This is a genomic window from Microbulbifer maximicatervae (SeqCode), assembly GCF_052467505.1.
The window spans coordinates 2,283,565-2,341,235 of record NZ_CP174313.1 but is presented as its reverse complement, the minus strand read 5'-3'; the positions used below and the strand labels follow the sequence as shown (position 1 = coordinate 2,341,235).

The window sequence follows — 57,671 nt, the reverse complement described above, 5'->3', positions numbered from 1 at the left end:
ACACTTTATGGCCGCAATGCGACAGCTGGCGTAGTTAATATGCTGCCAATTATGCCTGGAGATGAGTTTGCCTCTGAGATTAAGGCGGAGGTGGGCAGTTATAACACCAAACGCGCCAGCGGAATGTTTAATATCCCATTGGGGGAGACCATGGCGTTGCGTCTCTCCGGAGCCATGACTAAGCGTGATGGTTTTGACTATAACACTTATACCGGTAACGATGTTAATGACCGCGATCTATATTCTACTCGTGCAATCTTTGAGTGGGAGCCCAGTGAATCCTTTAGTGCCAACTTAATATGGCAGCACTTTGAAGAAGATGATCGGCGCTCGCGCACGGGCAAGCAACTTTGTACAAAAGATCCAGGCCGAACACATATTGGTGATACTGAACTAACAGGCTTTACGCCAGTGTTTTTTAGTCAGGGTTGTCTGCCTAGCTCGATTTATAGTGATGACGCTTACAGCGCACCCAATGCCCAGGGTTTTGCGAGCGTTTTGGCTACCGGGTTAATTGTCACGAGCTATGGCCAGGTTATTGACTGGTTTACTGACCCTTATGCGAATTCAACACAGTCGCGTGATCTTCGTAAAATTGAAACCAGTTATGATCCGGTATTTCGCGCAGAGAATGACTTAGTGCAACTGAACTTCGAATGGGGCCTGACAGACTCTCTCACATTTTACTCTCAGTCGACTTATGCTAAGGACGATTACTATTCATCCCAAGATTATAATCGTTATGTTTCAGATCCCATCTTTAATGATGGGGGTAATTTAGAACCTACACCGGGGGGAGTTTTTACTGATCCACAGTTGGGACCCTCTGAAGGACTGTTGGCGGTTGATATTAGTCGATCAGATAATAAGCAGTGGAGCCAAGAATTCCGATTGCAAACATCTTTTGATGGCCCTTGGAATTTCTCAGTGGGCACAAACTACTTAGACTTTAAAACCCAAGATGACTATTTCGTATTCAATAATATATTTAGTATGGTGGCGCAATATCTACATAATGCCGACCGCGATGAATATTTCAATTTAGTATTTCAAAACTGTACTGATCCAGAGGTAAATGTCGGTGCGGATTGTATTTATGTTGACCCTAATTCGATAGAAAACATTGATGAGGAAGGACATAACTATTTCTTGAGCCGAAATTTGGTGGAAGTTAATTCTTGGGCATTATTTGGTGAAACTTATTGGCAAATTAATGATGATGTAAAGCTAACTACCGGCCTTCGCTATACAAATGATCGCAAGCGCTCTACTCCGGTACCCAGTCAGCTGTTGTTAGGTACTTTTTATGATCCGGTAACGGGGGAAGTCTCCTCCGGTGAAATCTCAGGGGGGCTTGTCCATCGAGGCTATCCGGAAGGTGATCCGGTGACCCAGAACTGGAAGGAGTACACCGGGCGTGCAGTTTTGGACTGGAGAACGGATCTGCCTTTTACGGATGAAACTATGCTCTATATGTCCTTTGCCCATGGCTACAAAGGTGGTGGTACTAACCCTCCCCGAGCCGAGGTTGATCCAGCAATAGTACAGTTTCAGCCCCTGGAAGATTCTTTTGAGCCGGAGTTTGTTAACGCAATTGAGTTTGGCAGTAAGAACATTCTTTTTGATGGTAGCTTATCGCTCAATGCTAGCGCCTTTTATTACGATTATACCGACTATCAAGTCTCTCAAATTGTTGACCGAATTTCTCTCAATGAGAATTTTGATGCGGAAACTATGGGGCTTGAGCTTGAGCTGGCTTGGCAGCTTACAGATGCAACACGAATAGATATGAATTTAGGGTACCTGAAAACCCGAATTGCAGATGGAGAGGAATCTGTTGACGTGATGGATCGTACTCAGGGCAATGAAGATTGGGTACTGGTTCGTCCCAGCATCCAAGTGCCGTCTAATTGTATTGCACCTGTGGATTTAGTTGAAACCGTTATGGCTGCGCCTGCACCTAATATTTTTGCTATTTGGTCGCTTTGTGCGGGTTCCGCCCAGTATGGTTCATTCTCTCCAGAAATCGAAGTCTCGGATGCTTTGCGCCATGATATCAATTATGGAGTCGATCCCTACAACCCGCTAACGGATGCACCTAATGGGGGGCGTGGTTTTTCTGCTGATTTAAGTGGAAATGAGTTACCCAATGCACCACGTTTCACTGTTAATTTCGGAGTGGAACATACGATTCCTATTGAGAATTGGGATTTAACTCTACGAGCAGACTACTACCGTCAGTCGGAAAGTTATGCTCGTGTATATAATACTGAGTATGATCGTTTGAAGGCTTGGAGTAATCTCAATACTTCAGTTAGCCTCAGCAATCCTGACTCTGATCTATATATGCAGCTCTACGTGAAGAATATTTTTGATGATGCGCCTATCACTGATATGTTCACTAATAGTGATGATTCAGGTCTTACTACTAATGTGTTTACATTAGAGCCTCGTATTGTTGGCTTAAGTGTTAGTAAAGGGTTTTGATTAATCCGGTGAAATCTGTGATTCATTGCTTATATTTGATTGAATGAATATGTAGGTTGGTGAGAGGATTTCTTGCCAACCTATTTTTGCATTTTTATTGATGTCTTCTGAAATCTGGCGGTCTTGGCTTTAGGGGCGCTGCCAGTTTTCGTACTGCATATGAGTTTTGGGTTACAAAAATAGTCATTGATTATTGTTGGCAGGTATATAAATTAACTGTTTCCGTAATGCTAGTGTTGTTAGCATCTAGGGCTATTAATTAAGGTGGGATAGACTTAGAGGCTGTATAGGTGAAATGAGAGCTTGTTGAAATTACACTATTAATTTCCCTCTAGTTGTCTGAACCTGCGCTGGGAGTTTTGGCGCTGTTGAAGGTAGTTTTTCCATTTGGCTGATTCAATGATCTTATGAGGTCTCCAGCATATTCACCGGCGGTCGACTTAAGGAACCTCTGAATAATTCCAAGCCAATATTGGTAATATTCACCTACCCATCAAGACTACGATGAATTATGCACCAAGTCACCTTTGCCGAAGCAGAATATAAGCTAAAGCGCCGTATAACTCGCCGAGAGAAGTTTCTTTCTCAAATGGAAGCCCTCATCCCATGGCAGCGACTAGAAGCTCAGATCACTCCTTGCTATCCACAAGGCAAACGTGGCCGACAGCCATATCCATTGAGTGTCATGCTCCGTATTCATTGCATGCAGCTATTTTATAATCTCAGTGATCCCGCTATGGAGGATGCACTGTATGAAATTGAATCCATGCGTAGTTTTGCTGGATTGACTTTGAGCGGCCCAATTCCCGATGAAACAACGATTCTTAACTTTCGCCACTTACTGGAGCTCAATCAGCTAGGTGCAGCTCTTTTTGATGAAATCAACAAGCATCTTGCTGAGAATGGCATGGTACTGCGTGAAGGCACGATTGTAGATGCCACTATTATCTCTGCGCCAACTTCAACCAAGAATAAAAAGAAAAAACGTGATCCAGAAATGCATCAAACAAAGAAAGGCAATCAGTGGCATTTTGGAATGAAAATGCATATCGGGGTTGATGATGTGCTCGGAGTAATACATAGCATAGATACAACAGCAGCGAATTCGCATGATGTCACAACTACAGAGCGAGTTCTCCACGGGGAGGAGAAAAGAATCTGGGGAGACTCTGGGTACATTGGTGCGGAGAAACGTGAAGAGTTGAAAGAGCGGGAGGCGGATTGGTATATAGCAATGAAGCCGAGCAAGCTAAAAACTCTTCCAGGGCGTGATGCACTTCGTAAAGCGGAAAAGATCAAGGCGCAGATAAGAGCGAAGGTCGAGCACCCCTTCCGCTACATCAAACGGGTATTTGGTTATGACAAGGTCCGCTATCGGGGACTGGTAAAAAATACTGAGAGGCTGTGCTTACTGGCAGGCTTTACCAACTTAATAATAGGGAGAAAATACTTGGCTGCCTAGGGGTGGTTCGCCTGAAATCCACCTATTGAGGGTTTCAGATGAAAAATTAGTGGACTATTACGCGCAAATTACGCGTTTGTGCGTAATAAAGTGAATTTTTCAAGCAGCTCAGCTTAATTCTGGAAAAATGCTTCGTTGATCAGAGGGTCCTTAATAAGTCTATTTTTAATGACCATGGTATTGCTCATGCACTTATAGGATAAATCGTGAGTTTCCATCTTGCTGAAAAAGTCAATTTATTTTCATCGTTTATTTCTTACTTTCAGTAAAGTTAAGAGCTTTTATTTTGCGCTTTGCTGTAGTGAAGCGAATATTGAAATTCCAGTATCGAGGTGTTGGCTATAAATCCTGGAAGGCCAAATAATGGATTGATTGTATTTTATGGTTTATTTTATTGTTGGCTTTCATTTGTTAGTAAGCTCAGTTAAGTAGGGTGTCCAAGGTCATCCCTCTCAGTCAAATTTCCAAAGAATATGGGTTTTACTTTATTAAATTTCACATGCCTTGATTTTGTTAAAAATTCAATTTAATCGATAAAATGGATTTATAGGCAGATTAAGTAGTTGTGATGGAGGATTATGGGTTAGTAATGATAGTGCCACTTACGGTACATGGGGAAACCGGCTGCGTTATCGTTAGGAAACTCAGCCTCATCGGAAGCGATTTCCCCAATTAGCGTATTGGGCGGATATGTCCTTGCTCTTACAGTTCGTTATCAGCTTTTCTTATAAAGCATCATAGACTTGAAATAACTTATGGAGCTCTGGTGTCGGGGCAATTGAATTGCCGGTTGGCGCCAAAAGATAAGATGCGCCAGGTCGGGAGTATTTGCCCATAGCGGACCACCTGCTATCGGCTTCTACACCTTGTAGGCTGTATTTGCTGCCCTCTGGGCAATTTTGTTTGGTTTTTGCTCTCCCTGCTCCAGATTCATATTGCTATACTCCGCGCCCTTGAAAGCCCCCTGTCTTTATATGGAGAACTTGATGTCTGATTCACAGTGCGATATTGGCTTTATCGGCGCCGGTGTGATGGGTAAGAACCTGATCCTGAACCTGGCCGACAATGGCTATAGGGTCTGTGCCTTTGATTTGGATCACAACCGGCTGAATGCGCTGCTGGAGCAGGACAAGAAAGAGCGTGGAGACCTGCCTGCGCGTGTTGAAGCCTGCAACTCTTATACAGAGCTGTTGGCGAAGGTTAAAGCCCCGCACTTGATTATTCTCTCGGTTCCGGCTGGAGCCCCCGTTGATGACGTATGCAGCAAGCTACTCGATGCGGGCTTGAAGGCTGACGACATCGTTGTTGATACTGGTAACAGCCTGTGGACCGACTCTGTAGAGCGGGCTAAACGGTATGAAGGCAAGTTGATTTTCTTCACCACCGCAGTATCCGGTGGCGAAGTGGGTGCTCGTTTTGGGCCATCCCTCATGCCCAGCGGCGACCGTTATGCCTGGAGTCGTATTGAGCCAGTTTGGCATGCTATTGCCGCCAAAGTGGATAAAGCCAGCGGCCAGCCGATTGAGCGCTTTGAGCCTGGCAACCCGGTTCGCGAAGGTGAGCCCTGTGCGGCTTATATCGGCCCGATAGGCTCAGGCCACTATGTGAAGATGGTGCATAACGGTATTGAATATGCCGATATGCAGATGATCTGTGAGGCCTATCATGTGATGCGCACGGCGCTGGGTATGGCCCCAGAGGAAATTGCAGAAGTATTCCGCGAGTGGAACCGAGGCCCGCTGAACAGCTATCTGATCAATATCAGTGCGGAAGTACTCTCTACCTTGGACTCCGTGACAGAACAACCGCTGGTAGACGTAATCCTCGACCGAGCAGGGCAAAAAGGTACTGGTCTCTGGACAGCCATGAGCAGCCTGGAAGTGGGCTGTCCGGCCCCGAGTATTGCCGAAGCGGTTTACGCCCGTTCATTATCTACCCGGAAGGTATTGCGTACCCGCGCAGCGAAGAAACTGCAAGGGCCTGAGTTGACACCAGTGGCTCCAGAGCAACGGGAAGAAGTGATTGCACAGCTGCACGACGCTCTCTACTGCGCAAAGATCTGTGTTTACGCCCAGGGCTTCGATTTGATGAAGCTGGCTGCACGGGAGCAGGGTTGGCAGTTGAACTTCTCTGAAATTGCCAGAATTTGGCGTGCAGGCTGCATCATTCGAGCAGTGTTCCTGCAATCTATCAGTGATGCTTACGATCGAGATTCCAAGCTTTCCAACTTGTTGCTGGATGATTTCTTTACCCAGCAGATTGCCGATCACCAGGCCAACTGGCGCCAAGCGGTGGCGAGCGCCACTCTGAATGGTATTCCGGTACCGGCCCTGTCATCGGCGCTCAATTACTACGATGCCTTCCGCACCGAGTCGCTTCCGGCGAACCTGCTGCAAGGACAGCGGGATTTCTTTGGAGCCCATACCTTTGCGCGTGTGGACCAGCCTGAGCAGCGCAAGTACCACGTTCAGTGGACCGAACCTGGCCGCCCAATGGTTGAGATTTGATTGATGGGGAAGGGGGCAGGTGATACGTGCCTTTCAGGTACGTATCACTATCTGAGCTCCCTAAAGAACGACCTCTTCTACCTCTTTGGCCAGGGCCTCCGCCTCTTGGCGGCTGGCTTTGGCCACCAGTTCCTCAACGCTAGCCGACTCGGTGTTGACGCCACCGAAGGCGGAGAGCAAGTCTTTGGTCAGGGCTGAGATCTCCAGAGTCATCACCGCAAAATCTGCATCAAATCGCTGGGCTGCACTTTCTGCATCGGCGCTATCGGCTTTCTCCAGAAGCTCGTCACTGAACTTGATACGCTTTAGGGACAGCTGATCATCTACCAGGAATTCAACGCCCCCACGCCAGGTCAGCCCCAGTTTGTGCACTTGTAGTCCGGCCACCAAGTGATTGTGAATTTCCTCAGCACAAAGGTCCTGGTTTTTACAGCGGATAACACTGCCGCTGTCTTTGGGATCGCGCAACTCGCATTCGTGGCCAAAATCGAATTGAAGCGGTGCTTCAGGGGCACTGAGCCAATGGGTCATCGTTTGCTGTGGCAGGTTCTTAGCGGAGAGTGGTACCACGGCAAGGCTACTGATAGCCTCGCGGAGGTTCTCCAGCAGTTCCTCGGCGGCGGAGGCAGAAGAGGCGTCAACCACTACCCAGCCATCCTGAGGTGCAATGTAGGCATATTGCAGACGGGACCGAGCGAATGCCTTGGGACGCATTTCAAGGAGAATCTCGTCTTTAAGGTTTTGCCGCTCCTTGCGACCTACCTGCCTGGCTTCTTTTTCAGAAATAGCTTGTGCCAGCTCTTCAACTTTCTCATTGACTACCGCAGCGGGAATCACTTTTTCTTGCTTCTTAGCACAGGCCATTAGGTAGCCATTAGTTGCGTGCACCAACTGGCTGCCGTGGCGCCCTAGTGGAGGCACCCACCCATAGCGAGTGCTGTCCTGACTGCCACAGGGAACAAATGCATGGGGCTCCAGCAATTCGTTCAATTTTTCAGCATCCAGGGAAAATTCTTTCGTCAAACGATAAATACGGAGGTTTTTAAACCACATACATCAGGCCATTTGTTTTCAGTTGCGAGTGCGGCCTGCATTATGCGGAAACCGGGGCGGGGCAGCTAGAGCCTGTTAACACTTAATTGATGGGTTCTTTAAGTTGTTATCAAGCTCCAGAATATTACTGGTCCAAGGCGGTGAAAATTTGTTCAGCCGAACTTGTCAGGCCTGGCTGAACAAAGGTTTATTTGAGAATACTGTCTATTGCTTTGCCACTATCCTGCGAGAACTCTTCTGACTTATGGCCGAGCAGTTGTAGTGCGGTTGCGGCTATCTGATCCTGAAAAATGGCTTCTCCCCTGGATACTTCTCCCAAGGCCTTAATGTCTGGGCCCAGTGCGGCAATCCAGATTTCATTGGAGCCGGGTATACCCGCTTTGTGGGGGTGATCTTCTTTACCGAAGTATTGGGTCAGTGCAGGGCCACTGGCGTGGTGCGGCCAGGATTCAGCGGTGTTGCCACGCCCGTGGTCAACGGTAATGAGTAGGTTGGTATTGTCTCGGTATTGATCAAGAGATTGCAGTGTCTGCCAGAGTTTGGCGAGTATCATGTCGCTCCGATGTGCGGAGTGGAGATACTGGTGATATTCCTCATCGTGGGCAAAATCGTCAGTTTCACCCAGGGCAATGTACATTACCTTGGGCTTTTTGCTAATTAAGTACTCTTTTGCAAATCCATAGGTAAATGCATCGGGCCGCACGTTTTCCCAGAAAACCGGCAGTTGCCCCTGCAAATCATTGAGAAACCCTGCTCTTTGGCTCAATTTTGGCCAATCGGCAGCTTCCAGCCCCGCGTTAATGTAAATACCACTGCGATCACGATTAAGTATCGAGGAGAATACCCCCCAGCTGCCGAATGCAGCGATTTGGCCTTTGTACTCAGATTTGCTGTTTAGCCACTCGAGAAAGGTAGTATTGGCATTGGGAGTTGGGTCGTTACTATTGATTTTGGGGTCGGCGGAGCCGGTTAAAATCTCATTGTAACCGGGATAGGAAAACCACCAGCTATTGGTAACTTGTGCTTTAGACCCCTTGTCGCGATTGCCAATTAAAACCCCTTCTTTAGCCACTGTTTGCCAGATAAAAGGCAATAATTTTTGACGTTTTTCGATGAGTGAATCGCCGTGAAAGTGATTGATAAGGTCTTGTTTATTTTCAGTGAACTCTGCGTGGTTGAGAAGTTCAGGGTCATAACCGGAGAACACTTCCTGCCAGCGCAAGCCGTCGATAGTAACTAATACGAGGTTGTCTGCGGCAAGGGATTGAGTAGAAAGAAACAGGGTCAGGATTGCTGTAGTCAATCTGTTCATTGAAAGAGCTCTTTGCATATTTTTGGATTATTTATATTTGTCGCAAATAATCAAAATTATTTTTCGACTATATTTATTATTTATTGCACTTTATTTTTGAATCTACTGCTTGACTAAACATACGCACAATCGGCTAGCATTTCCAGCCGATTGTGTGGCTGCCAAAAAAATCTTAGAAATCAATAGTTGCAGAGAGTGAGGCTGTCCGTGGAGCACCTATCCAGGCACCGCCAGAAACGACAGTTCCTAAGTAATCCTCATCCAGTAAATTATTTATCACTAAATTCAGGTTGGCTCCCCGTAGTGCCGGGCTAAATTCTCCCAGATTCATGCCCAGGTAGGCATCGACAACTACATAGGAGTCAGCTGTCCAGCTATTGTCTAAGTCGACAAAGCGATCTCCGGTAAACTTACTGGAGATGCCACCGTAAAATATTTCAGAATTCCAATCCAGGCCAATCACATAGAGTTGATCAGCTATTCCGACTACGTCATTCCCTGGTGTTATTCCTTGAGTTTCATCTACTGCTGAGTTTCCTGAGCCAATATAGGTAGTGTCCAGCAGGGTATAGGATGTATAGAGATTTAGAGTTTCTGATAAATCGTAGTCCAGGAAAAGTTCCAGACCATCAGATTCGATTCCGCCGGCATTAAAATAGGTCCCATTGGTACCTATCAAATAGTTATTACCTGCGGCAGTATTGTTGTCCAGGAAAATGATCCGGTTTTCAAAATCATTTTGAAAATAGGTGGCAGTTGCCGAGAAATTATCGGCGGTATAGCGAAGCCCTAGCTCTGTGGTCTCTGAGGTTTCCGGTTCGATATTGTCGAGATCTGAATCGGGCCGCTCTAATACGCTGTCTCCAATCGCCTTAAAGTTTTCAGCGTAGCCTGCGAACAGCTCTGCACCTTCCAGGGGTGTTTCCCAAATCAAACCGGCGGAGAGCAGGATATCTGAATCAGAGTCAACACTTGCATCGGAAGACTCCTGAAACAGATCTTCCCTTTCAACATCGACAAAGAACTGCTTGGCGCCCAGTGTCAAAGTGAGAGTGTCGATGGTCAGGGAGTTCTGTAAATACCACTTTGTGCTGGTGGAGGGGTAACTGCGGTCGTATTGCACCCAATAGGGTGTTGAATTGAAACTGGCACCTTGAGTTGCATCAGTGATTTTGTGCCAATCGCGGTGTTCGTCACGGGTGGAGTCTTCATACCAGAGGCCGCCTCGCAGCTCATTGTCTAACCCGGCGATGGTGGTAGCGTATGTAAAGTCTAGAGTCAGTCCGGCACGCTCTTTCTCATAATGAGTGTGCCGATAAGACATCGTGGGTATGGCGCCCTCTGCATAGCAATCTGGATTGTAGGCCGGTCCTGAATCGCCATAGATATTGGTGACTGACGCTGTACATGTTTCATCATAAGTAAGGGCATTGCCATTGGCGTCAACAAAATAAATGATGCCCGACTGGCTACCGCCGTAGGCAGTTGAGCCGCCGAGGAACTCGGGCTCGCCTTGTTCGCTGTCATCTGTAATATCAACCAGGTAAGGGGGCACCCAGTCCCCGCGGCCTTCGTTGCTGTGGTAATAGAGTCCGGCCTGTAGATTGAATGAATCTGTCAGGTCAAAATCGAACTGGGTGTAGGCCAGCAGGTTCTCACGCAAGGTAGACCAGCCACGGCGATAAAGTTGATCGATATAAGGAATACCAGACCAGTTGCCGGTAAGGAAATCGTTTTCAGGGTACTCTTCAAATTGGGCGTCCGAATAGATTCGTTGATAATTATCTTCGTGGATATCGTCGTAAGATAGGTAGGCCTTGATGGTACCAGCTTCCAAGCTGGTCACTAGTTTTGCCGCGATATGCTCTCGTTCATTCTCAGCGGTTTCAGTAATCCAGTCGGTCGCTTCCTGGTTAGAGTATGAGATCCAGGCTTTGCTGTTCCCGGCAAAAATACCAGTGTCATAGCGAAAATATACTCTCTGTGCATCAAACTCGCCTGCGGACAGTTCTATTCGACTGCGCTGTGTATCCAAAGGATCATCAGTGCGATAATCAATAGTGCCTCCCAAGGCTTCGTGGGAACGTGAGGCGATATCTGAAGTACCCTGTGATACTTCTACTGAACCGATATTACCCGGATCAACAAAGCGGTTTGCTTTTGAGCCTCCACCGTAATTCGAACCGCCATTGGGAATACCATCGATGGTGGTGCCAATTTGCTGTTCATCTAAGCTGTTAGTAAATCCGCGAATACTGATATTGGTTGACCAGTCGTCAAAGCCGTAAGTATCTCCTTCATTGACTGAGACACCGGGGAGGTTATCGATCAGTGCATTAACGCTGGTGATAGAGGACTGTTGCTTGCGCATTGCCTCAGATACTTCGCTGCTGTTAAAAGTGCTACCGGAGCCCAGAACCATTACTTCTTCAATTTGTGCGTTGCTGAGGTCTTCAGCGGTCACGGGACTGGCACTCATTATTGTGGCCACTGAAGTGGCGGCTGCCAGGTAGGTCTTTTTAGTATTCATCGGGATACCCCAGTTTGTAGTGATTCAGCAAGTGTTAACCAGCCTGGTTAGTGGCTTGGGTTATTTGCGCGCGTACATTGACGCGTCTTGATGAATAATTCTTTACAGGGGGGTTAAACTCTTTTTACCCGTTGGTGAATGCTCAATAAATCCTGAGAGTCAGAAACATGAGCTGTTTCAGACTGACTGAATAGAGTCCTTGGTAGTGGGGGTGATCCGGTGAGTAATCTTGATTGAGTGTAGAGGGGGAGGGCTGAGTTACCCCAGCCCAATTTAAACAGAAATCAGATAGCAGCTTTCAAAGAAATGCCGGTGCAAGCTTCAATTGTTCCCCAGAGAACTCCCAGAACTGCATTCCAGACTTTTTCGATGGTAACTATCAGGAGTCCACGTAAGGTGTTGGCGAAGTTCTTGGCCATATCCTCCAGGGAGTCGAGAAAGTAATCTTGCAGATCGCCAGATATTTCATCAGATGCAATTGCTTTAGCAATCATTTTTGTTTGCTGGGCCATTGCGGATAACTGACGTTCGGAAAACCCTCTGAGTTCAGAAATATCACTGTTGATTACCGCAGAAGCTGCCCCTTTAATATCGGCAACGAGTTGGTTAACGTCAATAGACATAGTAATTTCCTCAGCGATTCAGAAAAGACTCATAGGTGAGTGCTTGGTCCATGGAAACAACAATTTCATTTTTGAATAGAGAAACAGCGGTTGCGTTTAGGCCCTTATCTTCATCTACCGTGCGCATCATATTCAAACTCTCTGAAATTTTCTCCAGTGACGCAACACTGGGGGGGGCCCGCTCAAAGCTAATATTCCTGCCAGAAGATTCCAAATAGTTGTTAATCTTTTTGAGTAGTTTACTTTCAGGCGCAGGGCGGGTTTTCGATTGCATAGCCAGCGCATCTACTTTGCCGATCAATGCATGGTATCTCTCATCTCTTTTTGAGTAAGAATCTTTGTTAGTTCCACTGGAAACTGAAGAGAAAAATTCCATTATCTCTACATTGACAGTGGTTAAATCGGAGTATAGCGCGGCATCATAGCGCGGCGCCATTTGTGAGCATCCGCTAACTAGAATGGTAAGAAAGGCTAAAACTGCAAAGATTGCTATTGGCTGCCTTATCATGACAACTCCCCCTTTAATTTTCATTTTAATAGTTCAATTCGGCTCTTTTCAGCCGCCTAAAGGGTGGCTGAGAGATATACAGTTCTTTCCAATTTTTTCGTCTGGGTACCCATTTATACCGGTTCCAAAATCTCATGCGAGGTCGGCGAAATACTGGGATCATTTTTCTTTTCAAAGTAAGTCAGCAGTAAGCGAACAGCCTCCTGATTATCGAAATATCGGGAGTGAACTCGAGCTGCCAGTTTGTCCGGAAAAGTACCGTAAGACCCGATAATTCTCTCATAACAGTGGTGGCGTGCTGGGACCGCAGAACCACTGGCAAACCAGTCTGAGTGAGATTTGATATCAATCCACTCGATTAGATCTTTTCTTTGTGACAGTTGTTCTACTTCATTCTGCAGCCAAGGAGCTTGCTTACCCAGAACTTCGATTAGGGACCCCATTGTTAGGATACGTATAGGTTTACCGATTGGCGGAAGATCGGCAAAAAGGTCTACAGTAACAACACTGCCAAAACTATGTCCGACAATAGTTACGGAATCGTAGTCATATAGTTTAATACTGTTTTCGAGCTGTTCTCTGACCCGTCGGATAATCTCAAAGCGGACTGCAGGCTTGCCCTTGGCCGCCGGCTCATTGGTGAGATAGCGCTTACAAAAGTCAGAAATATCTACTAGTAAGGCAACCGGCATAACGGCAACAACGGCAGTAGCAATCAGCCAGATCCGCCAGCCCCCTATATACTCAACACCTTGCTTGAGCTGTTGTACTGCGGGATAAAACGGGCTGTCACTGGTGGGCTCAACAGCTTCGACAAACAAAATGATGGTACCAATGTACCAAACAATAAAGGCTAATGCTGAGAGGGTTAGACCAAATGTCAGGTACTTTCGTTTAAGCACCCCTTTCCAAATATGGAGGTTGGCCAGCCAGAACCAGATTAGGGAGAAGCCTCGGGCTAAGCGGACTTTCAGGCTCTGCTGGGTAATGCTAGGAACCAAGTCGTTCCAGTAAGCTTCAACCAGATCAAGCTCCTGTTTATCGTTGACCCTCAGGCGGTTGATGCCGGCGGGGACGGTAGGATCAGAAATCTGAGTGAGAGGCATACGCTCACTGGCTGCGATCATTCCCTCGGTGAACTCTGACAGTTGGGCGGTGCTGGTGACTCGTGTCAATCCAGGCACCAGCATAATTAAGCTTCTTCTCATTGTTATTCCAATTGGCTCTATTCTGGAGATATAACCTTCTGCCAAGGTTTGCTCCTGCCTTTGTTTTTTCTGTGTGAAAATCGTTTCAGTAAGTGAGTATTTCCATATATAAGTACGCTAGCCAGTAGCTAGCTGCGGTGTATCTCAGTGGTGAAATTTTGTGCGATGGCCAGCTCTATACTAACCGAAGGACATTGGATATAGGTGCATGTCAACTGGATGTTACTCGATTTATATGTGATACAAAATGAGATGTAAATATAGAAAAGAAAAAGATTTATTGATTGGGAGGGGAAAAGCCGCTTCGTGGTTCTTTTCTTAAATTACTTGTCGGAAGTTATTTCATCGCGGTTAAGGGGGGAGACTAGCGAAGGTGAAGATCTGTTGCTGCTTACACCGCACTCTATGGGGGAATCAGAAGCGACAGGTTAAAATTTACTCTACGGTTTCTTTTTGTAGTTCAACTAAAATAAATTCGTTGCCGTAGAGATCTTCAAAGTGGGCAAACTCTGCACCCCCTTCAGAAGTGGGTGGCTTGCTGAAGTGAACGCCATTTTTTGCAAGTTTTTTATATTCTCTGTCAAAATTATCTGTATAAATAACGGCACAAGGCTGCCCTGCAGTTTGTGCTCCCACTTTCTTTTGCTGGCTTTCAGAAGTTGCCTGAAGTAACCATATACCCATATCTTTTTGTGCCGGAAGTCGAATATGAACAAATCGATGCGGTGCTGCTTGAGAGTCAATAAATACTTCAAACCCCAATTTGTCACGATAAAAGGCAATAGCTTCTTCATAGTTGTTGACTAGGATTACCAGTCTGCCAATTGAGTTCATTAGGGGCTCCGTGATTGGCCTTATTGCTGCTTCGATAAGAGGGGTCATCTCTTTCTGGTTAACAGGTGTACAGTTTTTCAAATAGTTTTTATTTGAGTGGCCTATACCAAAATGAATGCTTTTAGCGTGAAGCTGATAAGCTGTAAAAGTTTACTGAAGTTACAAAATATTTGAACTGTACATGTCGAAAGCGGTGTCAGTTTCTGGATCTTTACGCCAAGGTTGCCAAGTATTGGAATGAAAGACAGTCTCCCCATTGTTGGCCATCTATGATGGAAACCGGACTTTCTATTGTTTATAGCCGATTACAGTGATTGTAAACGATCAGTATATTAATTAATGATTTTGAAGGATGGTAGGCAAAGTGAAAAGGATTTCATGTTTTCCTAAATCTATAAGCTCCGTTATGGTTTTTGTTATTGTAGTGCTGTGCCTACTCGAGCCCAGGTCTTCGATTGCTTGTACCCGAATACTCTATGAAACTGGCGATAAGACCTATATTACTGCCCGTAGCATGGACTGGAGTGATACCGATGCAGCTATGGCATTTTGGGTTTTCCCTCAGGGGATGGAGCGCAATGGTGGCTTGGGCCCAAAATCTATTACTTGGACATCGAAGTTTGGCTCAATTGTTATCAGTATTTACGATGCGGCTACAACTGATGGGCTCAATGAAAAGGGCCTCGTAGGCAATCTTTTATACTTGGCTGAGGCAGATTATGGGAGTGCTTCCGATAGGGATAAGCCAACTATCTCTGTTGGGGCCTGGTTGCAATACATCCTGGATAACTACGCAACGGTTGATGCTGCGGTAAAGGGGTTAAAGAGTGACCCATTCACCGTGGTTGGCGCAGATCTTCCCAATGGGAGACCGGCAAGTACACATATTGCAATTTCAGATCCCAGCGGTGATTCCGCTATTTTTGAATATCTTGATGGTGTGCTAAAGATCCATCACGGTAAGCAGTTTGCGGTAATGACTAATTCTCCTCCTTATGATCAGCAGCTGGCAATCAACTCCTATTGGAATTCAATTGGAGGCCAAAACTTTTTACCAGGTACAATTAGTGCGGCGGACAGGTTTGTACGGGCGAGTTATGCTTTAAAAACATCGCCAGAATATAAAATGTATCGCGATGCATTGGCATCCGCATTCTCCCAAATTCGTGCCGTCAGTGTGCCGCTGGGAATGGATGATCCCGATAAACCCAATATAGCCTCAACATTGTGGCGGTCAGTTATTGATCAAAAAAATAGCCGCTACTATTTCGATTCTGTTATTAATCCATCAGTAATCTGGCTGGATATAGATAGTGTTTCTATCGAGCCGGGATCTAAAGTAATGACAATGAAATTAGATACTCCAATGGATACTGGTGGGGAAGTAGCATCTAAGTTGAGTCCTTCAGAGCCCTTTAAGTTCCTCGCTCCAGGTAGCTGAATAAATACGATAACGAGAAGAGTCTAAGTCAATGCATGAATCATTTACTGTTCGGGAGATGACTCGTAAAGAATTGGATTTACTGGTTGACTGGGCTGCACTTGAAGGCTGGAATCCGGGGTTGCACGATTCAGAAATTTTCTGGAAAACAGATCCAGAAGCTTACATTGCGGCGGAAGTTCGGGGCGACTTGATCGGAGGAGGGGCAATTACTGCGTACGGTGATGATTTCGGTTTTATGGGATTCTTTATCGTTAGGCCTGAATTCAGAGGTCATGGGTTTGGTAATAGACTTTGGTATATCCGACGGGACCGCTTAAAAACCCGGTTGAGGCCTGATGCAAGCATCGGTATGGATGGGGTATTTGCGATGCAGGATTACTATGCCCGCGGCGGTTTTAACTTCTCCCATCGGAATCTCCGTTATCGAGTCGAGCTTTCTGCTTTTGAGGGTGTGAGTACTCAATGCCCTGATGAAATTATCCCGCTTAGTGAAGTTTCTTTCGATCAAATAATTGCTTACGACAGGACCTGCTTTCCCGCAAGTAGACGGGTATTTCTGAAAGCATGGTTTTCCCAGCCAGAGGCTCTGAGTTTGGGCTATGTCCAATTTGGAAGTCTTTGTGGCTACGGTGTAATCAGGCGTTGCCGCAATGGATGTAAAGTCGGTCCTCTGTTTGCAAATAGCTATAAAGTGGCAGATATGTTGCTGAAGCGACTGGTCTCATTTGCAGATGATGGACCTATTTTTCTGGATGTGCCGGAAAATAATCCTGCGGCTATGTCGCTGGCCAAGCACTATGGAATGGAGGAGGTTTTTGGCTGCGCAAGGATGTACCTGGGGCCAATGCCGGATATTGCGCGGGACCGAATTTTTGGTGTAACGACATTTGAGTTGGGTTGATGCACAAGAGAAATCTGGAGGGTTACGCTGGGCGTCCGCCTCATCCCCGCTGGCCTGATCAGGCCCGTATTGCAATTCAGTTTGTCTTGAATTTAGAGGAGGGATCAGAATCTACCACGCTAAACGGCGATACCCAATCTGAATCTTACCTGCATGAACTTCCTGGCAGGCCTGCGCGGGTTGGAGGGCGGGATTTCAGTGTAGAGAGTATGTATGAGTATGGTTCTCGCGCTGGTGTCTGGCGGCTTCTCGATATCTTTAAGACTTACAACGTACCTTTAACAGTTTTTGCGACCGGTCAGGCGTTAGAGCTTAATCCGAATTTAGCGCTGGCCCTGATTGAAATGGGACATGAGATTGCTGGCCATGGATACCGGTGGATTGATTATAAAGATACTCCTAAGGGTCGAGAAAAACACGATATTCAGCTCACTGTTAAGATAATCGAGCAGTTAACCGGTAGGCCTCCGTTTGGGTGGTATACAGGCCGGGTAAGCTCCCATACTAGGTCATTGGTACGAGAAATTGATGGATTACTGTATACGTCAGATTCCTACAGTGATGATTTGCCATTCTGGGAACAGAAATCAGATTCATTGGTGGTGATTCCCTACACCTTGGTGAATAACGATATTCAGTACCTGCTGCCCAGTGGCTGCGCGACTGCCGATGATTTCTTTTTATTGCTAAAAGATGCTTTCGATCAGCTTTGGCGGGAAGGGAGCGTGAGTCCTAAGTTGATGAGTGTTGGACTACATGGGCGAGTCAGCGGCCACCCTGCCAGGGCTGCTGGAGTTTATCGTTTTTTGAAATATATCCAGCGATTTGAACCCATTTGGCTTTGTCGCCGCAATGAGGTAGCGCAACATTGGATCTCCAATTTCTCTACCGCTAGATAACTTGGGTGGTAGCTTTCCAAATTGCTTGTGTGCGGAAAATTTAGGCCTTATGTATACCCGTAAGTTTTCCTCTGTTATAGCAGCCGTTTCTGCTCTGAGGCTTTTGCAACTTCCCCCGGCCACCTGTGGAGTTAGGAAATATTAAAATAGCCCAGTGGCTCTCTAACAATAGCTAGAAAGCAGTTTTTAGAGTGATTAATACGTTGGGTGTAGTAATTGGAGGGCGGCGTGGAAAGGCAAGGTGTCGGGCCTCGGGGTAAGCCGAGGCCTGATTGGGCGATTAGTCGCGAGTGGGAATTGCTTGGACCACTTTAATAAAGTAATCCCAGAAATTGGCGACACTCTGGATATGAACCTTCTCTTCAGGAGAGTGAGCGCGGCGAATGGTTGGGCCAAAGGAAACCATATCCCAGTTGGGGTAGGGCTTGGCCAGCAATCCGCATTCCAGGCCGGCGTGAATGACTTTTACTTCAGCTTCCTCGCCAGTCATATCTTTATAGACATCCTTCATCATCGCCAGCAGCGGTGATTCGGGATTTGGTGTCCAGCCAGGGTAATCGTTGTCCAGTGTTGTTTCTGCACCTGCCAGCTGGAAGGTGGCGGCGACATTGAGGCCGTGTTGGTCGCGGGCACTGTCAGAGAGGCTGCGTACAAGACATTGGATTTTTACTCGATGCTCACCGTTCTCCTCCATTGTTACAACACGGGCCAGATTGTTGGATGATTCAGCAATACCTTCGAGAGCAGTGCTCATTCGCTCAACACCATTGGGGCAGCAGCGGATTGCGCGAATAAGGGTCAACTGGCTATCTGCGTCCAGGGTGTTGGCTGGAGCTTCGGTAGCTTCCAGGGTGATGTCCAGTGCCGCTTCATTGTCCAGTTCACGGGCAATTTGAGCGCTTTCGCTTTTTACAATTTCCTGTACTTTATCGACCGCTACTGAAGGCACGACCAGGGTTGTGAAGGATTCGCGGGGAATCGCATTGCGCAGGCTACCGCCATCCAGGCTGGCAATACGCAGCTCGGGGACCTGGGTTAGAACGGCGTGGATAATGCGGTTTGCGATCTTGTTGGCATTGCCTCGGCCTTTGTCGATATCCAAGCCAGAATGCCCGCCACGGAGGCCGCGAACAGAGAGTTTTACTGCTTCGGCACCGGGCAGGATCGCTTCTGGCGTATAGGGCAGGCTGACATTGACGTCGACACCGCCGGCACAGCCGATATACAGCTCGCCTTCATCTTCAGTATCCAGGTTGAGGAGCAGGTCAGCTTCAAAATAGCCAGGCTTAAGATTCTTGGCGCCGGTCATGCCCGCTTCTTCATCGATTGTCAGCAGGGCTTCCAAGGCGGGGTGGGGAATATCAGTAGATTCCATCAGGGCCAGGATTGCGGCAACGCCAATACCATTGTCTGCGCCGAGTGTGGTGCCTTCCGCAGTTACCCAGTCTCCATCCACGTAGGGTTTGATTGAGTCAGTGAGAAAGTCGTGCTCAGTGTCGGCATTCTTCTGCGGCACCATATCCACATGGCTCTGCAGTGCCAGTGTCTTGCGGTTTTCCATACCAGGAGTGGCCGGCTTCTTGATAACAATATTGCCGATTTCATCCAGCTGAACGCCTAGGCCGCGTGCTTTAGCGAAGTTAACGATATGCTCCACTACGCGGTCTTCATGCTTGGATGGGCGTGGAATTTCACAGAGCTTGGAAAAGTGTGCCCACAGTGGAGTTGGGTTCAATTCAGCAATATTGCTCATGAGTGGCCTCGATTTATTCTATTGGTGCCGGAGCTATAAGTTAGCTGGCCGATCAAAGGCGGTGGGCTTTGGCCCCCGGCAGGAAAGCCCGGCGAGCGCCGGGCTTGGGTAAATGTGCAGGAACTTATTTCTGGGCCGCGTCGGCAGCCTCAGTTTTTTCAGCGTTCAGTTCAAAGGCGATGCGTCGTTTGTCTACATCGACAGACGCTACTTTAACTGAAACTTCCTGTTCTAGGTGGAAGCGTTTTTCATTGTGCGTAAGAACCAGGTGCTTGCCATCGAAGGTGGGCAGATTCTTCTTATCGCCATTCATGCGCACAAAGCCGTCAATACCAAAGTCGTCGAGTCGCACGCCGATGCCTGCGCCGTTTACCAGGGTAATTTTCCCTGTAAATTCCTGGCCAACTTTCTTCTCGATAAATTGAGCGTAGAGCCATTGCTCCAGGGCTCGGTTGGCCTGGCGACCGCGAATCAGGCTTTCCTGCAGGGATTCGATTTTATCATCGGCCAGGGTGGAGGCTTTCTCTCCCTGCGCAGCAGCGCGCAGAACGCGGTGGTTGTGCAGGTCGTTGTACTTGCGAATTGGAGAGGTGACGGTGGCGTAGGCCTCGAGGCCCAGTCCCAGGTGAGCCCCTACCTTGTTATCGAGCTGGCCCGGGCGCAGCATACGCTTGAGCACGGCGAGCAGGTTGTTCATCTGCGGCTCTTCATGGTTTTCCAGGTGCTTAACCAGTGCAAGGTAATGCTCCAGTTGCCCCAGATCGGCCTCTGCATGCTCAGGCAGCAGTTCTTTTAGCAGGCTGCGAACTTCTCCCATGCGCTCTTCGCGGAAGCCCAAGTGAACAGAGAAGCAGCCCTGCTCAATCTCGGCGAGTTTGCCACCCATGCTGATATTGGTAGCGAGCATGGCTTCCTCGACCATTCGCTGAGCGATATTGCGTTCCTGCTTTTCGATACGCTCGATCTTGCGCTGATCGTTCAAGCGGATTTCATAGTCCGGGCGATCTTCCATCGCCAGTGAGTGGCTGGCACGGTATGCGGCCCGCGCTTCGTAGATCGCCGCCAAATTACGCAGACTGTCCTGTTGCTCCTGGGGCACGGCGGAGTCGTCACCCTCAATAAAGCGGCTGACTTGTTCATAGCTCAGTTTGTGCTGGGAGCGAATAGCGGCAAATTCATAGCGGCTATTGCCAATGGTGCCATCGCTATCGATATCGATATGGATAACCAGGGCGGGGCGCAGCTCGCCGGGAACGAGGGAGAACAGGTTCTCACACAGATTGCGGGGCAGCATGGGTAGGGTTTCGCCCGGCAAATACTGGCTGTGGGCCCGATTAAACGCCTCTTTATCCAGGGGGCTGTTCTCATCAATTAGCGACGATGGGTCTGCAATAGCAATGTGCAGGGTCCAGCCCCCGTCACGGCTGCTTACGGCCAGAGCGTCGTCCATATCGCGAGTGGTTTCTGCATCGATAGTTGCGAAGCCCAGCTCGGAAAGTTCGGTGCGCTCACCGGTAACTGTTGTCAGTTTCTCCGCAATTGTGTCCGCCTGCTTTTGTGCAGCGGCACCAAATTGCTCAGGCAGCTTGAATTGGGCGACAACATAGGCGTGTTCGATACCGGGCATATCGGGCTTGCCGATAACGGTTTCCACCTTGGCCTGGGCTCTGCCGTCTTTAAATGGATGGCGGTTTACTTTGCAGGCAATAAACTCTCCCGGATGGGCCTTGCCGCGAGCCTTGGGAGGGAGAAAAATCCAGCGGGACAGGCCATTTTGCGTGGGCTGAATAAAGTGGCCCTGGCCGCGCTGTACATACTGGCCAACAAGGTAGTCGAGCTGGCTGTCGATCAATGCATCGAGCTCTGCCGCGAGTTTACCCTTGTTCTCTTCGGAGAGACTTACTCGAACCCGGTCACCGGGAAATACACGCTCCATTTCATTGGGAGGTAGGAAGGCTTCCCTCCCGTCATCCAACTCAACGAAGCCAAACTTGCCGTTACTGCCGCGAACCCGGCCTTCGGCAAACTCCTTACTGGAGCGAATATCTGTTTTCAGTTGCGAAAGTTGTTTTAGAGCGTCGGCATTCAGCATCGAGTTTATCTCTATGGGTCGATTTGGGCGCGGATTCTACCAGACCATGCGCAGAGGATGTAACGCGCTTAGGCGGTGGAAATGATCTTAGTTGCCAGTGTTGTGAGATTTTCAAAAATTTTTGAAAAAGTAGGCATATTAAGGAAGGCTTCAAAAGGAGGTTTTTTGCCAGAAGATTTATACAGGAATCGTGTTCTCTTGAGGGGCAGTTATAGGAAATTTATAAGAGAGCCGCCAGCGGTAGGAGAGGGCCCGGTATTCAATGCCAATTAATGGAGAAATAAGAGCGTAGAGCTAGCCGCCTAGATTAATGACTGGGCGGCCCAAGTTATTCTGAGGCAAACGAACATCCTAAAAATGATATTTTGGTGTGATGTTTTAGCTATTCTAATGCTCATGTGTGCAAAATATGCAAACTTTGTCTGTGGGAGCTGGATATAATCTTACTCCAGATAAAAACAGATAAGGGCTGTGGTTGTTCCCCAGCTGTAGAACCGGCCTTCCGGAGAGGAACAGTTAATGAGTATTTTTTCCCATTCCGCCTACGATAAACACGAACAAGTGGCGTTTTACCAAGATGCAAAGAGTGGCTTGAAGGCCATTATCGCGGTACACAATACGAATTTGGGTCCCTCACTGGGTGGCTGCCGTATGTGGCCCTACGCCGACGATGGCGAGGCCCTGAATGATGTTCTCCGTCTTTCCCGGGGTATGACTTACAAGTCCGCAATGGCCGGCCTCAAGCTGGGCGGTGGCAAATCCGTAATTATTGGTGACCCGCGCAAGGAAAAGACTCCTGAGTTACTGCGCGCTATGGGTGAATTTATTAATACCTTGGGTGGCCGTTATATCACTGCTGAAGATTCTGGCACGAGCGTGGCGGATATGAGTGTTATCGGTGAGACAACCGAGTTTGTCTCCGGCCTGTTCGCGGGCTCCGAGTATGGTGGTGATCCTTCCCCTTCGACTGCTTACGGTGTGTTTGTTGGCCTGAAAGCTGCGGTAGAACACCGCTGGGGCAAGACTGACCTGACCGGCTTAAAAGTCTCTATTCAAGGCGTGGGCAACGTCGGTTTCCGCCTGGGTAAACTATTGAAGGATGCCGGTGCGGAACTGTTTGTCACCGATATTTTCCAAGACAATATCGATCGTGCGGTTACCGAGCTTGGTGCCATAGCCGTAACTGCCGACGAGATCTTTGACCTGGACGTAGATCTGTTTGCCCCCTGTGCGATGGGTGCAATTCTCAACGATGACACCATCAGCCGTTTGAAGGTTCAGGCGATCGCTGGCGCGGCTAACAACCAGTTGGCGGAAGAGCGCCATGCTGAAGTGCTTCGCGAGAAAGGTATTTTGTACGCACCGGACTATGTCATTAATGCTGGCGGTATTATCGATGTTTACTACCAGCAGAAAGGCGATTACGACGCTGCAGAAGTGCGCGCTCATATCGAAGAGATTGGCAACACTATGAAAGAAGTGTTCGAGCGTGCCGATGAAACCGGCCAGACCACTGCTCACGTAGCGGACCGGGTTGCCGAGGAGCGCTTTGGTCACCATACGGTTGTAGGCGAGGCCGAAGATAAGTCTGGTACTGTGGCAGCGTAATGTTTTCAGCGCAGGAGTAGAGCTGGTGACCTGATTCCTTGGGCGATTGTCATCTCGCTTCTCTCTGTGATGTATTGATTTGGGCACTTCGGTGCCCATTTTTTTGCCTGGAATATTTGCTAAATTGCGGTTGGTAAAAGGTTTTGCTGACACTCTGGAGGAAAGCTGGCCTAAACTTGCCATCCTGAAATTGCGGTTTTTTAAAAGGGAGTGACAATATGGACTTGCGTCCGCTACTTATCAGCGTTGCCATCGCTATTACTGGCCTTACCGCTTGCGGAAAGTCTACCGATGATACGCCTCATGCGCTTTCGGTGGATAAGGAAGCAGCAGCCAGTAGTAAGGCTGCTGCATCCGATAAAGAGGCGTATGTCCCGCCACCCAAGTTGGAGATTCCTTTCCATAAGGAAGTATTGCCCAATGGCCTGACGGTGATTGTGCATGAAGATCACAAAGCCCCCGTTGTTTCTACCAATCTTTGGTACAAAGTAGGCTCTAAGGACGAGCCGCCAGGTAAAACCGGATTTGCTCATTTATTTGAGCACTTGATGTTTAACGGTAGCGAAAACTTCCCAGGGGAATATTTCGAACCCTTCCAGCGCTCTGGGGCCACCGATATGAATGGCACCACCAGCAATGACCGCACCAATTATTTTGTCACAGTGCCCAAAGGCGCCCTGGATATGGCGCTGTGGATGGAGTCCGACCGAATGGGGCATTTTAAAGGTGCAATTACCCAGGAGGTTTTGGATGAGCAGCGCGGTGTTGTAAAGAATGAAAAGCGCCAGGGGGAGAATGCACCTTATGGCAAAGCATTCGATATTATTGCCAAGAGCACCTTCCCCAAAGGGCACCCCTATTCGTGGACGCCGATTGGTTCGATGGAGGACTTGGATAACGCCAGCCTTGAAGATGTCAAAAAATGGTTTGAGGACCATTATCAGCCAGCTAATGCAGTTTTGGTAATTGCGGGTGATGTTACGGTCAAAGATGCGATGGCCAAGGTGCGCAAGTATTTTGGTGATATCCCAAGCACTGGTGTACAACCGCGTATTAAGAATTGGGAACTACCAACCCAGGTGAAAAAGAGAGAGGTGGTTTACGACCAGGTGCCCCAAACTCGAATTTACAAGGTTTGGAATGTGCCTGCAGTGGGTAGTGAAGTTGAAGACGCGCTGGAATTAATGACTTCCCTTCTCGCTAATAGAAAAAACTCTCTTCTTTACCGCCGTTTAGTTCGCGATGAGCAAGTGGCCACCAGTGTCAGCGCTTTTTATTATGGCCGTCAGCTTGCAGGGCAGTTGATGATTATTGTCGACGTGAAACCTGGGCAGTCTGTAGAAAAAGTTGAAGACTTACTGAATAAAGAATTAAAGCAATTCGCAAAAAATGGTGTGAATGCGGATGAGCTGCGCCGGGTTAAACAGAGTGAGTTTGCCGGGCTGGTAAAGGGGTTGGAAAAAACCGGTGGTTTTGGTGGTAAGAGTGACATCCTTGCCCAGTCGGAGTTTTATTTTGGCGATCCCGGAGCCTTGATAGAAGGCGTGGAGGATTATGCAAAAGTATCCGCTCTCGAAGTTCAAGAAGTGGCTGAGCAGTGGTTGAAAGAGGACTCCTACACCTTAATTATGGAGCCGAAGCAGAAGTATACGGCAGCGGCGGAGGGTGCTGACCGCAGCAAGCTCCCCGAGGTAGACAAAAATGTAGAGCTGGAACTGCCAAAACAAAAAGAATTTACCCTCAAAAATGGATTAAAGGTTGTCCTGGCCGAACGTCATGATACTCCCGTTGTACTGATGAATCTGCAATTTCGCAGTGGTGCCTCCGCAGATAAAAATAAGCCAGGTCTGGCTTCAGTTGCGGCGCAAATGCTGAACGAAGGTGCGGGTGATCTGGATAGCCTGGAATTTAGCTCTCGCTCAGAAGAGCTTGGTGTAAATATTGGTGGTGGTAGCGGCCTTGATTATAACAATATCAGCATGAGTGCCCTTAAGACGCAGCTGGAGCCATCGCTGGAGCTATTTGAGAAGGTGGTTACTGAACCTCGTTTCCCAGAGTCTGACCTGGAGCGGGTTAAGTCCAATCGCCTGGATGCAATAGCCCAGGAAAAAGCCCAGCCTCAGGGCCTGGCTATGCGTGAACTGCCGCCGCTACTATTTGGAGAAAACCACCCTTATGGCTCTCCCTTGACGGGATCGGGTACTCCCGAGGGTATTAAGTCCATAACCCGTGAGGATCTGGTTAATTTCCAAAAGACCTGGGTGCGACCGGATAATGCAACCCTGACGATCGTGGGCGATGTTACTGAAAAAGAAATAGAGCCTCTGCTGAATGAAACTCTCGGAAAGTGGACTGCTCCTAAATCAGAGCTTCCCAAAATTGAAGTTGCCAAGGTGCCCCGCCCGGAAAAGGCTCGAGTTTATTTGCTCGACCGCCCCGGCGCACAACAGAGTTATATCATGGCAGGTCTGCTGATGCCGCCTTGGCAGCCGCAGGGAGCTGAAGCTTTTGATGCGATGACAAATATTATTGCCGGAAAGTTTACGTCCAGGGTCAATATGAATCTTCGTGAGAACAAGCATTGGTCCTATGGTGCCCGCGCGGTTTCCCTCGATACAGAAGGGCAGCGTCCTTATATCCTCTTTGCTCCTGTGCAAACTGATAAAACAGCTCCAGCCATTAAGGAATTGGTAAAAGAGTATGAGGAATACTTAGGAGAGCGTCCTATTACTGCAAAAGAGCTTGAGGACTACCAGAATGACGAAGTCCTGAAGCAAAGTGCTCGATTCCAGACCAAAGGGCAATTGCTTTCCAGTATTAATTGGCAGGTGGAGAAGGGGCTTCCAGAGGAATATATTGCCGAATATCCACAGCGGGTTTCAGCACTGAATAAGGAAAAAGTAGAGGCTTCCGCGAAGGAGTATCTTGCGCCAGATCAATTCACCTGGGTGATTGTTGGGGATCTGAGTAAGATTAAAGGCGAGGTTGAAGCCTTGGATATTGGCCCCGTTGAGGTGCTTCCTGCAAAGGACTGATTTGAATTATTTCCCCGCCCTGTTTGGGCGGGGAAATAGGGTTTAAGCTTTAAAACTGGGGCGCTCTTTAAGTTGTTCACGCCACCTGATTAGATGAGAGTGCTTGGACGGATCGGGTCGAAGGTTTTGAACTTTGCCGAAATCCAGTCCGCAAACCATGCTGATATCGGCCACTGAAAAATAGTCACCAACCAGGTATTCATGGTCTGAAAAGTGGTTGTCGAGGGTATCCATAAACTTCAAGGCTCGCTTGCCTGAATCCTCACCAAAATCGGGGTAAACATTCATCCGGTCCTTAAAGAAACCGGAAACGTGCTGGAAACACATCCCGACAGGAAACATAAGGTTAAAGTCGGCACGGCGATTCCACATTTCCACCAGTGCTTTTTCCTTGGGGGTGCGGCCGAAGAGTGGTGGCTCTGGGTGTAGCTCCTCAAAATAACGCTGAATGGCCACTGATTCCGCAATGTAAGTGCCGTCATCCAGCTCCATTACGGGTACTTTTTTATTGATATCTTTGCTTCGAAACTCTGAGCTAAGATTTTCCCCTTTTGTAATATCTATTCCGACATATTCTGCATCTAACCCCTTTTCTGCCATAAACATGCGAACACGTCGACAGTTTGGTGCTGCTGCGAACTCATAGATTTTCATAGAGGCTTCCTCTCGCCTGGGTAATTGCGTAGATTGTGCGATCTTGGTAAAGGACGTTAAGAATCTAAAAGAGATCTACTGGGGACGACAATGACAACAAAGACCAACCGAAGCTACTTTGTCAACCGCGCAGCCGCCGTGGCTTTGTCGGTATTTGCCGGGCTTTTTAGTTTACAGGCTGGGGCCGAGAGCATCGCAATTTACGCTGGCAAATTATTTGATAGCAGTAATGGAAAATTATTGGAAGACCGCACCATTCATATTGTCGATGGGCGGGTTGAGTCAGTACAGAAGGGGTTTGCCAAGCGCGATCGAGAGCGCTTGGTCGACTTGAGAGAATATACGGTATTGCCAGGTTTGATGGATATGCACAGCCATCTCACTTACGAGTTTGGGCCGCGTGCTTATATGGAGTCTTTCAGCTGGAATACTGCCGATTTTACCTTGCGCGGCGTGGATGCTGCTCATCGCACTCTACAGGCTGGATTTACCACGATTCGAAATCTTGGTGATCACGACAATGTGACTGTGAGTTTACGTAATGCAATCAACAAAGGCCTGGTGGAAGGTCCGCGTATTTATACGGCGGCAAAGACAATCGCAACTACCGGTGGGCACGCTGACCCCACCAATGGGCTCAGGCAGGACTTGATGGGGAACCCTGGCCCGGTGGATGGTGTTATTGATGGGCCTATCAGCGCGCGCAAAGCGATTCGTCAACGCTATAAGGACGGCGCTGACCTGATCAAGATCACCGCGACTGGTGGAGTCTTGAGTGTGGCAAAGAGCGGCCAGAACCCTCAATTTATGCAGGATGAGTTGGAGGCAATTGTTGAGGCTGCTAAGGACTATGGTTTCACAGTTGCAGTACATGCCCACGGTAAGGAGGGAATGATCCGCGCAATTCGTGCTGGAGTGGACTCCATTGAACACGGCACCTATATGGATAATGAGGTGATGGACCTGATGCGCCGTAACAACACCTGGTTTGTGCCGACTCTAATGGCTGGCGAGTGGGTGACAGAAAAATCGGCGATTGAAGGCTTCCTGCCGGACCTGGTGCGCCCGAAAGCCGCGACTATGGGGCCTTTAATGCAGGATACTTTTAGCCGCGCTCACAAGCGCGGAGTAAAAATTGCATTTGGAACCGATACCGGTGTTACCCGTCACGGCAATAATGCTCGTGAATTCTTATTGATGGTGCAGGGTGGAATGAGCCCGGCCGATGCACTGCGTTCAGCGACTTGGAACGCGGCCCAACTACTGCAAGTACAGGATGAACTGGGCAGCATTAGCGAGGGCAAGATAGCCGATATTATCGCTGTGGCAGGAAATCCCCTGGAAGATATTTCGGAAATGCAACGGGTTCTGTTTGTGATGAAAGAAGGCGTTATTTACAAAGAATCCAGCGAGCTGCCAAGCGATGTGTTTCTTGAGCAAGATATCAGCGGTTAGCCGGTAGGGAAGAACGGCAGTGAAACAGCAAGGCTGTTGGTGCTGTTTCACTGCTGACAAGATATTAGCTATTACGGGGCAGCAGGGAAGAACCGAAATGGACTATGAATATATTCAAGTTCCGAATGGCCCCAAGAGCCGTGTATCCTTCCTGCCTCCGTATGTGAGTAGCTATTGCTCCGTATTAGTCCTCGAGTTCGTATACCAGATCCAGATTGACGGTAAGTGTGGTTTCTCCCGGTGAAATGGGGGTGGAAGCGCTGTCTTTCATGGCCGCCATTTCAGTGCGGTACATGGGGCGTGGCATACCGCCGTTGCCATTTTCTGAAATACTGACAATGCGACGCACTTTTGTACCCAGCGCTTTTGCGTACATTTCTGCACGTTCCTGGGCGTCTTCAAGGGCTTTCTCCCGGGCTTTGGCTTGAACTGGAGCAGGTTCACCAATTTCGAAGCTCGGACCGTTGATCTGGTTGGCTCCAGCGGCGGTAAGATTGTCCAAGACCTTGCCGAGTTCATCCAGTTTGCGAACCTTTACGCTGACGGTATTTCGCGCGGTGTAACCAGTGATTCGGGGTTTTTTGTTTTGCTGGTACTGGTAGCGCGGAGACAGGTTAACGCCTGTGGTTTGAATATCTTTCTTGTTGATACCCGATTTCTTGATGGCGGCCATTAAAGACTCCATCTGATTGGCGTTATCGCGCATTGCCTGTTTGCTGTCCTCTGACTCGGTCACCACTCCGACAGAAATTTTTGCGATATCAGGAACCTGACTTGCCTCCCCCCGTGCAGCGATGGATACCATGGTCCCCCGGTCTTCTGGAGCCCGCTCGTTACCACAGGCTGTGGCGAGCAGGGCGAGAAGGGAAATTACTGAAATTTTTACTGCTTTCATAACGCTTCCTTATCCATTTAGTGCTGATTATTGTGACGAAAATGGCGCCATTATTTTATAGATTGAATCCTGAACCGCAGCTGAGCCCGTGTGTCTTTTAGGTGTGAAATATGCTCTAGCGGCGGTAGTAAAAATCACTCCGTTCTCTTAGCTCTGAAGCTTTAAGAGTTAAAAACCTGCTGGTAAGTTTCATCCTTATCGTGATAGATGGCGAATCCCAGCCTGAGAAACTGTTGTCGGCGATCACACAGAACTGCTCGAGCCTTGAGTTCTTCCTGAACCCTCTGTGAGATTTCTGGTTGTGAGCAGTTAAATGTGAAAAAGTGGCCGTGACCTTCTTCCAGATCATGACAAATCAAGTTGTTGCGATTCAAGATGGGATGGTCTGAGTTATCCATGCTATTCAGGAATCGGGTTTGCGCATTGAGAACATAGCTGTGTATTTTCTCGATGGTAATGCCTTCGCGATGGAATAAATCGAAAATAGCCAGGGCTTTGTAGAGTGTTGAATAGTCCATGGTCGCCCCGGCAAAGCGCAGCCAATTGTCGCTATATCCGACTTCTTCCGAGTGATTCTCCAGCTCAGCCATTTCTGCGAACCAGCCGGTATTTACAGGGCGCAGTGTACAGTTCGCAGGAATTGTCATAAAACACAGGCCTTCACCGGCGCCTAGGTACTTATATGATCCTGCCGTAAAGAAAACCTTGTCTGCAACGGTTGAAAGATCGATTGGGCGAGCAAAAAAACCGTGATATCCGTCGATAACGAATTGTGTGTCGTGCGGTTTCTGTGCTGCAACCTCCAGCAGCCGGGGAAATACCACACCGGAGTCAAAAAATACCAGGCTGGCATAGACCAGATGGTATTCATTTTTATGTAGCTCGGTCTCAAATCTTTCCGCCAGGGTGGCGTAGGGTTCTTTGGCAACTCTCGTTACCTCTACTTGAGGAAGCTCTTCCAGACGTTGTAATTGGCGAGTAAAACTGTAGAACTCTCCGTCTGTAGTGAGAATGCGCAATGGTTTACTGGGATCGAATGAACTCAGTAGCCGATACACTAGTTCATGGGTATTTGGGGCTATAGCGATCAAGTCTGCCCTGGGTAGGTTGAGGGATTTTGCGATCGCCGCTTGCCATGAGGGTATCTTCTCCTCAAAAATTGGCCCCCATTTTTCATCGGCCAGAAGTGCTGAATCGCGCCAGTACTGCTGTACTGCATCAAGGGTAACATCGGGCCAGTAGTGGTGGGAGTGGCAAGCCATGTGCAGCATGGAAGAGGGACTGCCACTGGGCGCCTGAAGGAACTCGCGATAGAATTTTTTATACATATGCGTTTAGCTTTAAAAAGCCGATTTATTTGTTATGGGCTGATTGTAGAGCTTGGCAACAAGAAGGAGTAGAGGGTGAAGTACTTACACACGATGGTTCGCGTAACCAATCTGGATGAATCTCTGGCGTTTTACTGTGAAAAGCTGGGCCTGCAGGTCGTTAGTCGAAATGATTATGATAAAGGGCGTTTCACCCTAGTGTATCTCGCAGCTCCCGAGGATCTTGAAGCGGCCAGGGAGAATAAGGCCCCGACATTGGAACTCACTTACAATTGGGACCCGGAAAGCTACACTGGCGGGCGGAATTTCGGACACCTGGCATATCGGGTAAATGATATTTACGGGGTGTGCCAACGCATGATGGATCAGGGGGTGGTCATCAATAGGCCTCCGAGAGACGGCCATATGGCATTTCTTCGCTCCCCAGATGGGATTTCCATTGAGTTGCTGCAAAGTGGAGAGCCCCTCCCACCCCAGGAGCCCTGGATGTCTATGGATAATCAGGGTGAGTGGTAGCCCGGGATAGTTGAAGCCTGAGATAAATTCTGACGGCCAAGAAAAAGAGAAAGTGAGTGAAAAATACCAGTTGTATTCTACTGGCCGGAGAGACGGCTGCGCGGCGCATACGTGAAGAGGGATTGTCCCAGAGGCAATTTTCGACGCTGGTCGGCGCTTCCGGCGGTCCCAAGTGGCTGGTAATTAGCCAGTTGGATCGGGTATTGATGGGGGAGTTCTTCAAGGAGCGGAGCGAGCCAATTGTCACCTTGGGATCATCTATCGGTAGTTTTCGCAACATGTGTTACGCAATGGCAGAGCCGCTGTCAGCACTTGAACGATTAGAGCATCACTACATCTACCAAGCCTATTCTGACAAGCCCTCCCCTGAAGAGATTACTGCCGGCGGTCGCAAGATGCTGCAGGCAGTGTTGGGTGCTGAAGGTGCGCGCGAGGTAGTGGAAAATCCCATTTGGCACAGCCACTTTGTGGCGGTCAGGGGCAGGGGGCCACTGGCAAGTGAAAACAAGGCGCTGTTGGCGCCGGCATTACTCGCCTCGGCACTGGCAAATGCTGTATCTCGCAACAGCCTGAGCGCTTTTTGGGAGCGGGTGGTTTTTCATTCGCAAGAGTCGGCAGGCATCCACTTCAAGAACCTGAGCACCGAAAATATTCCGCTGACTGAGCAGAATACCTGTGCTGCTGTACTGGCCAGTGGCTGTATCCCTTTGGTAATGACAGGGGTGCAAACACCGGAGGGAGCTCCACAGGGTAATTATCGCGATGGCGGTATCACCGATTACCACTTTGATCTGCGCTTCCGCCACCCCCAGGGCCTAGTGCTCTACCCGCACTTTTTCCCCTATATGGTGCCCGGCTGGTTTGATAAAGGGCTCTCTTGGCGACGGGTTCGCGGAGATGCCATGCAATCCACTCTGGTTGTGGCTCCTTCGCCCAAATTCGTTGCCTCCTTGCCCTATGGCAAAATTCCAGACCGCAATGATTTCTACAAGCTCGACCGTGAAGACCGTTTGAAGTACTGGGGGCGGGTGGTTGATCTCAGTCGCCGGGTGGCAGATGATTTTTATGAAATTTGGCAAAGTGGTCGGGCGGCTGAACATTTAATTGAGGTGGGTGCGGAGGATGTCCCTCATATGTTGGAGCAGGTCAGGGCAGCATAGGTATGGTGCAGGAATTTAACAGTCCCCAGGAAGAGTACCGCACAACCCAGGAGAGGGTTTATTTTCAGGTGCGGGATGCCATTCTGCGGGGAAAGTTTTTGCCGGGTAGGGCGATTACTATTCGGGGCCTGGCCTCGGAGCTTAATTGCAGTCCAATGCCGGTTCGAGAAGCGTTGCGCCGCCTGACTTCGGAGCGGGCCCTGGAGCTGTCAGATACCCGTCGGGTCAGGGTACCGACAATGACCCCGGAAAAACTGGCAGAGATTTGTGCCGCTCGCGTGGCCCTGGAGTGTCAGGCCGCTGAACAGGCACTGCCATTGGTTGGGGATGCTGAATTAGCGCAACTTCGGGAGCTGGATGAGCTTGTAACAGAAGCTCTCGCTCAGAAAGACATCGAGCGCTATGTAACCACTAATCTGGAATTTCACTTTACCCTTTATCGCCTGGGGCAGCCCCATATCATCCTGTCCCTTATCGAGAGCCTGTGGCTACAGACAGCTCCCCTCCAGCACTTGGTTTTCCAGCGCTTTGGCGTGCAGGAGCTGCCAGACCGGCATCAAGATCTGCTTGAAGCTATTGCCAGTAAAGATGAGTTGAAGGTGCGCAAAGCCATTCAGCAGGATATTGAAGAGGGGCTCGGCTCTATCTCTGCAGAGGAGCTGCTGTAGCGGCTCCTCCCCCCCCCAGTTGACTATTTAGTTTCCACTTTTTCTCCTCGCACTGGCGCAATTTGACCTTATGTTTTCGGTAAGGGCAGATAGACCTTGCGCTTCTGTCGATGGCCCCACTAGAATGTGATCACAAATTAGTGGTAACGATTTGGCCTTTTGAGCCCGATTGGTGGGCGCTGAGCAAGGCCTGTGAAAGCCAGGAGAGAAATATGAACAAGACTGAGCTGCAGCAACACGACCGTGAGCACCTGCTACACCCATTTACTGACTTCCATGACTTGGGCCAGCAGGGGACCCGTGTGATTACCAGCGCCGAGGGCGCTTACATCACCGATATTGATGGCAACAAAATGCTTGATGGCATGTCAGGCCTCTGGTGTTGCAACCTCGGCTACAGCCGCAAAGAAATCAGCAATGCGATCTACGAGCAGCTGAATACCCTGCCTTTCTATAACAGCTTCTTCCAGTGCACTACGGTGCCCTCGATTGAACTGGCCGACGCCCTGGCTGAAGTGACCCCGGCGCATATGAACAATGTGTTCTTCACGGGTTCCGGTTCCGAGGCAAATGATACTAACCTGCGTCTGATCCGCCGTTTCTGGGATATCCAGGAAAAGCCGGAGAAGCGCATCGTTATTTCCCGTAAGAATGGCTATCACGGCTCTACTATTGCCGGTGCTAGCCTGGGTGGTATGAGCGGTATGCACAAGCAATTCCAGCCGCTCGACTACATTGAGTACGTACAGCAGCCTTACTGGTTTGGTGAGGGTGGCGATATGTCTCCGGAGGAGTTTGGTATCCAAGCGGCTCGCAGCCTGGATGAGAAAATCCAGGAGCTGGGCCCGGATAATGTTGCGGCGTTTATCGCTGAGCCAATCCAGGGTGCTGGCGGGGTAATTATCCCGCCGGAAACCTACTGGCCGGAAGTCAAGAAGGTGCTGGATCAGTACGACATCCTGCTGGTGATGGATGAAGTGATTTTTGGTTTCGGTCGTACCGGTGAGTGGTTCGGTGCCGACTATTACGGCATGAAGCCCGACCTGATGACTTTCGCCAAAGCAGTAACCAATGGCTACTTCCCCCTGGGCGGCACCATGGTGAGTGATCGTGTCGCTGAAGTGATCAAAACCAAAGGTGGCGAGTTTACCCACGGTTACACCTACTCCGCGCATCCGGCTGCCTGTATGGCAGGTCTGGCAACTATCAATATTCTGCGCAACGAGAAGATTATCGAGAATGTCCGCGATGTAACCGGCCCTTACCTATCCAAGCGTTGGGCTGAACTGGCGGAGCATCCGATCGTTGGCGAAACCCGCAGTTTGGGTATGGTCGGTGCCTTGGAGCTGGTAAAAGATAAGGCCAGCCGCGCTCGTTTTGATGATGACTGCACCGCTGGTGCGGTATGTCGTGACCTGAGTATCAAGCACGGTTTGGTGATGCGCGCCGTTGGCGATGCCATGGTTATCGCACCACCGCTGATTATGACCACTGAACAGATCGATGAGCTGGTAGAAAAAGCGCACCGCGCCCTGGACGACACTGCTAAAGCACTGGCGTAACATAGCGGCAAGATACTCTGTTGCAGAGGCGATCTGGTACCCCGTTTTCCAGGATTTGAATGGAAAAGGGATGCCGGACCGTCTCTGCGTTTAGATTGGATCACCCCAGGCACCTTATGTCTCAAGAAAAAGAATTCACTGCCCAGCCCGATTTGCTGGAGCAGTCGCAAAAATTCCTGGCAGAGCACTCGGACCTAAAGTGGATCGAAGGCTTTATGTTCGATATCAATGGCGTGCCGCGAGGGAAGTGGTTGCCGGCAGAAGCTGCGGAGAAATTGCTCAAGGGCAGTCTGCAAATGCCGCGTAGCGCGGTCAGTCTCGATATTTGGGGGCGGGATATCGAAGACAGCCCGCTGGTATTTGCCAGTGGAGACAGCGATGGCGTTTGTCTGCCGGTTTCGCCTATTAGCCTGGCGCCCTGGCATCGCGAGTCCACTGCCCAGCTGCATATGCAGTTGCATGAGGCAGATGGCTCCTCTCTCTATGCCGATCCCCGCAGCCAGTTGCAACGCGTGGTAGAGCGTCTCGGCAAACTGGGTTATACCGCCGTGTGTGCGACCGAGCTGGAATTCTATCTGCTCCGCGATGAGGTGGATCATCTGGCGCGTCCGCGCCCGGTTAGCGATAACGACGCCGAGCTGGTGCCTTCCACCGACGTTTACGATCTGTCCGAGCTCAATGCACAGCGACACTTCTTTGCCGATGTGCGAGCTGCTTGCGAGGCGCAGGGTATTCCCGCAGATTCAGTATTGTCGGAGTGTGCGCCGGGACAGTTTGAAATCAACCTGTTGCACAGTGCCGATCCCGTTAAAGTAGCAGACCAAACATTACTGTTTAAGCGCTTGTTAAAAGGGGTGGCGCGCAGTCACGGCTTCCGTGTGAGTACCATGGCCAAGCCTTTCGGGGATCAGGCGGGTAACGGAATGCACGTGCATATGAGTTTGATCGACACCAATGGAAAGAACGTTTTTGATGACGGTTCTGACACTGGCTCTGATTTACTGCGTTATGCCGCAGCAGGAATGCTGGCGACTGCCAACGATGCGATGGCGTTTTTCGCACCTCACAGTAACTCCTATCGTCGCTTCCAAGAGAGCTCTCACGCACCGCTGAATCTCTGCTGGGGCTACGATAATCGCACTACAACTTTGCGTGTGCCCGCCAGTGATCCTGTGGCGCGGCGTATCGAGCACCGTATTGCCGGGGCGGATGTAAACCCCTATCTGGTGTTAGCTGCGATTCTCACTGGTGTGTGTCATGGCATTGAGAACCAGATGGAAGCGCCTGCACCCGTGGAAGGCGATGCCTATCAGGTGGAGAGTGAGAAGTTGATCAATACCTGGAGTGGTGCACTGGAGCGCTTTGAGCAGAGCCCTTTGTGGCGCGAGTATCTTGATCCGCGCTTTGTGGAATTGTTCTCTCTGTTGAAGAGACAGGAGCAAGCAGAGATAGCTGCCCGCGTTACCGATGTTGAATACCAGAGTTATCTGCACCGGGTATAAACATTGGCGGTGTGCTTTAGCGTCGATTGCCGTTTTAGTGAACGGCTTTCACGACAGGAGAGTTAGTGGGGGGTATTTCCTCTGCTATACCTAAATTTAAGTGCGTAATGTACTTGAAACTCTCCTCCTGAAAGTGTGTTCGAGAAATCTGGCCCGCCTTTTGGCGGGCATTTTTTTATTTTCGATTGACTTATTTCCACTTCCTGTTCGTATTAATCCCTTCTTTTAAGGTTGCCATGGCTTGAGTGCATCGACTGACACGGTGTGCGGTTGCTGGGCTTTTGTTGCTATTTTGGCTTGCGAGCACACATCCTTGGGCCAGGATACCAAGAGTGTGGACCGCTTCCGCCTAGCAGTCATTTCTCCGCCAGTGTATTCTTCCGCTTTACCAGCGAGGCACCCCAGACGGTCGGCTTTTAGACGTTGGCATTCGCAGAATGTCTGTGCGAGAGCGGATAATGTTATGGGGTATAAGAATATTGCAGATGGGGAAACTATGACCGCCTTGGGAAATTGTGCAGACGGTCCAACGGCTGGCGAGACGCAGCCACTAAAAATATGCCTTTTGGGGTATCGCAGCAATCCACACAGTGGTGGTCAGGGTATCTACCTGCGCTACCTGAGTAAAGCACTGGTAGATGCTGGTCACTCCGTGGATGTTATTTCTGGCCAGCCCTACCCAGAACTCGATGAGCGCGTAAAGCTCATCAAAATGCCAGGGTTGAATCTCTATGAAGTTGAGCGTCCAGCGCGGGCCTTGAAACCTCGCCACCTGCTGTCATGGGCGGATTTTTTTGAATGGTGGGGTAAGCTTACCGGCGGTTTTGCCGAGCCTTATACCTTTGGCCGTCGGGTAAATAAATACCTGCGCAAGCACGGCAAACAATACGACATTGTTCACGATAACCAATCACTGTGTTACGGCTTGCTGGATATCGAGAAAAATGGATTGCCTGTTGTTGCGACAATTCATCACCCCATTACCCGGGATCGCCAACTGGCATTAGATGCCGCCCCCGATTGGCGTTTTCGTTTGCTGGTACGTCGCTGGCATAATTTTTTGAATATGCAGATTAAGGTATCGCGGAAGCTTCGCCATATCGTGACAGTTTCCAAGCAATCTGAGCGGGATATTATCGAGCAGTTTGGCGTAGCTCCCGAGCAGATTCACCTGATTTACAACGGTATTGATACGGAATTATTTAACCCAGGGGCAGAAAATAAGCGCTTGTCTCTGCGAATTATGACCACCGCATCGGCAGATCAGCCCCTCAAAGGTCTGCGCTTTTTATTACAGGCGCTGGCGGAATTGCGCCAGGAATATGAAAACATAGAGTTGTTGGTCGTTGGCAAATTACGCGAAGGTGGCGCCACGGAACGCTTGCTTCACGATCTGGATCTTCAGGATAGGGTTCAGTTTGTCTCCGGTATTTCTAACGAAGAACTGGTCGATAATTACCGCAAGGCTACAGCGGTAGTTTGTCCATCGCTCTACGAAGGATTTGGTTTACCTGCCGGGGAGGCAATGGCATGTGGTGCTCCGGTAGTATCCAGTGACGGGGGTGCTTTGCCTGAGGTGGTTGGGGATGCCGGAATTGTGGTCCCTGCAGGAAATCACGAAGCTTTGGCCAATGCCCTGCGCCAGGTTTTATCCAGCGAAGCGCTGCGAAAAGAACTCAGTGAGAAAGGTCGCCAGCGCATTGAAAATAAATTTTCTTGGACAATCGCTGCAGAGAGTTTGGTGAAATATTACCGGGAAATTCTCGGACATACACTGGCGGAACAACCGAGTAGTCATGAAATAGAAACTCCGAATATGCGCAGTGCGGAGGCGGCTTGATGATTACTGTAGATCCCCAGCACTTAAATCTTCGCCCTGGCCAAAAAGTCCTCGACTTGGGGTGCGGTGAAGGGCGCCATTCCATCCACTTGATGATCACCGATGATGTCGATGTTTACGGCATTGACCTGTGTTTTAATGATGTGCGCACTGCCAGTGAGCGAGCGGAACCTTTCCGCTCTCCCGAGCACTCAAAGGGTCGCTTGCAGTTCGGAGTTGCCAATGGCTTGCAACTACCATTTGCCGATGGGAGTTTTGATGTGGTTATCTGCTCAGAGGTACTTGAGCATATCCCCGATTACAAGTCTGTCCTGGCTGAGATTAACCGGGTATTAAAACCCTCCGGTATTTTTGCCGCGACAGTACCGGCATTTTTTCCCGAGTGGGTGTGCTGGAAACTCAGCGATGAATACCATCAGGTTGAGGGTGGGCATATCCGGATATTCCGCGAGCGCGAGCTGCGAGAGGATATTGAAAGGCTGGGACACCACTATTTTGCCCGGCATAAGGCCCATGCGTTACATGCACCTTACTGGTGGTTAAAGTGTTTGTTTTGGGACAAGCCCGATTCCCGTTTGGTCTCTGCCTATCACCGCCTGTTGGTGTGGGATCTGATGAAGAAACCAGCCTTTACCCGGATTCTCGAAAAACTATTGAACCCGCTGTTGGGAAAAAGTATCGCTCTCTATTTTGTGAAACCTGCCGGGTCGACACAACGAGTGGATGCGGCCCTCTCCCTGCCTGAGGGAGTTGAAGCATGAGTAAAATTTCTGTGCCGGCAAAAGCTTCTGGTCTTTTCCCTGAAGGATTTATCCAGGATAGCGCCGCCTATATTCTCTCCCAGCAGTTCCCCGATGGTTCAATTCCCTGGTTTAAAGGGGGCTATGCCGACCCCTGGGATCATGTTGAGGCCGCTATGGGGCTCGCCATTGCCGGAGAGTTCAGTGCTGCTGAAAACGCTTATTGCTGGTTGGCTGAGATTCAGCTGGAAGACGGCAGCTGGTGGGCCGCTTATAAAGATGGCGATATAGACAACCGGGAGCGCCGTGAAACCAATTTTGTTGCCTATGTGGCAACAGGAATTTGGCAATACTTTCTGGTTAGTAGAGACACACTGTTTTTACAGCGCTATTGGCCGATGGTGGAGCGTGCAATCGAGTTTGTATTGCGCTTGCAAACGGAATTTGGCGAAATTCATTGGGCGGTAGATTCAGAGGGCGCCCCTATGAAAGATGCCCTGATCACCGGTTGTTCTTCCATTTATAAAAGTCTGGAATGCGCAATTAATATTGCCCACCAGCTAGGGGTTGCTCGCCCTCAATGGATACTTGCCCGGGAAGCTTTGGGCGATGCGCTGCGCAATAAACCGGAGCGCTTTGATCGCACCTGGGAAAGCAAGGCGCGCTTTTCAATGGACTGGTTTTATCCCGTATTAACCGGTGCCTTTTCTGGTGAGGCAGCGCAGTTGCGTCTTCAGCAGCGCTGGGATGAGTTTGTCGTGGCTGGTTTGGGATGTCGTTGCGTCAGTGATGAGCCCTGGGTGACGGTGGCTGAATCCTGCGAACTCACTATGTCCCTAATCGCTGCTGGCCAGCGTTCGCGGGCGGAAATTTTGTATCGCGGCTTGCACCGCTGGCAGGATAAAGATGGGGGCTACTGGACCGGTTATGTCTACCGGGATGAGGCCATCTGGCCGGAGGAAAAAACCACCTGGACTGTAGGGGCCATGCTTCTGGCTGCCGATGCGCTCGCCGGATTAACGCCAGCGAGCGAGCTGTTTACATCGGTGCGCCTGCCCCTAAATGCGGCGCAGGATTCCCAGGGTGTCGACAGTTTCGACGAGCTCGAATTGAGCGGAAGCCAGGGCTAGTTTGTAAATATCGTAGGGCGCCTGGCCGCCATCGGCGGGGTCCGGGAAAATGTCGTGGATCGCCAGGTAGCCACCGGGCACGATATGGCGGGACCAGCTGCGATAATCGGTCATGGCCGCTTCCAGGGAGTGGCCGCCGTCAATAAATACGAGACCCAAAGGGGTATTCCAGCAGCGTGCAGCTGTTGCGGAGGGGGCGACGACGGGAACAACCCAGTCATCCAATTCAGCCGCGCGAATATTCGCGCGGAAAGTGCGAAAACTGTCCATTAAATTGGCCTGGCCATCAAACAGTTCGGGATCGTGATACTCCTCTCCGGGCTGGTGCTCTTCAGATCCTCGATGGTGGTCCACGGCGAACAGGACGTTATCGGTCAGCTTACAGGCACTGGCCAGGTAAATTGATGATTTGCCGCAGTAGCTGCCCACTTCAAGACAGGGACCCAGTGGGCTGGCTTCAGCTGCCAGGTGGTAGAGAGCTTCCCCTTCATGGGCGGCGAGGAAACCTTTAATTGCTCGAATATCAATAGGTAGATTTAGGGACATGGGTAAACGCTTGCTATTTTTCGTGGCCGAAACACTAAACTGCCACTAATACAAAAGCAATTGGGTTTTTACTCAGGGCTCCGTAAATCCCATAAAATATAAGTAGAAATTAAAATATGCGTAAGGATCACAGGCCCTATTGGCTCAAGCGACTGCAGCTGCGTTGGCGAAAATGGCGAACAGAGTATTTCCTTCTGCCACAATTCGATGCGGTTGGGGTTGAGCCGGAAGTAATGGATCCGGGTTCTGTCCATGTTTTTGGCGGAAATGTTCGGCTCGGAAATTATCCTCACTTAATCTCCAACAACGAGAAGTGTATTCGCTTTACCACTTTTGGGCACAAGGGGGGAGAGGCATTTATTACTATTGGGGATTTCGTATTGATCTCTCCAGGGGTACGTATTTCTGCGGCTCAATCTATTGAGATTGGCGACGCCTGTATGATCGCAGCCAATGTGTATATTTCCGATTCTGATTGGCATGGGCTCTACAATCGCACGCGGCCCTTCCGTTGTACCTCCCCGGTGCGCCTGGGTAACAATGTTTGGATTGGAGATAGTGCAACCATCTGCAAAGGTGTCACTATCGGTGATAATTCTGTAGTGGGAGCCGGCAGTATCGTCACCAAGGATGTCCCCGCAAATACGGTTGTCGCCGGTAATCCGGCAAAACCCATTAAATCAATTAATCCCAAGCGGCGAATGATTACCCGGGAGGCATTATTTGCCGATGCCTTTCGCCAAGCGCATAATCTGGATGAATTGGATAAGATGATGTTGGGTGGGAACACCTTATTGGGTTGGTTGCGCTCGGTATTCTTTCCCCGCCGTAGCGATTGAATGTGCAAGTATTAATAAAATGAAAAAAAGAAAAAGTATTGTCCTGATTGGAATGCCCGGCGCCGGTAAAAGTACGCTGGGGGTGTTGTTGGCAAAGGAGCTGGCACTGGGGTTTACAGATACTGATGTTCTGATCCAGTCCAGAGAGGGCAAGACTTTGCAGCAAATTATGGCTGAAAGTGACTATCTTAATCTCCGCGCCATTGAAGGGGAGGTATTAGCTGAGGCCACCCTCCCCAGTGATGTTATTGCCACTGGAGGAAGCGCAGTCTATAGCGAAGAGGGTATGGCGAATCTACGCAGTCAGGGTGTGGTAGTGTTTCTTCAGTGTTCAGCGGAGGAATTGCGTCGGCGTATCCATAATTATGAAAGCCGTGGCATTGCGAAGGCGCCCGGGCAGTCTTTTGCGGACTTATTTGAAGAGCGACAGGCCCTTTACCGGCAATATGCAGAAATAACGGTGGATTGTGACAGTAAATCACTGCAGGAAACGCTTGATCATTTACTTAATGCGCTGCGGGAGCTTGCAGAGTAACCGAAATTTTCTCAGTAAGCCCCATGCGTTAAAGCAAGGGGCTTTACTTTTCACACTTTTGGCTTAAAGTGGCAGCTGGGTGGTGTACTTCACCTGCTTGAGGGCAAAGGTGGAGTTGACTGAGGCCACGTTTGGCAGGTGTACCAGAGAGCGCTTCAGTAATTGCTCATAGTGTTCCACACTATCCACTACAACGCGCAGGACATAGTCTTTGTCTCCGCTGGTGGAATAGCACTCGACCACCTCCTGGACATCCTGAACTGCTGATTCAAAGTTGTTCAGGGATTCCTCATCGTGATTGTGGATGGTAACGTAGCAGTATACGGTGACACCCAGATCCAGTTTGCGTGGGTCCAGCAGGGTAACACGGCCACGGATAATGCCTTCGGCTTCCAATCGCTTGATTCTGCGCCAGCAGGGGGTGTGCGAAAGACCGACTTTATCGCCCAGCTCTGCCATGGAGTAATCTGCGTTCTCCTGCAGCGCTCGCAGAATCTTACGGTCAAAATCATCCAGGTCTGTCGAACGCTTCATAAAGACTCCTATCCTATAAAAATTATCTAAATCGAAACTTCTATCACAAATTTACGCATATTTGCGTGAATAAAGCAATGCTCTATTGCGCTTAACGAACTAGTATGACCTGACTAAACCGTTTCGGGATAGGTGCAGTGTGCCCTCAGCCGCTCTGGGACTTTGCGGCAAATATAAAAACAGGCGCATCTAACCACAGAAAACGGACTATTCGGAAGAATAATGACTAATAACTCGAACCGGGTTTCGAGAAGAATAATTAACCGGAAGTAGGTGTATGACTGAAAAAGTAACCAGTCCTCAAAGTACGGCGGATTCCCAAGTAAAAAAACAGGTTTCATTGGACGACCGCTACACCATGCTCAAGGGCCGTGTGCTCCTTTCAGGTATCCAGGCCCTTGTGCGCTTACCCATAGACCAGATGCGAATGGACCGGGATCGCGACCTCAATACCGCGACTTTTATCTCCGGTTATCGGGGGTCGCCCTTAGGTGGCTACGACCTGCAGTTATCCAGGGCGAAAAAACTGCTGGGAGAGTACAACATCCGTTTCCAGCCTGGCGTCAATGAAGAGTTGGCGGCTACGGCAGTTTGGGGTTCCCAGCAGGTGGGCTTGTTCCAGGGTGCAGAAGTGGATGGCGTCTGTGGGATTTGGTATGGCAAGACACCGGGTGTCGACCGCTCCTGCGATGCATTTCGCCATGCCAATGCCGCTGGCTCCTCTCCCAAAGGTGGCGCACTGATCGTTGCCGGCGATGACCACGGCTGTAAGTCATCCTCCTATCCAGGGCAGTCTGAATTTGCCTTTGTGGATATGCATATTCCAGTACTTAACCCCGCCACCGTGCAGGAAGTGTTGGATTATGGTCACTACGGGCTGGAGCTGTCTCGCTTTAGCGGCTGCTGGGTGGCAATGATCACCCTGGCAGAAAATATGGATAGTTCTGCAACCGTGGAAGTGGACCCTGAGCGGGTTAAATTTCACTACCCGGATATTGAGCGTCCCGAGGGCGGCCTGAATATTCGTAAGCAGGACAACCCTCTCGAGCAGGAAGAGCGCCTGTGGCGCTACAAGCGCCCTGCTGCGCTGGCTTTTGCCCGCGCCAATAAACTCAACAAGGTTGTACTGGAAAATCCTGAGGCGAGCCTCGGCATCGTCACCACCGGTAAGGCCCATCTGGACTTGATGCAGGCCTTCGAAGACATGGGTATCGATGAGCAGAAGGCCAAGCAGCTCGGTATCCGAATCCTTAAAGTGGGTATGACTTACCCGTTGGATGTGCCGGGTATCCAGGAGTTTGCCCGTGGCTTGGATACGCTGCTGGTGCTTGAGGAAAAACGCAGTTTGATGGAAGTACAGCTGAAAGAGGAACTGTACAACGTCCACGTGAAGGACCCGAATTTCCCGCGTATTCTCGGTAAAGTGGACGATTGTGATCAGCCGCTGATGCCCGCTTATGGCGAGCTGTCGCCAGCGATTATTGCCCAGGTATTGGGTTTTGTTTTGGGTGAGGACAAGTTGGATGAAGGCGGCAAGCACCGCTTGATGCGTCTCAATGCGCTGGCTGAACGTATTTCCCAGCAGACGGGCTCAAGTGTGTCTCGCTTGCCTATGTTCTGTGCCGGCTGCCCTCACAACCGTTCCACCAAGGTGCCAGAAGGAAGCCGAGCCTTAGCAGGTATTGGTTGTCACTATATGGCCCAGTGGCTCGACCGGGAGACTTATACCTTCACCCAAATGGGTGCCGAAGGGGTCAACTGGGTAGGGCAGGCGCCGTTTACCAGTGAAAAGCATGTCTTTGTAAATCTGGGTGATGGGACCTATTTTCACTCCGGTATTTTGGCGATTCGCGCTTCCGTGGCTGCCAAGGTCAATATCACTTACAAGATCCTGTTTAACGATGCAGTCGCCATGACCGGTGGTCAGCCCCACGATGGTGAGTTGGCTCCGGATATGATCTGTCGCCAAGTCTTGGCGGAAGGGGTTCAGAAAGTTGTCCTGGTGATGGATAACCTGGATAAATACAAGGGTGCACTGTCCTTCCCCAGTGAAGTTGAAATTCATCACCGGGATTACTTGCCCGTTGTAATGGATGAGCTGCGTGAGGTTGAAGGTTGTACCGTTATTATTTACGACCAGACCTGTGCCACCGAACTGCGCCGCAAGCGCAAGCGCGGGCTACAGCCTAAAGCCGAGGGGCGCCCCTTCATTAACGAGCTGGTGTGTGAAGGCTGTGGAGACTGCGTCCAGCAGTCGAGCTGTATCGCTGTTGAGAAAGTGGAAACGGCGCTGGGTGATAAGCGCAGGGTAAACCAAACCGGCTGTAACCAGGATATGTCCTGCGTTAACGGCTTCTGCCCCTCATTTGTTACGGTGAAGGGTGGCAATATTGCCAAGGGCGCCGGGGTGGGTGACGTGTTGCGAACTGAAGCGGCCAAGTTGCCCTCGCCACAGCTTCCGGGCTTACAGCAGCCGTATAACTTCCTGGTTACCGGCGTTGGCGGTACGGGTGTAGTGACTATTGGCGCCTTGTTAGCGATGGCAGCACATATCGAAGACAAGGCGTGCAGTACCCTTGATCAGACGGGATTGGCTCAGAAGGGCGGAGCGGTTTACTCCCATATTCGCTTTGCAGCTGCGCCCGAGGCTTTGCAGGCGGTACGTATTTCTGACGGTCGTGCCGATGCCCTAATGGCCTGCGACTTGATTGCAGCCGGCAATGTGGCAGCTTGTTTGGTTAAACTGGATAAATCGCACAGTCGCGCGGTAGTGAATACCCACTTGAGCCCAACGGCGGCAACGGTTCTCGGGCGTGAGGATGTCCATTCACCGCAAGCGGTATTGGATACGGTGAGTGGCGCGGTTAATGAGCTCAGCTCTGTGGAAGCGCATCGCCTGACCAAAGCAGCTCTGGGTGATACGCTCGCCGCCAACATTTTCATGCTCGGCTACGCCTGGCAGAAAGGGTTGATTCCGCTAACTGAAGCCTCCCTGCAGGAAGCGATCCGCTTAAACGGTGTCGCTGTGGAAGGAAATCTGCAGGGATTTGCTGCAGGGCGGTTGGCGGCAGAAAATCGCAACGCTCTGGACAAACTGTTAACCCACGAGAAAGTTGTGGTAGAGGTACCACAAACTCTTGAGGCGATTGTAGCTCACCGGGTGGAGCACCTCACCGGTTATCAAAATGCAGACCTCGCCGAGCGTTACCGCAGTTTGGTCGATACGGTGAAATCTGCTGAGATTTTAAAAGTGCCCGGGAATGTCCAGTTGGCCGAGGTGGTTGCGCGCAATTACGCAAAATTGCTTGCCTATAAGGATGAGTACGAGGTGGCCCGCCTATACACCGATAGTCGCTTTACCGAATCGCTAAAAGAAAACTTCAGTGGTGGCTTTACCCTGGAGTTCAATTTGGCTCCCCCATTACTGGCGCGCTTCGATAAAGGCTTGGGGCGTCCCCGCAAAATGAAATTTGGCGGTTGGATGTACAAGGCATTTGGTGTTTTGGCGAAGCTGAAATTCTTGCGCGGATCGGCGCTTGATATTTTTGGCTATACAGCAGAGCGAAAAATGGAGAGGGCACTGATTAGCGAATATGAAGAGTTGGTTAAGAAAGTTCTGGGCCAATTAAATTCGCAGAATCACGCTGCTGCAGTTGAGCTACTTCAATATCCGGATATCATCCGGGGCTACGGCCCGGTGAAGGAGGCCAATATTGAGAAAGCGAAAGAACAGCGAAATATCGCATTAAATCGATTTGAAAACCCGGTTCGGGATATAAAACTTTCAGCGGAAGTTGAGGTTTTTGACCCAGCTAAGGCACAGCAAGTAGGTTAATTGCCTGTTTGATAAAGTGGCTTGAGGACTGTCTTGAGTCACTTTATACCCCCCTACCAAACCCCTTGTAATCGTATGGCGAATTGGTTGGTTTTATCTCCAGTAAAATCGTCATCGCCGAGGGTGATGTTCATCATTACCCGGATTTTTGGGTTGAAATAGTAATTGACCCCAAGTGTAAAATTACTGGCTCGTAGCTGGCGAAAATCCCGATTCTCTATAGCGGTATATCTTGCGGCAACTTCCCAGGCACCCTCTGGAGGAGATGGCTTGATAGATTTAAATACTCCGATCTTGGAGTCGTAGGGTTTATGTTGGCCGGTAATTGCCCAGCTTCCCATAATGTACCAGGCATGAACATCCTGCCCGCCAATAAAGCATCCGCTTATGGGATCGCAAAAAAAACTTGGCGGAAGACCGAAGAATTCCTCATAGGTCAATTCAGAGAGGTATATCTTCCCTGTGAAATGACCATACGCATATTCCGCTTGGCCGAATAGAGGGCCGTAAGTCGCAGCTAGCTCGAAACCGGTAGTGTTGACTCTGCCCCCACCATCCCCAAGGAAGAACTCATCGTCACCAAACTCGCCAAAAAAATTATCTGATCCGCCAGGTGTGATTGCTATCAGCTGCTCCGGCCCTCGTCGGCCCGCATAGGCAACTTCAGCAACGATATCGGGACTGTCTTGATTCGCTTTTTCGTAGCTACGGTATACACCCAGGTGAACTGTTGATAAGGCATCGTTAATTGGGGCCCAGGTCAGTCGGGTTGCTGCGCCAAACCCAGAATTTCTGGGGTCACCGGGGTCTCGTAAATTGAATAACGTAAAACCAAATGTATAACAGCACCAATGCGTATGCCAGTCGATACCCTGTTGACGTCCACGTCCAGAATAAATACCTGCAGCGCTGGTAAATGCCCGCTCCATAAGCACTAGGTCATTGGAGCTTGTCAGCTCATTGATTGAGCGGCTGGGTTTAAAATTGCCGATGGTTAGTTTTCCCGTATAGAACTTTGTTGCTAAGTAGACATCCCTCAACCCTCCAGCTCCATCATCAGCAAAGTCTCTTTCAAGCTTATAGTTCCACTTCCATAGATTGCCTTTCATTGTCAATCTAACCCGACGGAAGTCGGTTGTATTGACCGGATCTTCTAGGTCTTTGTCAAAAATGTATGTATCGAAGTGAATCCTTCCGCCGAGTTGTGCGGAGAAATCCCCATCGTCAGAGACAATTTTCAGTCCGCCTTTTGTCTCGGCTTCATCAGCAATAGCTGGGAAGCTAAATAAAAGAATTGATATGGCACAGTATGCTCCCCAGCATTTCATCGGACGCCTCTAGTTGAGAGTTGTCATTGGTCACGGGAAAAGTGCTATTCGAGTTTAGCAATAGAAAAGACTTTGGACGGGGAGGGGGGATGGGACGGCGCAGAAAATCTGCGCCGAGGGTTACTGGACAGTTGATTAAAGGCGTTCTAATTTGTAACCAGTGTCGCCTAGAAACTCGATAACACTGCGTTCGCCCACCAAGTGGCCAGCGCCGACAATGACAAACAGAGACTGGTAGTTTGGCCCCTTAAGGGCAATTTTCTCAGCCATCCTTTCATTGCGATTAAAAAAAAGTGTGTCATAGAGCGGCTTATATTCAGGGTTTTCAGTTAGGCCGTCGAGGATAATAAGGCGATTCAAAGCTTCTTCATCTCCTCGCTTCCATGCGCTGGTAAGTTTGGGTAAAAAGGTTGAAATATCCCCAATTTGCTCAAGGGTTTGCTGGAAGAGGAGCGCAGGGTTGTCCAGGTCATTTAACATCTTGAATTGTTGCAAGACACCTTCCAACTCCAGAACGGATTTCCCATCCTTTTTTGCTTTTTGTAAAAAGTGCCGATCAATGCCTAGTTCTGGATTGAGGCCGTGGGCTTGCATCTCAATCATGCTCATAGAGATCATGGCTATGGCGGGACGCTGCCGGATAAACATAGCCTCGGGCATACTACGCTTGTGCATCCACGACTTTAGTTGGCTGTATATCGCGGGTGGAAGTTCGTCTTTTAAAGTTCGCTCACCTTGGTAGATAGACTCCATCATGATTCGCTGCTGTAACAGGCTGTCGCCTTCTGCAGCGAGAATGTCAGCCTCGACGGCAATAGCATCACTATTGGAGTAGGCCTGTTCAATTTTTGATCTTAGAGGGTAGAAGTCCTCAGTTGCCAAGTGAACCGAGCCTAATAAGTAAACGGTTTTATTATCTTTAGTTGCTTTCCAGAAGATGCCTTTATCACTCTCAGCGGCTGAAGCTCCTATTGTTAGTAGAAGCAGTGTAAAGGCGAGAAAGTAACTTATTTGTCGCTGAAGCATTGTCGGGTCCCTGAGTAATTTGCCTTTGCAAATACTATCACTAACACCTTCAGGTGCCAGAGGGGCTTTTAGGCATCAAGTCACTGACTTGTAAATTAGTGATGATTTACTGGGAAATTATCCTATAGGAAGTCAAAATAGACCTTTTGGTCTGTTTCACGGAAGTCAAATTGAAAGTTGTACAGTTTTTGCCCAGCCTAGAGCCTGGGATCACAGCAACTCTTGCGCTTGAGTTTGCAAATGAACTGGTCAAAAAAGGCCACGAGTCCCTGGTGATTTCTACTGATGGACCATTGGAGGCGCGGTTTCGTTTGCACGGTAGTGACTTTATCAGCTTTCCAAAAATCAGTGAGTCAATCTGGTCTTTGCGGCACAAATCCCGCCTGCGTAAGATTCTCGCAGGATTGCAACCGGATATTGTCCATACCTATGGTCGCTCAACGGCCTTCCTTGCATGGCATGCCTTGAAGAGTGAGTCAGTCGCAACTCGTCCTAAGCTGGTGCCTCTGGTGGATCAATATTTTTCCAATAGCTACTTCAACAAAGGTTTATTGGCAGGAGATGGAGTTATTGCAACTTCGTATGGGATTGCGAAATACCTGAAAAATGCTTCTATCAAATTTTCAGAAAATCCGATAGAAGTTATTTATCGTGGCATTAATGTCCGAGAGTTTGATCGTGAAAAACCTGTAGCGAGCCAGTGGCAATTAAAGCTTCTAAATAGTTACCCTCAGCTGGAAGGGAAAAACTGGTGGTTAATGCCTAGCGAAATCTCTGCAAATGGCGGGCAGGAAGAATTTCTACATATGTTGGCTCAGGCTGCGGTACAAAGAGATGATGTTCACGGAGTGGTTGTAGGAGCTTTAGTCGAAAATGATTTGCGCTATCTGAAAAAGCTGGAAGGGCTCGCGCAAGGCTTAGGTCTTGGGGGTAGAGTTACTTTCTTGGGGGAGCGCCAGGATATGCGTGAGTTGTACGCAACGTCCCAGTTAGTTTTTCATCTTGCGAGTGAAAAGAATGAGAGTGCAAAATATTCTAGGGAGGCGCTGGCGATGGGACGTCCTGTAATCGCTTACTCTGATGGTTGTACAGGGGAAGTTTTAGAGAAATACTTTCCTGATGGCTTAGTGCAACGAGGCAATATGAAGTCTTTGATAGAAAAAAGTTTGGGGTTAGTGAATAGGCCAAATAGCTTGAATCCTGAAGAGTTCAGCTATTCTGCTTCAGCTGAAAAAGCCATAGTTTTCTTTCAGAAGCTATTAAATTAAATTGCGCGCGTAAAAATTCTCAGAAGATATGTAAAATGCTAATTGACTAAGTTGCTAAAAGCTCAGGTGCCCATTTAAAGAAGCAAAATCAAAGCCAGGATTGGGTGTGTTAGTTCTGGCATTTGAAAAATGGCTGTATCGTAAAGATAGGATGTGGCCCCTGGGGAAACGATAGCCAAGTGCAAAATGCAGAGCAAAATTGAGCTTAGTACTTAGCCCAATATCACCAAAATCTTTTTGACTCAAATAGGATGCGCCCGCTCCAGCTTCGGCAAATCCTCCCTGTAGTTGACTGCGAGGATACCAGCGCAAAATAGGTTTAATTTCGAAAATATTTTGCTGCTGTTTCTCACTTTGATGCTCAATTCGCATATGGGAGTAACTGCCTTGCCCCCACCATTGAAGTGAATTATTGCCGAGACTAAATGAAAGCAGTAAATGGGAGTAGCTAAATCCAGCCATTTCTGAGGCTGAGATAGAGCGATACTGCATCAACTCATTCCCAAGTCCTTTACCTGCACTTGCAATGAATTCGGATTCTGCATGGGTGGGCGGAGTAAGGAAGAGTCCGCCGGCAAAAAAATAGGCACAGTATTTAAAAACACTGCACTTATCGTTAAAAACCACTGGTTTACGCATAGCTTCGCGGTACTAACTGATAGAGCTGTTTTAAAGACTAGTGGGAAAGGCTTCGATGGCAAGCTCTCCAAAGAGGCTTGCCATCGACTTCTTCCTTTTCTAGCGCCACTGCCGCTTCAGTTGTCGAAGTGCGTCAGAATGCAGTTGTCTCGCGCGCTCCTGGCTAAGCCCCAATTGCTCCCCAATAACTCGAAAAGAGCAGTCCTTGTCAGAAATTAATCCATACCTCAAGTTGAGGACTGTCCTTTGTCGTGCAGGGAGGCGGGCAACAGCTTCACGGAGACGTTGAGCTAGCTCTTGGTTGGTTACAAGCTCATCCGTATTGTAAAGCTCATCAGCAGGTGCGTAGTCCAGTCTGGTGCTGCTCTGGTCATCTGCAACCGGGTCATCGAGAGACCCTGTTGGTCCTGGGAGTTTTAATAAGCTTTGGATTCTCTCAATATCTAGTCCTGTGTGGCGGGCTAGATTGTCATCGGATGCAGGTTGTCCCTGAGCGCGGACTTCACCAATAGCTCTGTAAATCGCTCTTAAATCATCCTGGACATTGGCTGGTTGTCGGACAAGATCTTCGTTGCGTCTTAAGGCTAACTGAATCTCTTGCTGGATCCACCAGTAGGCATAGGTGGAAAAGCGGTATCCCATTTGCGGCTTGAACCGCTCAATAGCTTTCATTAATCCAACATTGCCTTCTTGAATTAAATCGATAAAGGGAACTGATGGATTGCGAAAGCGTTTTGCAATGGCAATAACTAGGCGCAGATTGCATTGGATTAGTTTTTTCCGCTGTTTTTGAAAACGCTGTAATAGCCCGTTCAGTTTGCTGCGGCCGCGCCTGTCCAAGTACTCGCTGGCGAGAAGGATTTCGGTGTGGGCAATTATCAATCCGTGATCATAGGCTCCTGTGCTTCCTCGTTGCTCGACTCCCTCGCTACGCAGTTGGACCAATTGGGTGCCACTTTCCTGGAGGTTGGAAATGAGCTTTTCTTCCAGGTCGCGTAATAGACAGGTGGTACTGTGCTCTTCCTCCGGAGTTAATAGCTCAAGCCTGTAGAGGTGCTTGAGATAGCTTTGCATTGGGGTGGTGCCGCTCTCGGAGAGGGTATCACCCGCTGCATGAATCTCTTCCGCGTCAGGGTCTCGCTCGACTTGAGGGTCGGGCTCGCTGGCACCCTGGCAGGAGTCAGAGAGTGGTTCGCCTGTATCCTTCAGCCATTCTTCATCCCTTGAGTAAAAATGTTCTCGGGACAAGTGCTTAAACCTTCTGTTGGCTGTGTGAACGATATTTGCTGATCGGTCTCTCAAAATTTCGATTGACGTCTATTTCTACTCACTATAGATGTGTCAGCAAACTTTAGGAGAGAAAAATGGGACTTGTAGGTTTTCTTTATCTGAAGAGGAGGGGCAGCTTTATGTACCCTTGAATAGAGCCGGGCATTTCGGCCACCGCGTCTTCCTTTCTTGGGTGTTATTTTCGGTAATAGGACCAATTTGTTATAACAAGCTGGGCGCTTATTTTTTACTCAGCTCGGCTATATTCCTCAGTCTCTTTCGTTAATATTGCTACGAAAAAGGGCGAGTGGAGGGAGTAGAAAATATATCGAAGCGGATGACAACCATGGCTTTCATAGTGTATTTGCTGCCTGTAATTGAGAGATGTCATCTAACTTTTGCCTCAAGAGACTTGTCTGAACAAATAGAATTGTCGATAGGTTCACACTTTTTTGGTTGTCAGCATGAAAGAATTTGAAGAACCGCACTCGCTGGCAGTCCATTAAGAGGGAGGCTGGAGTACGGCTCATTAAGCAAAGTCATTTGTAGTGGTAATTGCTTGATGGAGGAGGATATTTAAAGGGTAGACAAATAACCCTATCGAGTAGTGATCATTAATAAAATTAGGTTATCCAGGGGGCAGAAAAATGAAGGGATTGCTAGCACCTACAGCACTATTCGCTGTTGTAATTGGGTGTGTGTCTTTTGAGGGAGTAAATCTCACGGTGTCTGATCGATCTGTGGCCTTGGCTGGGGTTGTTACTCTTAGTGAGCGTGATGACCAGTCTGTTGATTACAGTCAATATTCGGGAGATGCTCAAGATATAGAGCTGTTTGATGACTCCAGCATGCTGGAATTTGAAGGTGATGTATTTGCCGATGCTCCAGAGCATATGCCCCCAGCGGGAGAGGGCTCAGGTGCTAAGGAAGGTGATAACAAAGGCTTTGGTGAATAGCTGTTATGGACAAGCCTCGAGCTTGAGACTCTGATTCTTGTCCATAGGCCAAGCTTTCTATTTCTTCTGGGCGCTAAAATGCTTCCCACTAACTCCGTTACTGTCTCTGCCCATTAAATAGAGATAGGTGGGCATAATATCTTCTGCAGAGGTTACCGACTGAGGGTTTTCTGCTGGGTAGGCAGTTGCTCGCATTGATGTACGGGTTGCCCCTGGATTTAGGGAGTTGACCCGGGTATTGGAAACCCCTTCCAGTTCATCGGCGAGTACCTGCATCAGTCCTTCAGTGGCAAACTTCGATACTGAATAGGCCCCCCAGTAGGCTCTCCCTTTAACCCCAACGCTGGAGCTTGTAAAGACAACAGAGCCTGCTTCTGATTCCTCTAGCAGGGGCAGCATTGCCTTTGTTAGTCCAAACGCTGCATTAACATTCACCTGCATTACTTGTTGCCAAGTGTTGAAATTGTAATTGCCGATAGGGGTGCGTTGCCCGAGTAGGCCGGCATTGTGCAGGAGTCCATCCAGGCGACCAAACTCGTTGCGAATAGCTTCTGCGAGGCTCTCGAAATCCTCTATTTTTGCCGCACCCAGGTCCATGGGGAAAATAGCCGGCTGTGGCCCACCGGCAGCCTCGATTTCGTCATAGACAGCTTCTAACTTGGGAGTTGTACGGCCTAGCAAAATTACCGTCGCCCCGTGAGCAGCAAAAGTCTTTGCTGCAGTTTTACCTATGCCGTCTCCGGCACCGGTGATAAGAATAATCTTGCTCTTTAATAGGTCGGAGGGCGCTTGATAGTCGCCAACAAAGTCTGACATGAAATATCCCGATACTGTCACCGGGCTTGGGTGCCCGGTATTACTTCAAGTTTCAAAAATAGTGTTGTTCTAGAAGGGGCCAAATTTCATTGGCGGAATTTACCAGGTGGTCTGCCCCCCAATTGGCGGGGTTGTCTGTAGAGTCAATATAACCATACCCGCAAGCGATAGTTGGCATACCAGCCTTTTGGCCGGCGATGATATCGCGCTTGTGGTCGCCGATATAAATTGCTTCAGCGGGAGCGCAGCCAATCTGGCTGCAGGCTAAAAATAGGGGCTCGGGGTCCGGCTTGGATTTGCTGACGTGGTCAGGGCAAACAATTGCAGAGGCTGGCGGTAGATGGGTAAAGGCTTCCATTAGAGGAGTGGTGTAGGCCTCCGGTTTATTGGTGACAATCCCCCAGGGAAGGTTTTTTTCAACCAGGTTGTCGAGCAGGTTGTCGATACCGGGGAAAGTGGTTGTCTTCTCTGCAAGATGTGCCAAGTAGAGGTCCAGCAACCTTTGCAGTAATCCTGGGAAGGCGGGGTCACCTTCTTCTTTGTTAAACCCCAATGTGACCAGCGCCCTGGAACCATTGGATACAGTTCCCCGGATCGTCTCGTCAGGCAGTGGAGGTAACTGTTCCTGTTGGCGCAGTTGATTTAATACAACAATAAAATCTGGCGCTGTATCAAGCAGGGTACCATCCAGGTCAAATAAAACGGCTTTCATTTTGCAGTTCACTTATTCTGGTTTGCTGGCATACATCAAATAATTGACGTCGACATCCCGGGGGTTCAATTTGTAGCTGCGGGTAACCGGGTTATAAGTCATACCGGTTATATCGTGCGATTCCAGGGACTCATCGCGCAGCCAGGCGCCCATTTCTGAGGGGCGGATAAACTTACTGTATTCATGAGTGCCCTTGGGCAGTAAGCGTAGGACATATTCTGCTCCGACTACGGCAAACAGCCACCCTTTAGGGGTGCGGTTGATCGTAGAGAAAAATAGCTTGCCGCCAGGTTTTGCAAGTTTTGCGCAGGCGCGAATGACAGAAGAGGGGTCTGGTACATGCTCAAGCATCTCCAGGCAGGTGACAATATCAAAGCTCTCGGGCGCTTCTTCTGCCAGTTCCTCTACTGCCACTTTGCGATAATTGACGCTGACGCCACTTTCGAGGGCGTGGAGTTTGGCGACATTGAGTGGGGCTTCCCCTAGATCGATACCAGTAACATCTGCTCCTCTCTGTGCCATGGCTTCAGCCAGGATACCGCCACCGCAGCCCACATCGAGGAGCTTCTTGCCGGCAACCGGAGCATACCCGTCAATGTAATTTGCACGCAGTGGATTGATTTCGTGTAGTGGTTTGAACTCGCCTTCCTTGTCCCACCAGCGGCTGGCAAGTTGCTCAAATTTGGCGATTTCTGAGGGATCTACATTGCTCATGAACTTCTCTGCAAACTCCGTCGCTCGTAACCGGCATTTTTCAGTGATTGGGCCGGAATCAGTTATCTAGCGTAAATTTCCGCTGATTCTATCACGCCATATTTGCGCCCGCTGGATAACCTCAGTTTCGTTTAAGGTTTGTAGCTGGCGCTCCTTTAAAAGTTGTCGCCCTGCAACCCAGACATCACTGACATTGTGTCCTCCGTTGGTATAAATCAACTGGGACACTGGGTCATGCAAAGGCTGCTGTTCTAGACCGCCGAGATTGATAGCAGCAATGTCTGCGCTTTTGCCTACTTCCAGGCTTCCGGTTATATCTTCAATTCCCAGTGCTTTGGCTCCGTTGATGGTCGCCATGCTCAGTGTCTGATGCGCGGGTAGGGCTGTTGCGTTCCCGCTAACAGCTTTTGCCAGTAGTGCGGCTGTGTTGGCTTCGGAGAACAAGTCTTGGGTGTTATTGCTCGCAGCGCCATCGGTGCCAAGGGATACGTTGATACCGGCTTCCAGCATGTCATAGGTCGGGCAAAAGCCTGAGGCGAGCTTGAGATTGGATGATGGGCAGTGAGAAACATGGGCGCCACTTGAACTCACTAGCTCAATGTCTCGTTCATTAGTGGCCACCATATGTACACAAAGTGTCTGCGGCCCCAGCAGCCCAAGGCGGAATAGCCGTTCGGTGGGCCGCTCTCCATTAGCGTTCAGGGCGCTTTCAACTTCAGCGTGGGTCTCGTGGAGGTGCATTTGCATGGGGATCTGCGCTTCGGCAGAGCAGACTGCAATTTTCTCCAGTGTTTTATCCCCCACGGTGTAGGGGGCGTGGGGTGCAAATACCACCTCAATTCGATCGTGCGTACGATAATCATCGCGTAACGCCAATCCTTTGTGCAGGGCCTCGTCGCTATTGCGGCTCCAGGGGGTTGGGGCATCCAGCACGGGGAAGGCGATATGGGCTCTGATTCCGCTTTCCCGCGCAGCAATGGCGACGGCTTCCGGGAAGAAGTACTGATCAGAAAAAGTAGTAGTACCAGAGCGCAGCATCTCGGCAATCGCTTGCCGGCTGCCGTCAGCTACAAATTGCGGACCCACCCAGCGTTGCTCTGTCGGCCAGATGTGCTGCTCCAGCCACTCTTTAAGGGGGCGGTCATCAGCGTAGCCGCGCAATAGCGTCATGGGCGCATGGTTGTGAGTATTAATTAACCCTGGAATTAGTGCGTGTTGCCCCAGGTCAACTTCATCTGTTGCCCTAAAGCGAATTGAGGCCTCAGCTGTGGGTACCAGAGCAGAGATTTTGCCCTTTTCTATTGCGAGTGAACAATTTTCATACACTTTTTTCTCGGGTACGACGGGTATGATCCAGCGTGCGTGGATCAGGGTATCGACAGCTTGTTGCATGAGGAGTTATCTGGTGGCTGCTGTGGGGGTGTTTTACTGTAGCCGCAGTCAATGGGGGCGACAACTGTGGTTTGTGCCGCAGTTGGATATCTCCGAGTCCTGCAGCTCCAAACATCTCAAACTATGGTAGAATCGCCCGCTTATCCCGGGCACAGTACGTACGCCCGCGCTATAAAAGGAACGCCGTAAGCCATGGGCGAATTAGCCAAAGAAATCTCTCCGATTAATATCGAAGAAGAACTCAAGCAGTCTTATCTCGACTATGCCATGAGCGTGATTGTCGGGCGCGCACTGCCGGATGTACGCGATGGCCTCAAGCCGGTACACCGCCGCGTGCTCTACGCGATGAGCGAGCTTAAAAACGACTGGAATAAACCTTACAAGAAATCAGCGCGTGTCGTTGGTGATGTAATCGGTAAATATCACCCGCACGGAGACACTGCGGTCTACGACACTATTGTGCGTATGGCGCAGCCGTTTTCTATGCGTTACACCTTGGTAGATGGCCAGGGTAACTTCGGTTCTATCGATGGTGACAGTCCAGCTGCCATGCGATACACCGAAATTCGTATGGATAAGTTGGCCCACGAGCTGCTGTCCGACCTCGATAAAGAAACTGTTAATTTTGTCGATAACTACGATGGCTCCGAGCAAATGCCGGAGGTATTGCCTTCGCGTGTGCCGAACCTCTTGGTCAATGGTTCCTCCGGTATTGCGGTGGGCATGGCCACCAATATCCCTCCCCATAACCTGGGTGAGGTGATCAAGGCTTGTCTGGCTCTGATCAATAATTCCGAGTTGACCGTCGACGACCTGATGGAGTACACCCCCGGGCCGGACTTCCCCACCGGCGCCATCATCAATGGCCGCGCCGGTATTCTCCTTGCCTACCGCACTGGCCGTGGCCGCATTTATGTGCGTGCCAAAGCAGATGTGATCCGCGATGACAAGACCAATCGCGAAACCATCATCATTACTGAGATCCCCTTCCAGTTGAATAAAGCGCGCTTGATCGAGCGTATTGCTGAGCTGGTGAAAGAGAAAAAGATCGAGGGTATCTCTGAGCTGCGCGACGAGTCCGACAAAGACGGCTTGCGCGTAGTGATTGAGCTTAAGCGGGGAGAGCTGGGTGATGTGGTTCTGAATAACCTCTATTCCCAGACCCAGCTGGAAAGCGTCTTCGGCATCAATATGGTGGCCCTGGTTGATGGCCAGCCCAAGGTATTGAATCTCAAAGAACTGCTCGAGCACTTTATTCGCCACCGCCAGGAAGTCGTTACCCGTCGTACGGTCTACCTGTTGCGCAAAGCCCGCGAGCGCGGTCATATTCTGGAAGGTCTGGCGATTGCCATCGCCAATATCGATCCGGTAATCGAACTGATCAAATCTTCCGCCACACCGGCAGATGCCCGCGAGGCGTTGCTGGCTAAAGGCTGGCCTGTGGGCAATGTACAGCAGTTCCTGGAGCGGGCTGGTGCTGATGCCTGCCGTCCAGATGATCTGCCGCAAGAATTTGGTTTGCGCGACGACTCTTACTACTTGTCCCCGGCCCAGGC

General features: G+C 49.6%; 46 protein-coding genes (2 of these 46 only partly in view). 24 read left to right on the top strand and 22 right to left on the bottom strand.

Annotated elements, in window-relative coordinates; all coding sequences use genetic code 11:
• From ACJJIN_RS10260 to gnd, 3 genes are all read left to right on the top strand, one after another.
• Nucleotides 1-2,487, top strand: the 3' portion of a protein-coding gene (locus ACJJIN_RS10260; protein ID WP_444897977.1) for a TonB-dependent receptor. Its footprint begins 507 nt before the window's first position; the window shows 2,487 of its 2,994 coding nt (coding positions 508-2,994); its start codon lies beyond the left edge, outside the window; its stop codon occupies nucleotides 2,485-2,487.
• 511 nt (nucleotides 2,488-2,998) lie between these two features.
• Entirely contained in the window at nucleotides 2,999-3,949 is a 951-nt protein-coding gene (locus ACJJIN_RS10255) for an IS5 family transposase (RefSeq protein WP_444895065.1), read from the top strand.
• Nucleotides 3,950-4,935: 986 nt separating this feature from the next.
• The gene (gene gnd, locus ACJJIN_RS10250; RefSeq protein ID WP_282932002.1) at nucleotides 4,936-6,456 is read left to right on the top strand and encodes an NADP-dependent phosphogluconate dehydrogenase; all 1,521 of its coding nucleotides are present in this window, start codon (nucleotides 4,936-4,938) and stop codon (nucleotides 6,454-6,456) included.
• A 60-nt stretch (nucleotides 6,457-6,516) separates the two neighbouring features.
• Here gnd and rdgC read toward each other — a convergent pair whose 3' ends face one another.
• The 7 genes from rdgC to ACJJIN_RS10215 all read right to left on the bottom strand — a co-directional run bounded on the left by rdgC (nucleotide 6,517) and on the right by ACJJIN_RS10215 (nucleotide 14,524).
• Nucleotides 6,517-7,509: a recombination-associated protein RdgC gene (rdgC, locus tag ACJJIN_RS10245; RefSeq protein ID WP_444897976.1), complete on the bottom strand. Its 993-nt coding sequence runs from the start codon at nucleotides 7,507-7,509 to the stop codon at nucleotides 6,517-6,519.
• A 187-nt stretch (nucleotides 7,510-7,696) separates the two neighbouring features.
• A complete protein-coding gene (locus ACJJIN_RS10240; RefSeq protein WP_444897975.1) occupies nucleotides 7,697-8,821 on the bottom strand; it encodes an alkaline phosphatase family protein in 1,125 nt (374 codons plus the stop codon).
• Nucleotides 8,822-8,993: 172 nt separating this feature from the next.
• Nucleotides 8,994-11,351, bottom strand: coding sequence for a TonB-dependent receptor domain-containing protein (locus tag ACJJIN_RS10235; protein WP_444897974.1), 2,358 nt, complete (start codon nucleotides 11,349-11,351; stop codon nucleotides 8,994-8,996).
• A gap of 284 nt (nucleotides 11,352-11,635) precedes the next feature.
• The gene (locus ACJJIN_RS10230) at nucleotides 11,636-11,974 is read right to left on the bottom strand and encodes a hypothetical protein (protein ID WP_444897973.1); all 339 of its coding nucleotides are present in this window, start codon (nucleotides 11,972-11,974) and stop codon (nucleotides 11,636-11,638) included.
• 10 nt (nucleotides 11,975-11,984) lie between these two features.
• Nucleotides 11,985-12,506 (bottom strand): hypothetical protein, encoded by a 522-nt coding sequence (locus ACJJIN_RS10225; RefSeq protein ID WP_444897972.1) that lies wholly within the window; start codon nucleotides 12,504-12,506, stop codon nucleotides 11,985-11,987.
• An 89-nt stretch (nucleotides 12,507-12,595) separates the two neighbouring features.
• Entirely contained in the window at nucleotides 12,596-13,690 is a 1,095-nt protein-coding gene (locus ACJJIN_RS10220) for an alpha/beta hydrolase family protein (protein WP_444897971.1), read from the bottom strand.
• Between the two features lie 435 nt (nucleotides 13,691-14,125).
• On the bottom strand, nucleotides 14,126-14,524 hold the full coding sequence (locus tag ACJJIN_RS10215; RefSeq protein WP_444897970.1) for a VOC family protein: 399 nt from the start codon (nucleotides 14,522-14,524) through the stop codon (nucleotides 14,126-14,128).
• A gap of 406 nt (nucleotides 14,525-14,930) precedes the next feature.
• Between ACJJIN_RS10215 and ACJJIN_RS10210 the strand changes: the two genes are divergently transcribed.
• From ACJJIN_RS10210 to ACJJIN_RS10200, 3 genes are read left to right on the top strand one after another with little or no spacing between them, the layout of a single operon-like run.
• Nucleotides 14,931-15,965 (top strand): bile salt hydrolase, encoded by a 1,035-nt coding sequence (locus ACJJIN_RS10210; RefSeq protein WP_444897969.1) that lies wholly within the window; start codon nucleotides 14,931-14,933, stop codon nucleotides 15,963-15,965.
• Nucleotides 15,966-15,996: 31 nt separating this feature from the next.
• Entirely contained in the window at nucleotides 15,997-16,869 is an 873-nt protein-coding gene (locus ACJJIN_RS10205) for a GNAT family N-acetyltransferase (protein ID WP_444897968.1), read from the top strand.
• Nucleotides 16,869-17,768, top strand: coding sequence for a polysaccharide deacetylase family protein (locus ACJJIN_RS10200; RefSeq protein WP_444897967.1), 900 nt, complete (start codon nucleotides 16,869-16,871; stop codon nucleotides 17,766-17,768). The genes ACJJIN_RS10205 and ACJJIN_RS10200 overlap by 1 nt, the downstream gene beginning before the upstream one ends.
• A 280-nt stretch (nucleotides 17,769-18,048) precedes the next feature.
• On the opposite strand, the gene ACJJIN_RS10195 is transcribed toward ACJJIN_RS10200, so the two are convergent.
• Nucleotides 18,049-19,521 carry an aminoacyl-histidine dipeptidase gene (locus tag ACJJIN_RS10195; RefSeq protein ID WP_444897966.1) on the bottom strand — a complete coding sequence of 491 codons (1,473 nt, stop codon included), beginning with the start codon at nucleotides 19,519-19,521 and terminating at the stop codon, nucleotides 18,049-18,051.
• A gap of 124 nt (nucleotides 19,522-19,645) precedes the next feature.
• A complete protein-coding gene (locus tag ACJJIN_RS10190) occupies nucleotides 19,646-21,613 on the bottom strand; it encodes a VacB/RNase II family 3'-5' exoribonuclease (RefSeq protein ID WP_444897965.1) in 1,968 nt (655 codons plus the stop codon).
• 81 nt (nucleotides 21,614-21,694) lie between these two features.
• On the opposite strand from ACJJIN_RS10190, the gene ACJJIN_RS10185 reads away from it, so the two are divergent.
• The 3 genes from ACJJIN_RS10185 to ACJJIN_RS10175 all read left to right on the top strand — a co-directional run bounded on the left by ACJJIN_RS10185 (nucleotide 21,695) and on the right by ACJJIN_RS10175 (nucleotide 26,256).
• On the top strand, nucleotides 21,695-21,886 hold the full coding sequence (locus tag ACJJIN_RS10185; protein ID WP_444897964.1) for a hypothetical protein: 192 nt from the start codon (nucleotides 21,695-21,697) through the stop codon (nucleotides 21,884-21,886).
• A 246-nt stretch (nucleotides 21,887-22,132) separates the two neighbouring features.
• Nucleotides 22,133-23,221: a Glu/Leu/Phe/Val dehydrogenase dimerization domain-containing protein gene (locus tag ACJJIN_RS10180; RefSeq protein ID WP_413662699.1), complete on the top strand. Its 1,089-nt coding sequence runs from the start codon at nucleotides 22,133-22,135 to the stop codon at nucleotides 23,219-23,221.
• A 218-nt stretch (nucleotides 23,222-23,439) separates the two neighbouring features.
• The gene (locus ACJJIN_RS10175; RefSeq protein ID WP_413662698.1) at nucleotides 23,440-26,256 is read left to right on the top strand and encodes a M16 family metallopeptidase; all 2,817 of its coding nucleotides are present in this window, start codon (nucleotides 23,440-23,442) and stop codon (nucleotides 26,254-26,256) included.
• Between the two features lie 42 nt (nucleotides 26,257-26,298).
• Here the strand turns inward: ACJJIN_RS10175 and ACJJIN_RS10170 are convergent, their stop codons facing one another.
• A complete protein-coding gene (locus tag ACJJIN_RS10170; protein ID WP_444897963.1) occupies nucleotides 26,299-26,910 on the bottom strand; it encodes a glutathione S-transferase family protein in 612 nt (203 codons plus the stop codon).
• A gap of 90 nt (nucleotides 26,911-27,000) precedes the next feature.
• Here ACJJIN_RS10170 and ACJJIN_RS10165 point away from each other — a divergent pair, with 90 nt between their 5' ends.
• The gene (locus tag ACJJIN_RS10165) at nucleotides 27,001-28,365 is read left to right on the top strand and encodes a metal-dependent hydrolase family protein (protein ID WP_444897962.1); all 1,365 of its coding nucleotides are present in this window, start codon (nucleotides 27,001-27,003) and stop codon (nucleotides 28,363-28,365) included.
• 184 nt (nucleotides 28,366-28,549) lie between these two features.
• On the opposite strand, the gene ACJJIN_RS10160 is transcribed toward ACJJIN_RS10165, so the two are convergent.
• Entirely contained in the window at nucleotides 28,550-29,260 is a 711-nt protein-coding gene (locus ACJJIN_RS10160) for an SIMPL domain-containing protein (RefSeq protein ID WP_444893270.1), read from the bottom strand.
• A 161-nt stretch (nucleotides 29,261-29,421) separates the two neighbouring features.
• Nucleotides 29,422-30,588 (bottom strand): aminotransferase class V-fold PLP-dependent enzyme, encoded by a 1,167-nt coding sequence (locus ACJJIN_RS10155; protein ID WP_444897961.1) that lies wholly within the window; start codon nucleotides 30,586-30,588, stop codon nucleotides 29,422-29,424.
• A 75-nt stretch (nucleotides 30,589-30,663) separates the two neighbouring features.
• On the opposite strand from ACJJIN_RS10155, the gene ACJJIN_RS10150 reads away from it, so the two are divergent.
• The 8 genes from ACJJIN_RS10150 (at nucleotide 30,664) to ACJJIN_RS10115 (ending at nucleotide 39,706) form a co-directional block, all read left to right on the top strand.
• A complete protein-coding gene (locus tag ACJJIN_RS10150; protein WP_444897960.1) occupies nucleotides 30,664-31,104 on the top strand; it encodes a VOC family protein in 441 nt (146 codons plus the stop codon).
• A 56-nt stretch (nucleotides 31,105-31,160) separates the two neighbouring features.
• On the top strand, nucleotides 31,161-32,264 hold the full coding sequence (locus ACJJIN_RS10145; protein ID WP_444897959.1) for a hypothetical protein: 1,104 nt from the start codon (nucleotides 31,161-31,163) through the stop codon (nucleotides 32,262-32,264).
• Between the two features lie 2 nt (nucleotides 32,265-32,266).
• Nucleotides 32,267-32,932: a GntR family transcriptional regulator gene (locus tag ACJJIN_RS10140; protein ID WP_444897958.1), complete on the top strand. Its 666-nt coding sequence runs from the start codon at nucleotides 32,267-32,269 to the stop codon at nucleotides 32,930-32,932.
• A 212-nt stretch (nucleotides 32,933-33,144) separates the two neighbouring features.
• Nucleotides 33,145-34,494 (top strand): aspartate aminotransferase family protein, encoded by a 1,350-nt coding sequence (locus ACJJIN_RS10135; protein ID WP_444897957.1) that lies wholly within the window; start codon nucleotides 33,145-33,147, stop codon nucleotides 34,492-34,494.
• A gap of 116 nt (nucleotides 34,495-34,610) precedes the next feature.
• Nucleotides 34,611-35,996, top strand: coding sequence for a glutamine synthetase family protein (locus tag ACJJIN_RS10130; RefSeq protein WP_444897956.1), 1,386 nt, complete (start codon nucleotides 34,611-34,613; stop codon nucleotides 35,994-35,996).
• A 463-nt stretch (nucleotides 35,997-36,459) separates the two neighbouring features.
• Nucleotides 36,460-37,836 (top strand): glycosyltransferase family 4 protein, encoded by a 1,377-nt coding sequence (locus tag ACJJIN_RS10125; RefSeq protein ID WP_444897955.1) that lies wholly within the window; start codon nucleotides 36,460-36,462, stop codon nucleotides 37,834-37,836.
• Nucleotides 37,836-38,597, top strand: a complete 762-nt coding sequence (locus ACJJIN_RS10120) for a class I SAM-dependent methyltransferase (RefSeq protein ID WP_444897954.1) — start codon at nucleotides 37,836-37,838, stop codon at nucleotides 38,595-38,597. Before ACJJIN_RS10125 ends, ACJJIN_RS10120 begins: the two co-directional genes overlap by 1 nt.
• Entirely contained in the window at nucleotides 38,594-39,706 is a 1,113-nt protein-coding gene (locus ACJJIN_RS10115; RefSeq protein WP_444897953.1) for a prenyltransferase/squalene oxidase repeat-containing protein, read from the top strand. Before ACJJIN_RS10120 ends, ACJJIN_RS10115 begins: the two co-directional genes overlap by 4 nt.
• On the opposite strand, the gene ACJJIN_RS10110 is transcribed toward ACJJIN_RS10115, so the two are convergent.
• Complete coding sequence (locus ACJJIN_RS10110; RefSeq protein WP_444897952.1) at nucleotides 39,635-40,252, bottom strand: class I SAM-dependent methyltransferase; 618 nt, start codon at nucleotides 40,250-40,252, stop codon at nucleotides 39,635-39,637. The genes ACJJIN_RS10115 and ACJJIN_RS10110 overlap by 72 nt on opposite strands.
• 116 nt (nucleotides 40,253-40,368) lie before the next feature.
• On the opposite strand from ACJJIN_RS10110, the gene ACJJIN_RS10105 reads away from it, so the two are divergent.
• Together ACJJIN_RS10105 and ACJJIN_RS10100 are read left to right on the top strand one after the other, a co-directional pair.
• Nucleotides 40,369-41,091, top strand: a complete 723-nt coding sequence (locus ACJJIN_RS10105) for an acyltransferase (protein ID WP_413662686.1) — start codon at nucleotides 40,369-40,371, stop codon at nucleotides 41,089-41,091.
• A 19-nt stretch (nucleotides 41,092-41,110) separates the two neighbouring features.
• Nucleotides 41,111-41,626 (top strand): shikimate kinase, encoded by a 516-nt coding sequence (locus ACJJIN_RS10100; RefSeq protein WP_413662685.1) that lies wholly within the window; start codon nucleotides 41,111-41,113, stop codon nucleotides 41,624-41,626.
• 63 nt (nucleotides 41,627-41,689) lie between these two features.
• On the opposite strand, the gene ACJJIN_RS10095 is transcribed toward ACJJIN_RS10100, so the two are convergent.
• Nucleotides 41,690-42,160 (bottom strand): Lrp/AsnC family transcriptional regulator, encoded by a 471-nt coding sequence (locus ACJJIN_RS10095; RefSeq protein WP_020413378.1) that lies wholly within the window; start codon nucleotides 42,158-42,160, stop codon nucleotides 41,690-41,692.
• A gap of 277 nt (nucleotides 42,161-42,437) precedes the next feature.
• Between ACJJIN_RS10095 and ACJJIN_RS10090 the strand changes: the two genes are divergently transcribed.
• On the top strand, nucleotides 42,438-45,995 hold the full coding sequence (locus ACJJIN_RS10090; RefSeq protein WP_444897951.1) for an indolepyruvate ferredoxin oxidoreductase family protein: 3,558 nt from the start codon (nucleotides 42,438-42,440) through the stop codon (nucleotides 45,993-45,995).
• Between the two features lie 53 nt (nucleotides 45,996-46,048).
• Here the strand turns inward: ACJJIN_RS10090 and ACJJIN_RS10085 are convergent, their stop codons facing one another.
• Together ACJJIN_RS10085 and ACJJIN_RS10080 are read right to left on the bottom strand one after the other, a co-directional pair.
• Nucleotides 46,049-47,323, bottom strand: coding sequence for an OprO/OprP family phosphate-selective porin (locus ACJJIN_RS10085; protein WP_444897950.1), 1,275 nt, complete (start codon nucleotides 47,321-47,323; stop codon nucleotides 46,049-46,051).
• Between the two features lie 135 nt (nucleotides 47,324-47,458).
• On the bottom strand, nucleotides 47,459-48,349 hold the full coding sequence (locus ACJJIN_RS10080; RefSeq protein ID WP_444897949.1) for a TraB/GumN family protein: 891 nt from the start codon (nucleotides 48,347-48,349) through the stop codon (nucleotides 47,459-47,461).
• 146 nt (nucleotides 48,350-48,495) lie between these two features.
• Here ACJJIN_RS10080 and ACJJIN_RS10075 point away from each other — a divergent pair, with 146 nt between their 5' ends.
• The gene (locus ACJJIN_RS10075) at nucleotides 48,496-49,617 is read left to right on the top strand and encodes a glycosyltransferase (RefSeq protein WP_444897948.1); all 1,122 of its coding nucleotides are present in this window, start codon (nucleotides 48,496-48,498) and stop codon (nucleotides 49,615-49,617) included.
• A 54-nt stretch (nucleotides 49,618-49,671) separates the two neighbouring features.
• Here the strand turns inward: ACJJIN_RS10075 and ACJJIN_RS10070 are convergent, their stop codons facing one another.
• Both ACJJIN_RS10070 and ACJJIN_RS10065 read right to left on the bottom strand, forming a co-directional pair.
• Nucleotides 49,672-50,079 (bottom strand): acyloxyacyl hydrolase, encoded by a 408-nt coding sequence (locus tag ACJJIN_RS10070; RefSeq protein WP_444898243.1) that lies wholly within the window; start codon nucleotides 50,077-50,079, stop codon nucleotides 49,672-49,674.
• Nucleotides 50,080-50,355: 276 nt separating this feature from the next.
• Entirely contained in the window at nucleotides 50,356-51,504 is a 1,149-nt protein-coding gene (locus tag ACJJIN_RS10065; RefSeq protein ID WP_444897947.1) for a sigma-70 family RNA polymerase sigma factor, read from the bottom strand.
• A gap of 668 nt (nucleotides 51,505-52,172) precedes the next feature.
• On the opposite strand from ACJJIN_RS10065, the gene ACJJIN_RS10060 reads away from it, so the two are divergent.
• Nucleotides 52,173-52,481: a hypothetical protein gene (locus tag ACJJIN_RS10060; protein WP_444897946.1), complete on the top strand. Its 309-nt coding sequence runs from the start codon at nucleotides 52,173-52,175 to the stop codon at nucleotides 52,479-52,481.
• A gap of 57 nt (nucleotides 52,482-52,538) precedes the next feature.
• Here the strand turns inward: ACJJIN_RS10060 and ACJJIN_RS10055 are convergent, their stop codons facing one another.
• The 4 genes from ACJJIN_RS10055 to ACJJIN_RS10040 form a co-directional block, all read right to left on the bottom strand.
• Nucleotides 52,539-53,297, bottom strand: a complete 759-nt coding sequence (locus ACJJIN_RS10055) for a YciK family oxidoreductase (protein WP_444897945.1) — start codon at nucleotides 53,295-53,297, stop codon at nucleotides 52,539-52,541.
• A gap of 52 nt (nucleotides 53,298-53,349) precedes the next feature.
• On the bottom strand, nucleotides 53,350-54,009 hold the full coding sequence (locus ACJJIN_RS10050) for an HAD family hydrolase (protein ID WP_413662676.1): 660 nt from the start codon (nucleotides 54,007-54,009) through the stop codon (nucleotides 53,350-53,352).
• Nucleotides 54,010-54,021: 12 nt separating this feature from the next.
• Nucleotides 54,022-54,723, bottom strand: coding sequence for a bifunctional 2-polyprenyl-6-hydroxyphenol methylase/3-demethylubiquinol 3-O-methyltransferase UbiG (gene ubiG / locus ACJJIN_RS10045; RefSeq protein ID WP_444897944.1), 702 nt, complete (start codon nucleotides 54,721-54,723; stop codon nucleotides 54,022-54,024).
• A 66-nt stretch (nucleotides 54,724-54,789) separates the two neighbouring features.
• Nucleotides 54,790-56,115, bottom strand: a complete 1,326-nt coding sequence (locus ACJJIN_RS10040; protein WP_444897943.1) for a TRZ/ATZ family hydrolase — start codon at nucleotides 56,113-56,115, stop codon at nucleotides 54,790-54,792.
• Nucleotides 56,116-56,307: 192 nt separating this feature from the next.
• Between ACJJIN_RS10040 and gyrA the strand changes: the two genes are divergently transcribed.
• Nucleotides 56,308-57,671, top strand: the 5' portion of a protein-coding gene (gene gyrA, locus ACJJIN_RS10035) for a DNA gyrase subunit A (RefSeq protein ID WP_444897942.1). The gene runs 1,198 nt beyond the window's last position; the window shows 1,364 of its 2,562 coding nt (coding positions 1-1,364); it begins with the start codon at nucleotides 56,308-56,310; the stop codon falls past the right edge of the window.

Excerpts from the sequence above, each read along its gene's own strand:
- rdgC (WP_444897976.1), bottom strand. The coding sequence starts at position 7,509 with ATGTGGTTTAAAAACCTCCGTATTTATCGTTTGACGAAAGAATTTTCC.
- ACJJIN_RS10215 (WP_444897970.1), bottom strand. The coding sequence starts at position 14,524 with ATGAACTCAATTGGCAGACTGGTAATCCTAGTCAACAACTATGAAGAA.
- gnd (WP_282932002.1), top strand. The coding sequence starts at position 4,936 with ATGTCTGATTCACAGTGCGATATTGGCTTTATCGGCGCCGGTGTGATG.
- ACJJIN_RS10155 (WP_444897961.1), bottom strand. The coding sequence starts at position 30,588 with ATGTATAAAAAATTCTATCGCGAGTTCCTTCAGGCGCCCAGTGGCAGT.
- ACJJIN_RS10230 (WP_444897973.1), bottom strand. The coding sequence starts at position 11,974 with ATGTCTATTGACGTTAACCAACTCGTTGCCGATATTAAAGGGGCAGCT.
- ACJJIN_RS10225 (WP_444897972.1), bottom strand. The coding sequence starts at position 12,506 with ATGAAAATTAAAGGGGGAGTTGTCATGATAAGGCAGCCAATAGCAATC.
- ACJJIN_RS10050 (WP_413662676.1), bottom strand. The coding sequence starts at position 54,009 with ATGAAAGCCGTTTTATTTGACCTGGATGGTACCCTGCTTGATACAGCG.
- ACJJIN_RS10105 (WP_413662686.1), top strand. The coding sequence starts at position 40,369 with ATGCGTAAGGATCACAGGCCCTATTGGCTCAAGCGACTGCAGCTGCGT.
- ACJJIN_RS10140 (WP_444897958.1), top strand. The coding sequence starts at position 32,267 with ATGGTGCAGGAATTTAACAGTCCCCAGGAAGAGTACCGCACAACCCAG.
- ACJJIN_RS10255 (WP_444895065.1), top strand. The coding sequence starts at position 2,999 with ATGCACCAAGTCACCTTTGCCGAAGCAGAATATAAGCTAAAGCGCCGT.
- ACJJIN_RS10165 (WP_444897962.1), top strand. The coding sequence starts at position 27,001 with ATGACAACAAAGACCAACCGAAGCTACTTTGTCAACCGCGCAGCCGCC.
- ACJJIN_RS10115 (WP_444897953.1), top strand. The coding sequence starts at position 38,594 with ATGAGTAAAATTTCTGTGCCGGCAAAAGCTTCTGGTCTTTTCCCTGAA.
- ACJJIN_RS10110 (WP_444897952.1), bottom strand. The coding sequence starts at position 40,252 with ATGTCCCTAAATCTACCTATTGATATTCGAGCAATTAAAGGTTTCCTC.
- ACJJIN_RS10175 (WP_413662698.1), top strand. The coding sequence starts at position 23,440 with ATGGACTTGCGTCCGCTACTTATCAGCGTTGCCATCGCTATTACTGGC.
- ACJJIN_RS10070 (WP_444898243.1), bottom strand. The coding sequence starts at position 50,079 with ATGGCTGGATTTAGCTACTCCCATTTACTGCTTTCATTTAGTCTCGGC.
- ACJJIN_RS10095 (WP_020413378.1), bottom strand. The coding sequence starts at position 42,160 with ATGAAGCGTTCGACAGACCTGGATGATTTTGACCGTAAGATTCTGCGA.
- ACJJIN_RS10135 (WP_444897957.1), top strand. The coding sequence starts at position 33,145 with ATGAACAAGACTGAGCTGCAGCAACACGACCGTGAGCACCTGCTACAC.
- ACJJIN_RS10055 (WP_444897945.1), bottom strand. The coding sequence starts at position 53,297 with ATGTCAGACTTTGTTGGCGACTATCAAGCGCCCTCCGACCTATTAAAG.
- ACJJIN_RS10235 (WP_444897974.1), bottom strand. The coding sequence starts at position 11,351 with ATGAATACTAAAAAGACCTACCTGGCAGCCGCCACTTCAGTGGCCACA.
- ACJJIN_RS10120 (WP_444897954.1), top strand. The coding sequence starts at position 37,836 with ATGATTACTGTAGATCCCCAGCACTTAAATCTTCGCCCTGGCCAAAAA.
- ACJJIN_RS10170 (WP_444897963.1), bottom strand. The coding sequence starts at position 26,910 with ATGAAAATCTATGAGTTCGCAGCAGCACCAAACTGTCGACGTGTTCGC.
- ACJJIN_RS10185 (WP_444897964.1), top strand. The coding sequence starts at position 21,695 with ATGATCTTAGTTGCCAGTGTTGTGAGATTTTCAAAAATTTTTGAAAAA.
- ACJJIN_RS10100 (WP_413662685.1), top strand. The coding sequence starts at position 41,111 with ATGAAAAAAAGAAAAAGTATTGTCCTGATTGGAATGCCCGGCGCCGGT.
- ACJJIN_RS10220 (WP_444897971.1), bottom strand. The coding sequence starts at position 13,690 with ATGAGAAGAAGCTTAATTATGCTGGTGCCTGGATTGACACGAGTCACC.
- ACJJIN_RS10125 (WP_444897955.1), top strand. The coding sequence starts at position 36,460 with ATGGGGTATAAGAATATTGCAGATGGGGAAACTATGACCGCCTTGGGA.
- ACJJIN_RS10190 (WP_444897965.1), bottom strand. The coding sequence starts at position 21,613 with ATGCTGAATGCCGACGCTCTAAAACAACTTTCGCAACTGAAAACAGAT.
- ACJJIN_RS10210 (WP_444897969.1), top strand. The coding sequence starts at position 14,931 with ATGGTTTTTGTTATTGTAGTGCTGTGCCTACTCGAGCCCAGGTCTTCG.
- ACJJIN_RS10040 (WP_444897943.1), bottom strand. The coding sequence starts at position 56,115 with ATGCAACAAGCTGTCGATACCCTGATCCACGCACGCTGGATCATACCC.
- ACJJIN_RS10080 (WP_444897949.1), bottom strand. The coding sequence starts at position 48,349 with ATGCTTCAGCGACAAATAAGTTACTTTCTCGCCTTTACACTGCTTCTA.
- ACJJIN_RS10085 (WP_444897950.1), bottom strand. The coding sequence starts at position 47,323 with ATGAAATGCTGGGGAGCATACTGTGCCATATCAATTCTTTTATTTAGC.
- ACJJIN_RS10180 (WP_413662699.1), top strand. The coding sequence starts at position 22,133 with ATGAGTATTTTTTCCCATTCCGCCTACGATAAACACGAACAAGTGGCG.
- ACJJIN_RS10060 (WP_444897946.1), top strand. The coding sequence starts at position 52,173 with ATGAAGGGATTGCTAGCACCTACAGCACTATTCGCTGTTGTAATTGGG.
- ACJJIN_RS10160 (WP_444893270.1), bottom strand. The coding sequence starts at position 29,260 with ATGAAAGCAGTAAAAATTTCAGTAATTTCCCTTCTCGCCCTGCTCGCC.
- ACJJIN_RS10090 (WP_444897951.1), top strand. The coding sequence starts at position 42,438 with ATGACTGAAAAAGTAACCAGTCCTCAAAGTACGGCGGATTCCCAAGTA.
- ACJJIN_RS10205 (WP_444897968.1), top strand. The coding sequence starts at position 15,997 with ATGCATGAATCATTTACTGTTCGGGAGATGACTCGTAAAGAATTGGAT.
- ACJJIN_RS10240 (WP_444897975.1), bottom strand. The coding sequence starts at position 8,821 with ATGAACAGATTGACTACAGCAATCCTGACCCTGTTTCTTTCTACTCAA.
- ACJJIN_RS10130 (WP_444897956.1), top strand. The coding sequence starts at position 34,611 with ATGTCTCAAGAAAAAGAATTCACTGCCCAGCCCGATTTGCTGGAGCAG.
- ACJJIN_RS10200 (WP_444897967.1), top strand. The coding sequence starts at position 16,869 with ATGCACAAGAGAAATCTGGAGGGTTACGCTGGGCGTCCGCCTCATCCC.
- ACJJIN_RS10195 (WP_444897966.1), bottom strand. The coding sequence starts at position 19,521 with ATGAGCAATATTGCTGAATTGAACCCAACTCCACTGTGGGCACACTTT.
- ubiG (WP_444897944.1), bottom strand. The coding sequence starts at position 54,723 with ATGAGCAATGTAGATCCCTCAGAAATCGCCAAATTTGAGCAACTTGCC.